The 57,671-nt window shown below is 42.1% G+C and carries 51 protein-coding genes (1 of these 51 running past the window's edge); 25 read left to right on the top strand and 26 right to left on the bottom strand.

Features of this window, described 5'->3' with window-relative positions; genetic code table 11:
* Positions 1-111 precede the first annotated feature (111 nt).
* Positions 112-468 (bottom strand): winged helix-turn-helix transcriptional regulator, encoded by a 357-nt coding sequence (locus AAEY99_RS15300; RefSeq protein ID WP_101085863.1) that lies wholly within the window; start codon positions 466-468, stop codon positions 112-114.
* Positions 469-578: 110 nt separating this feature from the next.
* Between AAEY99_RS15300 and AAEY99_RS15305 the strand changes: the two genes are divergently transcribed.
* From AAEY99_RS15305 to AAEY99_RS15315, 3 genes are all read left to right on the top strand, one after another.
* Positions 579-1,946 carry an aldehyde dehydrogenase family protein gene (locus tag AAEY99_RS15305; protein ID WP_101085862.1) on the top strand — a complete coding sequence of 456 codons (1,368 nt, stop codon included), beginning with the start codon at positions 579-581 and terminating at the stop codon, positions 1,944-1,946.
* 137 nt (positions 1,947-2,083) lie between these two features.
* Positions 2,084-2,878: a 2OG-Fe(II) oxygenase family protein gene (locus tag AAEY99_RS15310; RefSeq protein WP_192115750.1), complete on the top strand. Its 795-nt coding sequence runs from the start codon at positions 2,084-2,086 to the stop codon at positions 2,876-2,878.
* A 580-nt stretch (positions 2,879-3,458) separates the two neighbouring features.
* Entirely contained in the window at positions 3,459-4,040 is a 582-nt protein-coding gene (locus tag AAEY99_RS15315) for a hypothetical protein (protein ID WP_192115751.1), read from the top strand.
* Positions 4,041-4,141: 101 nt separating this feature from the next.
* Here AAEY99_RS15315 and AAEY99_RS15320 read toward each other — a convergent pair whose 3' ends face one another.
* The 4 genes from AAEY99_RS15320 to AAEY99_RS15335 form a co-directional block, all read right to left on the bottom strand.
* A complete protein-coding gene (locus tag AAEY99_RS15320; protein ID WP_351011075.1) occupies positions 4,142-5,866 on the bottom strand; it encodes an RluA family pseudouridine synthase in 1,725 nt (574 codons plus the stop codon).
* A 90-nt stretch (positions 5,867-5,956) separates the two neighbouring features.
* Complete coding sequence (bla, locus tag AAEY99_RS15325; protein ID WP_192115753.1) at positions 5,957-6,742, bottom strand: subclass B1 metallo-beta-lactamase; 786 nt, start codon at positions 6,740-6,742, stop codon at positions 5,957-5,959.
* 340 nt (positions 6,743-7,082) lie between these two features.
* Positions 7,083-7,466, bottom strand: coding sequence for a VOC family protein (locus AAEY99_RS15330; RefSeq protein ID WP_101085857.1), 384 nt, complete (start codon positions 7,464-7,466; stop codon positions 7,083-7,085).
* Between the two features lie 65 nt (positions 7,467-7,531).
* Complete coding sequence (locus AAEY99_RS15335) at positions 7,532-8,854, bottom strand: ABC1 kinase family protein (RefSeq protein WP_351011077.1); 1,323 nt, start codon at positions 8,852-8,854, stop codon at positions 7,532-7,534.
* A 180-nt stretch (positions 8,855-9,034) separates the two neighbouring features.
* Between AAEY99_RS15335 and AAEY99_RS15340 the strand changes: the two genes are divergently transcribed.
* The gene (locus AAEY99_RS15340) at positions 9,035-10,609 is read left to right on the top strand and encodes a tetratricopeptide repeat-containing sulfotransferase family protein (RefSeq protein WP_351011079.1); all 1,575 of its coding nucleotides are present in this window, start codon (positions 9,035-9,037) and stop codon (positions 10,607-10,609) included.
* Between the two features lie 127 nt (positions 10,610-10,736).
* Here the strand turns inward: AAEY99_RS15340 and AAEY99_RS15345 are convergent, their stop codons facing one another.
* The 3 genes from AAEY99_RS15345 to AAEY99_RS15355 form a co-directional block, all read right to left on the bottom strand.
* Positions 10,737-11,927 (bottom strand): aspartyl/asparaginyl beta-hydroxylase domain-containing protein, encoded by a 1,191-nt coding sequence (locus AAEY99_RS15345; protein ID WP_351011080.1) that lies wholly within the window; start codon positions 11,925-11,927, stop codon positions 10,737-10,739.
* A 111-nt stretch (positions 11,928-12,038) separates the two neighbouring features.
* The gene (locus tag AAEY99_RS15350) at positions 12,039-13,067 is read right to left on the bottom strand and encodes a sulfotransferase family protein (protein ID WP_351011081.1); all 1,029 of its coding nucleotides are present in this window, start codon (positions 13,065-13,067) and stop codon (positions 12,039-12,041) included.
* Positions 13,068-13,125: 58 nt separating this feature from the next.
* Positions 13,126-13,668, bottom strand: coding sequence for an isochorismatase family protein (locus tag AAEY99_RS15355; protein WP_351011082.1), 543 nt, complete (start codon positions 13,666-13,668; stop codon positions 13,126-13,128).
* 131 nt (positions 13,669-13,799) lie between these two features.
* On the opposite strand from AAEY99_RS15355, the gene AAEY99_RS15360 reads away from it, so the two are divergent.
* From AAEY99_RS15360 to AAEY99_RS15420, 13 genes are all read left to right on the top strand, one after another.
* The gene (locus tag AAEY99_RS15360) at positions 13,800-14,837 is read left to right on the top strand and encodes a T6SS phospholipase effector Tle1-like catalytic domain-containing protein (protein WP_351011084.1); all 1,038 of its coding nucleotides are present in this window, start codon (positions 13,800-13,802) and stop codon (positions 14,835-14,837) included.
* Positions 14,838-14,995: 158 nt separating this feature from the next.
* Entirely contained in the window at positions 14,996-15,865 is an 870-nt protein-coding gene (locus AAEY99_RS15365; RefSeq protein ID WP_502959503.1) for a cobalamin-binding protein, read from the top strand.
* A gap of 818 nt (positions 15,866-16,683) precedes the next feature.
* A complete protein-coding gene (locus AAEY99_RS15370) occupies positions 16,684-16,932 on the top strand; it encodes a PspC domain-containing protein (RefSeq protein WP_351011086.1) in 249 nt (82 codons plus the stop codon).
* 100 nt (positions 16,933-17,032) lie between these two features.
* Positions 17,033-17,434: a DUF6896 domain-containing protein gene (locus tag AAEY99_RS15375; protein WP_350995797.1), complete on the top strand. Its 402-nt coding sequence runs from the start codon at positions 17,033-17,035 to the stop codon at positions 17,432-17,434.
* Between the two features lie 260 nt (positions 17,435-17,694).
* Entirely contained in the window at positions 17,695-18,318 is a 624-nt protein-coding gene (locus AAEY99_RS15380; RefSeq protein ID WP_350995800.1) for a hypothetical protein, read from the top strand.
* A gap of 677 nt (positions 18,319-18,995) precedes the next feature.
* Positions 18,996-19,292, top strand: a complete 297-nt coding sequence (locus AAEY99_RS15385) for a hypothetical protein (protein ID WP_351011087.1) — start codon at positions 18,996-18,998, stop codon at positions 19,290-19,292.
* Positions 19,293-20,044: 752 nt separating this feature from the next.
* Positions 20,045-21,304, top strand: a complete 1,260-nt coding sequence (locus tag AAEY99_RS15390) for an efflux RND transporter periplasmic adaptor subunit (RefSeq protein ID WP_101085845.1) — start codon at positions 20,045-20,047, stop codon at positions 21,302-21,304.
* Positions 21,305-21,381: 77 nt separating this feature from the next.
* Positions 21,382-21,603: a hypothetical protein gene (locus AAEY99_RS15395; RefSeq protein ID WP_351011089.1), complete on the top strand. Its 222-nt coding sequence runs from the start codon at positions 21,382-21,384 to the stop codon at positions 21,601-21,603.
* A 140-nt stretch (positions 21,604-21,743) separates the two neighbouring features.
* Complete coding sequence (locus AAEY99_RS15400) at positions 21,744-22,442, top strand: ABC transporter ATP-binding protein (protein ID WP_123883845.1); 699 nt, start codon at positions 21,744-21,746, stop codon at positions 22,440-22,442.
* Between the two features lie 10 nt (positions 22,443-22,452).
* Complete coding sequence (locus AAEY99_RS15405) at positions 22,453-23,766, top strand: ABC transporter permease (protein ID WP_351011091.1); 1,314 nt, start codon at positions 22,453-22,455, stop codon at positions 23,764-23,766.
* A gap of 30 nt (positions 23,767-23,796) precedes the next feature.
* Positions 23,797-25,005 carry an ABC transporter permease gene (locus AAEY99_RS15410; protein WP_351011093.1) on the top strand — a complete coding sequence of 403 codons (1,209 nt, stop codon included), beginning with the start codon at positions 23,797-23,799 and terminating at the stop codon, positions 25,003-25,005.
* Positions 25,006-25,177: 172 nt separating this feature from the next.
* The gene (locus AAEY99_RS15415) at positions 25,178-26,581 is read left to right on the top strand and encodes a sigma-54-dependent transcriptional regulator (RefSeq protein ID WP_192115766.1); all 1,404 of its coding nucleotides are present in this window, start codon (positions 25,178-25,180) and stop codon (positions 26,579-26,581) included.
* A 2-nt stretch (positions 26,582-26,583) separates the two neighbouring features.
* Positions 26,584-27,939, top strand: a complete 1,356-nt coding sequence (locus AAEY99_RS15420) for a sensor histidine kinase (RefSeq protein WP_351011129.1) — start codon at positions 26,584-26,586, stop codon at positions 27,937-27,939.
* 249 nt (positions 27,940-28,188) lie between these two features.
* Here AAEY99_RS15420 and AAEY99_RS15425 read toward each other — a convergent pair whose 3' ends face one another.
* From AAEY99_RS15425 to bufA2, 3 genes are all read right to left on the bottom strand, one after another.
* A complete protein-coding gene (locus AAEY99_RS15425; RefSeq protein WP_351011095.1) occupies positions 28,189-28,998 on the bottom strand; it encodes an HvfC/BufC family peptide modification chaperone in 810 nt (269 codons plus the stop codon).
* Positions 28,999-29,000: 2 nt separating this feature from the next.
* Positions 29,001-29,939, bottom strand: a complete 939-nt coding sequence (gene bufB, locus AAEY99_RS15430; RefSeq protein ID WP_101085838.1) for an MNIO family bufferin maturase — start codon at positions 29,937-29,939, stop codon at positions 29,001-29,003.
* A gap of 124 nt (positions 29,940-30,063) precedes the next feature.
* Positions 30,064-30,522 (bottom strand): BufA2 family periplasmic bufferin-type metallophore, encoded by a 459-nt coding sequence (gene bufA2, locus AAEY99_RS15435; protein WP_101085837.1) that lies wholly within the window; start codon positions 30,520-30,522, stop codon positions 30,064-30,066.
* A gap of 394 nt (positions 30,523-30,916) precedes the next feature.
* Between bufA2 and AAEY99_RS15440 the strand changes: the two genes are divergently transcribed.
* On the top strand, positions 30,917-31,300 hold the full coding sequence (locus AAEY99_RS15440) for an MAPEG family protein (RefSeq protein WP_350995808.1): 384 nt from the start codon (positions 30,917-30,919) through the stop codon (positions 31,298-31,300).
* 147 nt (positions 31,301-31,447) lie between these two features.
* Here the strand turns inward: AAEY99_RS15440 and AAEY99_RS15445 are convergent, their stop codons facing one another.
* Positions 31,448-31,702, bottom strand: a complete 255-nt coding sequence (locus AAEY99_RS15445; RefSeq protein ID WP_350995811.1) for a hypothetical protein — start codon at positions 31,700-31,702, stop codon at positions 31,448-31,450.
* Positions 31,703-31,816: 114 nt separating this feature from the next.
* Between AAEY99_RS15445 and AAEY99_RS15450 the strand changes: the two genes are divergently transcribed.
* The gene (locus AAEY99_RS15450) at positions 31,817-32,410 is read left to right on the top strand and encodes a uracil-DNA glycosylase family protein (RefSeq protein WP_392341505.1); all 594 of its coding nucleotides are present in this window, start codon (positions 31,817-31,819) and stop codon (positions 32,408-32,410) included.
* A 91-nt stretch (positions 32,411-32,501) separates the two neighbouring features.
* Here the strand turns inward: AAEY99_RS15450 and AAEY99_RS15455 are convergent, their stop codons facing one another.
* Both AAEY99_RS15455 and glnD read right to left on the bottom strand, forming a co-directional pair.
* Positions 32,502-33,002 carry a YcxB family protein gene (locus AAEY99_RS15455; protein ID WP_162022491.1) on the bottom strand — a complete coding sequence of 167 codons (501 nt, stop codon included), beginning with the start codon at positions 33,000-33,002 and terminating at the stop codon, positions 32,502-32,504.
* A gap of 147 nt (positions 33,003-33,149) precedes the next feature.
* Positions 33,150-35,798: a [protein-PII] uridylyltransferase gene (gene glnD, locus AAEY99_RS15460; protein ID WP_101085833.1), complete on the bottom strand. Its 2,649-nt coding sequence runs from the start codon at positions 35,796-35,798 to the stop codon at positions 33,150-33,152.
* 81 nt (positions 35,799-35,879) lie between these two features.
* Between glnD and AAEY99_RS15465 the strand changes: the two genes are divergently transcribed.
* From AAEY99_RS15465 to AAEY99_RS15475, 3 genes are all read left to right on the top strand, one after another.
* The gene (locus AAEY99_RS15465; protein WP_351011098.1) at positions 35,880-36,593 is read left to right on the top strand and encodes a 16S rRNA pseudouridine(516) synthase; all 714 of its coding nucleotides are present in this window, start codon (positions 35,880-35,882) and stop codon (positions 36,591-36,593) included.
* A 64-nt stretch (positions 36,594-36,657) separates the two neighbouring features.
* Entirely contained in the window at positions 36,658-37,614 is a 957-nt protein-coding gene (locus AAEY99_RS15470; protein WP_101085831.1) for a LysR family transcriptional regulator, read from the top strand.
* 335 nt (positions 37,615-37,949) lie between these two features.
* Positions 37,950-40,346 (top strand): OmcA/MtrC family decaheme c-type cytochrome, encoded by a 2,397-nt coding sequence (locus tag AAEY99_RS15475; RefSeq protein WP_101085830.1) that lies wholly within the window; start codon positions 37,950-37,952, stop codon positions 40,344-40,346.
* 757 nt (positions 40,347-41,103) lie between these two features.
* Here the strand turns inward: AAEY99_RS15475 and AAEY99_RS15480 are convergent.
* The 7 genes from AAEY99_RS15480 to punC all read right to left on the bottom strand — a co-directional run bounded on the left by AAEY99_RS15480 (position 41,104) and on the right by punC (position 50,520).
* The gene (locus AAEY99_RS15480; protein WP_162022493.1) at positions 41,104-42,639 is read right to left on the bottom strand and encodes an MFS transporter; all 1,536 of its coding nucleotides are present in this window, start codon (positions 42,637-42,639) and stop codon (positions 41,104-41,106) included.
* Between the two features lie 282 nt (positions 42,640-42,921).
* A complete protein-coding gene (locus tag AAEY99_RS15485; protein ID WP_011636389.1) occupies positions 42,922-43,260 on the bottom strand; it encodes a PBPRA1643 family SWIM/SEC-C metal-binding motif protein in 339 nt (112 codons plus the stop codon).
* Between the two features lie 219 nt (positions 43,261-43,479).
* A complete protein-coding gene (locus AAEY99_RS15490) occupies positions 43,480-46,386 on the bottom strand; it encodes a valine--tRNA ligase (RefSeq protein WP_351011100.1) in 2,907 nt (968 codons plus the stop codon).
* Positions 46,387-46,419: 33 nt separating this feature from the next.
* Positions 46,420-46,869 carry a DNA polymerase III subunit chi gene (locus tag AAEY99_RS15495; RefSeq protein WP_011636391.1) on the bottom strand — a complete coding sequence of 150 codons (450 nt, stop codon included), beginning with the start codon at positions 46,867-46,869 and terminating at the stop codon, positions 46,420-46,422.
* 466 nt (positions 46,870-47,335) lie between these two features.
* Complete coding sequence (locus AAEY99_RS15500) at positions 47,336-48,028, bottom strand: hypothetical protein (RefSeq protein ID WP_351011102.1); 693 nt, start codon at positions 48,026-48,028, stop codon at positions 47,336-47,338.
* A 235-nt stretch (positions 48,029-48,263) separates the two neighbouring features.
* On the bottom strand, positions 48,264-49,046 hold the full coding sequence (locus AAEY99_RS15505; protein WP_351011104.1) for a substrate-binding periplasmic protein: 783 nt from the start codon (positions 49,044-49,046) through the stop codon (positions 48,264-48,266).
* A 190-nt stretch (positions 49,047-49,236) separates the two neighbouring features.
* The gene (gene punC, locus AAEY99_RS15510) at positions 49,237-50,520 is read right to left on the bottom strand and encodes a purine nucleoside transporter PunC (protein WP_351011106.1); all 1,284 of its coding nucleotides are present in this window, start codon (positions 50,518-50,520) and stop codon (positions 49,237-49,239) included.
* 210 nt (positions 50,521-50,730) lie between these two features.
* Between punC and punR the strand changes: the two genes are divergently transcribed.
* Positions 50,731-51,633, top strand: a complete 903-nt coding sequence (punR, locus tag AAEY99_RS15515) for a DNA-binding transcriptional activator PunR (protein ID WP_162022498.1) — start codon at positions 50,731-50,733, stop codon at positions 51,631-51,633.
* Between the two features lie 110 nt (positions 51,634-51,743).
* On the opposite strand, the gene pepA is transcribed toward punR, so the two are convergent.
* Positions 51,744-53,252, bottom strand: a complete 1,509-nt coding sequence (gene pepA / locus AAEY99_RS15520) for a leucyl aminopeptidase (protein ID WP_351011107.1) — start codon at positions 53,250-53,252, stop codon at positions 51,744-51,746.
* Between the two features lie 273 nt (positions 53,253-53,525).
* Here pepA and lptF point away from each other — a divergent pair, with 273 nt between their 5' ends.
* Both lptF and lptG read left to right on the top strand, forming a co-directional pair.
* Positions 53,526-54,638: an LPS export ABC transporter permease LptF gene (gene lptF / locus AAEY99_RS15525; protein WP_101085822.1), complete on the top strand. Its 1,113-nt coding sequence runs from the start codon at positions 53,526-53,528 to the stop codon at positions 54,636-54,638.
* A complete protein-coding gene (gene lptG / locus AAEY99_RS15530; protein WP_101085821.1) occupies positions 54,635-55,693 on the top strand; it encodes an LPS export ABC transporter permease LptG in 1,059 nt (352 codons plus the stop codon). The genes lptF and lptG overlap by 4 nt, the downstream gene beginning before the upstream one ends.
* Positions 55,694-55,844: 151 nt before the next feature.
* On the opposite strand, the gene AAEY99_RS15535 is transcribed toward lptG, so the two are convergent.
* The 4 genes from AAEY99_RS15535 to AAEY99_RS15550 form a co-directional block, all read right to left on the bottom strand.
* Positions 55,845-56,354, bottom strand: coding sequence for an RDD family protein (locus AAEY99_RS15535; RefSeq protein ID WP_351011108.1), 510 nt, complete (start codon positions 56,352-56,354; stop codon positions 55,845-55,847).
* Positions 56,355-56,381: 27 nt separating this feature from the next.
* Positions 56,382-56,636 (bottom strand): DUF2960 domain-containing protein, encoded by a 255-nt coding sequence (locus tag AAEY99_RS15540; RefSeq protein WP_011636402.1) that lies wholly within the window; start codon positions 56,634-56,636, stop codon positions 56,382-56,384.
* Positions 56,637-56,708: 72 nt separating this feature from the next.
* A complete protein-coding gene (locus tag AAEY99_RS15545) occupies positions 56,709-56,984 on the bottom strand; it encodes a DMT family protein (RefSeq protein WP_277949081.1) in 276 nt (91 codons plus the stop codon).
* A 341-nt stretch (positions 56,985-57,325) separates the two neighbouring features.
* On the bottom strand, positions 57,326-57,671 hold the 3' portion of the coding sequence (locus AAEY99_RS15550; RefSeq protein WP_351011110.1) for a GNAT family N-acetyltransferase. The gene runs 149 nt beyond the window's last position; the window shows 346 of its 495 coding nt (coding positions 150-495); its start codon lies off the right edge, out of view — the gene reads right to left on this strand; the stop codon is at positions 57,326-57,328.

A 57,671-nucleotide genomic window follows, 5' to 3' on the forward strand; every position in this document is an offset into this window, starting at 1 on the left:
AAATCCTTCTTGGTCGAAAGATCTGATCGTAAAGAGGGCGTTTAGTTCAATTCTTATCCCGAGTTCAGGTTAATTAATCATCTGTGATGTTCAACAGGCCATCGTACCTTGTTAAACAATATATTCATCAGCCCAATCTTTTAAACGTTCTAAAATATCCAATGCAGTTCGGCCAAGTTCGGTAATGCTATAAGACACAGCAATAGGACGGTCACTAATCACATGTCGAGTCACCAGTCCTTGGGCTTCTAATTCTTTAAGGCGCTGATCGACCATTTTTTTACTCGCCCCGCCTAACATGCGCGATAAATCATTAAATCGCACTGGACCATCTTGCAAGTGCCATAATATCGATGCTTTCCATTTACCGCCTAATACCCGCATTCCACGCTCGACCGAGCAGGGTTCAGCACAAGCATTAATAACTTTTTTTTGACCGTTAGTCATTGTTTCAATTTTAGTTTTCATTAATTTAACTTAAGTTATTCTAGGTTACTAAAAGTATACTGGTTGCTTTTGTATTCCATTGTAGCAAAATAGGCATTAATTAGACTAGTACCATTAAGGAATGTTTCTCCATGGCAGTATTAACCTCTTACGATCCCGCTAGTTATCACAAAGTCGATGGCGGAGAGCATATTGAAGCCACTGCGGTTGGCAGTGTTGAAACCTTAGCGATATCTCAGTTACCACAAGTTGTCGCCAACGCTCAAGTTGCACAAAAGGCGTGGGCTCGTTTGTCATTAATTGAACGCCAACAATATGTGGTTAAGGCATATCAGCAGCTTGTGGCAGTGCAAGATGAACTGGCAACATTAATTGGCCAAGAAATGGGTAAAGATTATCGCCGTGCCACCTATGAAGTTGGCGGTACAGTGCAAAATGCACCTTATTTTGCCGGTGAAATAAGCGATGCACTAACCACTGAACAAGTTGATAATCGCACCGAATTACAATATCGACCATTAGGTGTAGTGGCAGTGATTTCGCCGTGGAACTATCCGATAGCCATGGCTAACAACTTACTAATGCCTGCCTTAATTGCGGGTAACAGTGTGATATTAAAGCCGTCTGAACAAACTCCGCTGGTGGCCGAATTATTCATTAATACCCTTAATAAGGTGTTGCCAGAACATGTGTTGCAAGTGGTTCAAGGTGATAAAGCCCTTGGCCAAGCATTAGTGGCAGCAGACATTAATATGGTGGCGTTTACTGGGTCGATGGCCGCAGGTAAACACATTATGGCCAATGCTGCGTCTGGCTTAAAAAGGTTAGTGATGGAGCTTGGCGGTAATGACCCCTTGATTGTGATGGCTAGCGCTAATATCGATTCCGCGGTTAGATTTGCAGTCGCTAGTTCGTTTGAAAATGCCGGACAGATGTGCACTTCAACAGAGCGCGTTTACGTGGATGAGCGTATTGCTGATGAGTTTGAACAAAAGGTGTTGGCTTTAGCCAGTCGTTACCGTGTCGGTAAATGGGACGACGCTAATGTGAATATTGGCCCCATAGTGAATCCAACCCAACACCAAAAAGTGCTTGAACAGTTGCAAGATGCCAAAGCCAAAGGAGCGAGCTTTTTACTCGGTAGTGATGAGTATCCATTACCGTTTATTCAACCTACTGTGGTCTCAGGTATTACCCCTGACATGCTCCTAGAACGTGAAGAAACCTTTGGCCCTGTGGTGGCTATCAGCCGTTTTAGTGATATTGATGAAGCCATTCGTCGTGCTAATAACAGTCACTATGGTTTAGCTGCAGTCGTGTTTGGTGGTCAAGGTGCCAAAGCCGTTGCTGAACAACTTGAAGCTGGCATGGTTGGGGTTAATCAAGGTGCTGGTGCGGGCAATGCTCCATGGGTAGGAGCAAAGCATAGTGGTTTTGGTTTTCATGGTACTGCTGCAGGGCATCGCCAATTTGCCCAAGTGCGAGTGATGAGTTATTAATTTTTGGGTTTAACCCATATTGATGAGTAAGCCGTCATTAGTAAGCTTTTATTTGTAGAACATCATTAGTAAACAGTCATTAGCACATTTTTTAGTAAAGCATTGCTAGCCCATTTTATGGTTAAAGGTATAAACAAATGAACACAACAAGTGTAAATTCAGATTATTTTGTGGTGGCACTAGAACCCGGTGCTGAACATCCGGCTTTGCCAACATGGGCTAATCATCAAGCTAATGTGGCTGAGCTTAATGAAGCAGAGCTGACGGATGCTGAGCGGGCTAACGTGAGTAAAAAAATGTTAGCCGAAGTACCAGGTGCGTTCCAATTAATGAATGTATTGACGCCAGATGAGTGCAAACGGTTAATTTCGGTCAGTGAGTCGATGGGCTTTTTACCCGACGCCGCGGTGTCATTACCACGCAATGTACGCCATAACGACAGCTTAACCTGGGTAGTTGATAACACCACAGAGCAAGTGATTTGGAGTAGAGTTAAGCATCTTATGGATGATAACTTGGGCATTTTTGGTGGTAAAGCTGCTTTAGGATTAAATAATCGTTTTCGTTTTTATCGCTATAACGAAGGCGATTTCTTTAAGCCACATTCAGATGGTTCGTGGCCTGGAAGCCAAGTTGTAGATGGTCAGTTAGTGCGAGATGCCTTTGGTGATCGCTACAGTCTGCTGACATTTTTAATTTTACTGACAGAAGACTTTGAAGGCGGTGCAACGCGCTTTTTAGTCAATGCCGACAACCCAAGCTTACCAGCAAAACACGGTGATAATATGCGCCAAGTTGATGTGCGAACGCCTGCGGGGAGTGTGTTGTGTTTCCCACATGGCATGCATCCGCTGCATTGTATTCACAGCTCAGAGCCTATTTTCTCTGGGGTTAAATACATTATCCGCACTGATGTGTTGTTTGAGTTGTAACATTATTTATCTATATGGGTTAGCTTATTGATAAGCTAACCCATTAGTTAACCACTGTATTTTTTAACTAAATAAAGCACCAGGTTCGCTTTTTTAGAGCCGTTGTTGTACTTTTCCTCCTTGCTTAATCCTCGTGAATTAAGTCGATGTTAGTAATCCGCCATGTATTTTCTGCTCCATATAAGCACGCTGCTATCAAACTGACTCGCTTATCTCTTTCAAGAATAAACAGCTATAAAGCTGATCAAATAAGCTTACTCTTCGGGGGCGCGATTGTGATGGCGAATGCTCGTCAAATAAAATTATCAGCGTAAATAGCCAGTGATATGACTAGCATTTTTACCCATTAGCAGTGACAAAAACATACTGATAGCCAGAGGTGATACGGTGCAATAAATCAATTGAGTAAACAGATAAAAAGTCGATGAGTTTTTTACTATTGAGTTTATCAATCGGCGCTGTTGTCCCCCGAGTACACTAGATTCATTAACGCGATTTAATGTGCCGCAGTACTTGCTATTTTACTGACTAAACTATCTAATTGCGCCGCTTTCCTAACCACATATATAGAGACGTTTACATGAAATCAGTACTGTGTAGTTTGTTTGTTGTCAGTGTTATTAGCCTATCTGGATGTGCTGCACCGCAGAATAATTTCGCGTCTAAAGTGAAAGCCGAAGGTGAGCAACACCTCGACTTGTCTCAGCAGTGGGAACAAGGACAAAAAGACCTCAGAAAAGGTAACAGTTTATTAATCGATGGGCGTGAGTTAATCGGTAAAGGTAAAAACCAAATTCGTGAAGGTGAAGCGTTAATAGCACAAGCCAAACAAGCTGCGCAGCAACAACGTCAACTATTTCAGTCGATGGCGAATACATTAAACGGCGCTCAAAATGGTGCCCGTGCAGTAGTGTTAGTCGACAGGTTGGATGATGTAGCCGATGCTTGGGAAGATGCTGATGATAAGTATGCAGATGGTAAAGAGCTGATTGAAGACGGCAATACCAACGTTGCTGAAGGCGAGAGTTCAATTGAACAAGGCCAAAACATGGTGACGAGCGGCCGTAGTAGAATGCAACAAGCGGAATCTACCTACCAACAACGTACTGGTAAAGGTTTAGTCGAGCAAATGCATTTAGAAGAGCAACCTAGTAACTTCTAATCAATAGAACTGAGACTAATCAAATAAACCGATATTGTTAATTCAATATCGGTTTTATCGTTTCTACTTTCAGCAAAAAGCGATTATATTATACGACTGCTCTATTCAAAATCGGCTTTGATTTCAAACACCATATCTTCGGCGGTCACTGGATGATTTAAGCCTAAATATTGGGCGTGTAAATGCAATCTGTTGGTCGCAACACCGTATAAATCATCACCTACTATTGGCATGTGCAATCCGTCATGATGAGCACAATGCATGCGTAACTGATGGGTTCGCCCCGTTTTAGGATACAAGTGAACTAAGGTTTGATGTTGTTGACGCTTAAATACCTGCCAATGCGTCTCGGCATGCTTGCCATGTTCATAACACACTAGCTGCTTAGGACGGTCGTCTAAATCTACCCGCAATGGCAAACTAATATCACCCTCATCTTGGCTAGGCACCCCCTCAATTAACGCGATATAACGTTTGGTCACGCTGCGTTGAATAAACTGTTGTTGTAGGGCTTTGTTGGCTTCTTTGGTGAGAGCAATCACCATTAAGCCTGAGGTCGACATGTCTAGGCGATGGACTATCAGCGGCCCCGTCGCATTGGGGAACAGCTGCTGCATACGGCTAAACACCGAGTCGGTGATATTTTTGCCAGGTACCGATAATAGTTCCGCAGGTTTATTAATAATCACCATCGCATCATCTTGATAAATAATATCAATGTGCTGATCTTTACCCGGATTAATCAACAGTGGATCGTTATCAACTTGTATGCCTTTTAGCATGTGGGTCAAAATAGGTCGGCATTTTCCGTGACAAGCGGGGTAGAAGTTTTTGTGCTGTTTTATCTCAGATTTAGGCGATGAACCCCACCAAAACTCTGCCATGGCAATCGGGGTCAATTGATGTGTAAACGCGTATTGTAATAACTTAGGTGCAGCACATTCACCCGCACCTGCAGGTGGCAAATGGTTAGGTGCGTCATTGAATATATCGTTTAAATCTCGCGCTTCACCCAAGACATTCAAAAACTGATATTGAGCAAAAAGTTTGTTTTGTAATCCATTTGAAAGTTGTTTGCGCTGACGTTTAAGCTGTTTGATTTGCTGCGCAAGTGCATCTAAGGCCAGTTTAGTGACTTCAATTTGAGTCTGCCACTGTTGCTTTAACGCGTTCAGCTGATGCTTTTGTTGCACACTTTGACGGCTTAACTCGATAGACAATGTTTTATGGCTATCGTCGTTAATGCTTGCTTGCGCTAATGCATCATCTGCTTGCTCACGTTGCAGCTTACGCATTTTACGACCTTCAACTATTGCGTTACGTTGCTGCTCAAGTTCACTTTCCGCTTGGTGTTGTTGCGCAGTTAACGTCGCGGTTAATGTTGCCAGTACTGGATTGGCTTCTTGCTGACTAATCGACAGATTAATTTGGTTAATCTGTTTATTTTCATGACTGAAAAAACTGTCTTGGGTCAGCATATCAAACACCGGCGGCACAAACGGCGGCAAGATATTTTGGTCGGCTAACTTACCTGAAAATGCGGCTAAAAAACCAAGTTGCCCGTGCGTGTCTTTAACCACCAACACACCAAACATCTTACCAATGACCATGCCAAGGTCATGTTCGCTGTCTAAGCCAAAATTATGTCCCCAGGGATTCGTCTCAAGTAACACCTGCTGCAACTGCTGTGCTGCCAGTATCGTCAATGGATGAGGTTGATAATAAAACGGGAAGGTAAAAGATTCAGGTAACCCTTGTTCGGCAAGCGTGTTATTGAAAGCTATCGCATCATTAAAAGGAATAAAGCACGGGTCGTTAACAGACATCAAAAACACACTCACTACACTAAAGGGCGGCTATTTTACCCTTTCAAACTAGCAGATGCATTATTTACTGAGCTCGGTTGTTTTGGAATGTTAATCTAAACGTAGTTTGGCAAGGAAATCGTTAACCAACCCTTGAGTATGATCAAGCAACTGAGCATTACCAATGGCGCCATGCCCTGGCACAATAACCTCAGCGTCAGGATATGTCGCTTTAACCTTACTAATCGTTACTGGCCAATCGGTTAACGATGCCTCTGCAATGTAGCCCATACTCTTACTGTGAGCGCTTTTTACCAGGCAGCCGCCAAACAGTAATTGCGCCTTAGGGAGCCATACCACAATGTTATCTAGCGTATGGCCAGCGCCTAAATAGCGAGCTTCGAGTAAACCATTAGCTAGGGTAAACGAGTCACCATCAAACGGCTGATTTGCGAGAGTTTGATGTTGTGTGGTCAATATTTTCTGAGTCATTGCAGACACATGAGTGCTAACCCCAATACTGTTTAAATAACCTATCCCAGCCGTGCGGTCGGCATGAGAATGAGTCGAAATACTGGCTTTGAGTACAAACTCTTGCTGCTTTATCCACTCGACTAACGCAATAGTGTCTTTCTCGCTCCATGGAGTATCGATTAAATAAGCCTCTTTGCCTTCAACAACCACTAAGCCATTAGCATCGACCAAACCAAAGTCTTCAGTTTTGAAATATGACTGGTATTCAAATAGTTGGATTTGTGTCGCTTGAGCTTGGTTAGCCGTAACCAAAGCATTGCTACTGAGCGGTGTAATAGTCAGTTGGCCTGATGACTCAGCGCTCATCGCAAGCGGTACACAGCAAATAAAACCAACTAGTAATATCAATATTCGTGAAAACATAATGGTACTCAATTAACGTTCAGTCAAAGTTCAGTCGAAAAGAATAGGCGTTAAAGTGTATCACTGAATTTGTGAGTAATGGATAACATAGAGGGAAGTCATGCCTGATGACATTGGTTGAGTTAAGCGGATAGTGTTGAACGAATCGATGGGCAATAGCCTTAAGCTATTAATTCAAAACTATCAATTCTTAAGCTATTAATTCTTAAGCTATCAATTCTTAAGCTATCAATTCTTAAGCTATTAATTCTTAAGCTATTAATAATAGATGAAACCGTACTGGTTTCATCTATATTTGGGCATAGTTATTGATAAGAGACGTTACTATAAATAACGACGATTATGCCTTTGGTCTGTGCAATACACAGACTTTGTTACCAGAAGGGTCGCGTAAGTAAGCTAGATATAATGGACCATTTGGACTGTCGCGAACACCAGGAGCATCTTCGCAAGCTTCGCCACCACTCGCAACACCAGCAGCATGCCAAGCATTGGCTTGCTCTGCGCTATCGGCATGAAAACCTATGGTGCTGCCATTACCATTACAAGCGGGTTCACCATTAAGCGGTTTAGTGAGGGCAAATACACCTGCGCTAGTAACATAAAAACAACGGCCTTTAGGATCAATCATCCCAGGTTTAATGCCTAGTGCGCCAAGTGTGGCGTCGTAAAAGGTTTTTGATTTGTCGATATCATTAGCACCAAGCATGATGTGGCTGAACATTGTGACTCTCCTTGTTGGGGTGAATAAACACCAATTTTATTTATCTATTTTACTTATTTGTTAACTTATTCGTTTTTACTATTAACTACCTGATTAAACAGGGCGTGTACATTAATATTGGCGTTAAGTTTAGCGGCTAATAAATACATGCCTGCTAACTTGCGATGTATGAAAATAGCATCGGTTGGTGGTGTGTGCCATTCATTTTGTTGAGTGCTCATGGCTTTACCTGCCTGAGTGATCCTTTTAGCCAAATTACTTGCACCAAAATCATACGTTCCTTGAGTACGTAATGGCTCACAAGCTTGGTAAAAAATATCAATAATCAGTTGTTTTTGTTGTGGGTCGATGGCGTCTTGAAAAAAGCCGATTTGTTGTGCCGCTTGTATCATTTGTTGTTTATCATCGGCAATCGCACCTTGCATCAATTGCATATAACCTTGCGATAATGGGTCGCTAATGGTGCGAGTGGCGCCAAAGTCGAGTAATACAATTTTCTGGCTGTCGGCTTGATACTGGAAATTGGCAAAATTAGGATCGCTTTGCACCAGTTGAAAACAAAACAGCTCTTTAAAACACAGCTCCATCAAGGCACTTGCAACCTTGTCACGAATGTCTTGCGGATACTGTTCGACCGATTCAATCGCGGAGCCTTCAACATATTGCATACACAAAATGCTGTCGTTGCTCAATTTCGGATACACCTTAGGCACGATGAAGTGAGGACTGTCGCCTAACTGTTGCTGATAGAGTGCGATTTGCTGTGCTTCAAAGTGATAGTCTGCTTCGTTATGTAACTGCGCTTTAGCTTCGGCCAATAAAGTATCGAGTTTTACGTTAGCGGGGATTAACCGCGAGACTTTTAATAGGCTGGCAACGTTATCTATGTCGCTGTCGATGCTGTCGCGGATCCCTGGATATTGAATCTTTATCGCCAGCTTTTCGCCAGTATCCAAATAGGCTAAATGTACTTGGCCGATAGATGCTGCGGCAAACGGGCGCAGTTCAAATTGGGCAAAAGGTGCTAGCCAGTCATGGCCCCAGTGCTGAACTAATAATTGAGTTAATTGTTTGTGCGGCATGGCTTTAGCGTCAGAACGCAGCTTCGCCAATATTTCAGCCAATTCAGGAGGCACTAAGTCACCGGCATCCATTGACAACATTTGCCCCACTTTCATGGCAGCGCCGCGCAGTTGCGACAGCTTATCTGCCACATGACCAATATTTTTAGGGGTCATCATCAGTTGTTGCATTGACGGCGATTTACCCTGGCTAAGCTGCTTTGCCCCTTCTAACAGCACATTACCCGCAAGGCGAGAAGCCAGTCCGCCCATTTTTGATAATCGGGACAATCGACTGGTTGGCACTTTAGCTTCATTATTTTTCATCAGATCTCACTTGTGTCGCATTAACTCGTAGCGAATATAAATAATTGTACGCTGAAGTTGATTATTTCGTTCAATATGAGCCAATAGCGTGGTCAAAATTTACTATTTTCTATGTTACTCTGATTTTCGAGGCATTTAAGCCATTCTTTGGGTGAGCAAAACAATAATAAGGACCCTAGTTTGAGTATTATTGAACAATATTTAAGTCAAGCTGAAGCGCTGTTTCAGTCTAAAAACTATTCATCGGCCAGAATGTACGCACGTAAAGTGGTTAAGCGTGATGATAAACACCTTGGGGCATTGAGCTTATTAGGTCAGATTCATTTACAGCAACAACAATATAACGAGGCCGAAAACTATTTTGTCAGTGCAGCAACTATTGATCCCCATGCGGTTTCAGTGTTGACTGGCTTATTGGCTATTGCTGAAGTGAAACAAGACTTTTTCTTGGCGAAAACGTATTTATTACAATTAATTAACACCCAAAGTAACCTAGGGGAAAATCAATACAAACTCGGATTAGTCGCCACTAAAGTCGGTGATATGGCCTTAGCTGAACAATGTTTTGAATGGTGTGTAGCAAATGATTTTTCTGAACCCGCTGTGCAGCTTAATTTAGGTCATATTTATAAAGCCAAAGGCGACACGTTACGAGCGGCAGATTTTTATCAGCAATATATTCAATTAAGCCCAAAGCAAGTGGGTGTAGGCTATTGGAGTTTGGCAGATTTAAAGCAGTATCGATTCAGCACGGCTTATGTAACCTTATTGCAAGGTTTTGCAACCGATGAGTCGTTAAGCAAACAAAATCAGGCATTGGTGTATTTTGCTTTGTGTAAAGCTTACGAGCAAACACAGCAAATCGATAAAGCCTGTGAGTCGATGTTATTAGCCAATCAAATAATGGCGCAGCACAGACCGTTTAAACAAGCCCAGTTTGCCAATATTGTGTTGTCACTACTTGGGCATACACCATCGCCACATATTGATAGCTTGCCGACCGCGAGCCAAACACCAATTTTTATTGTTGGTATGCCTCGTTCTGGTACCACATTAGTAGAGCAGATTTTGGCTTGTCACAGTGACGTTGGCGCGACCGATGAGTTACCGTTTATGGAACGCTTTGCGCTGCAAATGGACATGTCGGGTGGCTATAATGCAAGACTAAGTCAGCTTTCTGCCAGTCATATCGATCAATTCCGCCAACGGTATTTAGCTGAAGTGAATCATTACTTTAGCGATGCACCAACCTATGTAATCGATAAAAACCCAAATAACTTTTTACACATTGGGCTAATTAAAACCTTATTTCCTCAAGCAAAAATCATTAATGTGGTACGTAATACCGTCGACAATGGCTTGAGTGTATTTAAGCAGTTTTTCAGTTTTGGCCATGACTATTCGTATTCGTTTACGGGTATTTCAAGTTACTGGCAACATTATTTAGACATCATGCAACATTGGGATAGGTTGTACCCTAATGAGATTTTACATGTTTGTTTTGAGCAATTAGTGCGTGAACCAGAGTCACAAATTCAACGCATATTAGATTACTGTGAGTTAACGACTCAAGCGCAATGTTTTACCTTTTATGAGTCTGACCGAGCCGTATTAACGCCTAGCGCTAGTCAAGTTAGGCAGCCTATGAATCCTAAGGCAATTGGTCAGGCAGACAAATATCAAGCTTTTATACCTGAGCAAATAGCCGAGTTGGATGCCATTGCGAAAAAAGCAGCACTGCAATTCTTTAGTTAAGCAGAACTTGGAATAAGAATTTGCTATAAGCCAAAACAACCTAGTTTGGCTGACTTTATAGAAATGGCGCCTCAGGGCGCCATTTTTGTATATATTCTCAGATAAACCTATGCAGGTATTCTTCTCACTAATTCACTTTACCGTGACAGGCTTTATAGCGCTCGCCACTGCCGCAGGGGCAAGGACTATTGCGAGATGGCGGTGCAGCAATAGTGCGAGCGTTATTTTCAGCTGCTGTTTTTGGTATTATTGTTGATGTTGATGTTGATGTTGCTGATGCAGATTTTACGGATGCTAAATTTGCGCTTTCTGGTGAGTTTTTTGACGAAGTAATAGCCTGTTTGCGTGTTGCTAATTGCTCACTAAGTTCAACATTCATACATGCCACGATAACCAATTGTTCGAACGCCTTTACCGCTGAACCAGAATGGGTCAGTTGCAGTGACTTAGCGCACTGTAGTGCTTTTATCATGGTTTGTTCACGTAGCGCATGATAATGCGGCCAACCTGCTTTAGTGCACTCATATTGCAGCCATAACATTCGCCAATCGGCAACAAAGTCTGTTATTAATAACGAAAATGCATTCACATCTACAACCTGATTTACAGGGTTGTGTTTAACCTCAGTTAACAGCTCATTAGTTAAGTATTCAACCTCAGCAACAGGCATGATCACTGGGGCATTAAATTGCTCGGTGATAAAGGTTGCCGGTGAGTCTGGGTTAAAACCGACGAATTGACTGTTTAATGTTGTTGATTGATCATCAGCGATTGAACGTGAGTGTTGAAATACCGTGCGCCAAAATTGACTAGAACCGGCTAAATCAACGACTAAATGAACACGGTATTGGTCGCTGTTGTTCTCCACTTTGTGAAGCTTCCACGAGTCGAAAATCCAACATTCTCCGGCGCCCATATGCACTTGTTTGTCATGGCAAAAAAACTGTACTTGCTCAGTGGTGGTAATGGGAATATGCACTCGAACACGTTTATACCAATGGTAATTAATGTCTGAATGTAGAGGCACTTGTGCACCTGGCGCTAAGCGCATTAATCTTGAGCGGCTGAGTACCTCACCAAATGAGGCGAGTATTTGCTTGATATAAGGGCTTTTGGCTAACGCCGCAGTGGGCAACATTGGCCCTTTAAAGTCATTATTAAACTCGCCATTGACCGAGATTAACGGAATAGCCGAATTACCCTGAAAACCTTCATGATGAGTCACCCAATCTGCTTCGGTAAATTGCTCGATCTCGTTGGCTAATTGACCAACATCAAAGCGAAAAGGTAACTGATAAAACTCATGGGGTAACTTCATAATTGGGCTCTCTGTAATGCGGCGCTTAATGTTATGATTTTCTGAACCGGTATTTTTACCCGTTCTACTGACTATTTACAAATGACTTACTCAAATGACTAACTCAAACGGCTAACTCAAACGGCCATGGCATTGCTTAAATCGTTTGCCAGATCCACAGGGGCAGGGACTGTTACGAGATACATTTTGCTCGCTTGGCGTAGCGAGTTTTTCAGTTGGTTCGGGTGTCAGTGCTACAGGCTCTGCAATGTCGTGTTGCTGCCATTGAGTGTCATAGATGGGATGACCACGCTGGTGTAAATGACGATTGATTTTGTTCAGTGTTGCAGCCGTACTCGGCCAAATTTTGGCGATGTCATGATAATTTTCGAGCCATTTATTGGCTTTAGGTGTCGAGATGGTGTAGCGAGAATGCGCTAATGGCTTACTGCATAATTGCGCTAAAGCAGGGTCAAAATCAGTACCGGTAAATTGGCATAGCTGCTTAACGGTTTTCGCAGGATCTGCAATTAATTGATCATAAGACACCATGCACCAGCGATTACTGTCGATCTTTTGCAATGAATCCATAATCGCTTCATTAGCGGATTGCCATTGAAACGCGGCAATAGCCTGTAATGGCTGGCGATTAAGTTGCTGCCATTTTTCTGGTAGCAGTAGCGACCAATTACGCTTATCCCATCCCGGTAGATTTGGGTAAGTGACAAACTTATTCGACCGCCACGCTTGCATAATACTGCTGATGTTTTCTTTAGGCTCCCTCACTAAATAGATAAATAAAGCGTCGGGAAACAGCGCATTAAAAAAGTCGACCCGCAAACTGTTTTTTGGGGTTTTTTCTAAAAAGCGGATATTAGTCGTATCAATACTATCGGGTTTATTACCCTGATTATCTTGCAGCGCATCGCTAAAACGTAGCAGTAATTGCTGGTGTAATTCGTCATCGATATCTTGTTCCGTTAACGCATTAGAACTAAATTGACGATAGGCGATATTCAGCTTGGGTATGGTTTCAATCAGCGCATGACTTTCGCCGCCAATGGTCCATATAGACTGGCTTTTTGATAGAACTTCAAACAACAAAGTGCTGCCTGAACGAGGCGCGGATAAAATAATAATGGGCCGATCAAATTGATGCATAGCGGTATGATGTTTTTGTTATATTTTTTAACATCATACCCACACCGTTATCATATGGCTACTTTATCAATTTCAGTAGAGCCTTAAAGCGATCACCTTGGGCAACATGTTGTAGCTCAAACAGTAGTGATTCAACATTGGTGAGATTGGCACCATCATTAAGGATCATTTGCACCCCAAGTACTTTATTGTCTGTACCCCTTGATGCAACAGCATCGGCAACAAGATGCACTTGATAGTCGTTGGCCAGTAAATCTTTGCACGTTTGGTAAACGCAAACATGGGTTTCGATACCCGCAAGAATGACATTATTGCGGTTTAATGCTTTAAGTTGTTGTTTTGCTTCTTCACAATGCCAGCCACTAAAGTGCTCTTTAGCGATAGGTTTAGTTGTTTGCGATAATATTTGTGCGAGTTCGTCGCTGGTATGGCCTAATTTATTGGGTAATTGTTCTAACCAAATAATCGGAATATCAAATAGTTGTGCACCTTGAATTAATACTGCAAGTTTTTGGTGTAGTTGAGCTGATTGCTGCATAACCTGGGCTAGCTTGCCTTGTACGTCTACAATCATTAATACACTTTGTTCTGCTGTTATCATGGTCAGTTACTCGAATGATTAAGTGAGCTGTCGAGTATTGGTTATTTTTACCGTGGTGCAAATAAGCATTTAGTCTATTATGGCTATGATAATTTTTATGAATGTTCGCTCAGAGAATGTCAGGGATTGATATGAATAAACGTATTGTCATTTGTGCCGATGGAACCTGGAATCGGCCAGAAAAAGATCTTGAAAAAGATCACGCCACTAATGTACTTAAACTCGCCAGAGCCATCAAACCCATTGCTGATGATGGTGTACCGCAACAGGTGTTTTACGATTGGGGAATTGGTTCGTACTATGACTCCATGATTGGTGGGGCAACTGGGCGCGGCTTACATAAAAACATTATGGATGCTTATCGCTACATAGTGCAAAACTACTCTCCTGGCGACGAGATATACCTGTTTGGTTTTAGCCGTGGTGCATACACAGTGCGTTGTTTGTGTGGCCTCATCAATAATTGCGGTATTGTCACTCGGCCAGATGCCAAGCTTATTCAGCAAGCGTTTGACCACTATAAAATGAAAACTCAACCTTTTTCACCAGATGGTGATCGCTCTGTGGCGTTTCGTCAGCAACATTCGCATCCTTCACGTGAAGTGGCTTTTGTTGGCGTGTGGGACACAGTAGGGGCGATGGGGATCCCGCTGTCTTTTTTAGGTATGTTTGAAGATAAAGATGAGTTTTATGACGCCAAGTTAGGCCGAAATGTCAAAGTGGCTCGCCATGCACTCGCGTTAGATGAGCATCGCAGCGATTTTGAACCAACCATTTGGGAACCTCGTACCAGCATAGACATACAGCAGGTTTGGTTTATTGGCGCCCACAGTAATATTGGTGGTAGCGTTGCCCCCAATGATGACGGCAGCACCTTGTCCGATATAGCGTTGCAGTGGATGATAAGCCAAGCGCGAGCAGTTAACTTAACGGTCGAGTTACATTTAGCCGATGCTTTATTGCCTAATCCTATGGCGGATATTCAAGATTCATATCGCAGCTTTTATCGGGTTAAAAAACGCTTTATACGCGAGCTTGACCCCGAGCAAGCGCCGATATTATTGCATCAGTCGGTTAAAACGCGCTGGCTGAATGACAGTAATTATCGACCGAAAAATTTGGTAAATTACATTGATAACCATGGTTGGCCCGATAAACTGGTGCAATAATCTGTGTTAACACCATCATTAAATAACGAGTGCTAGCAATCACTAATAGCAACCACTAATAGCAACCATTAGTACTACTAATAGTCACAACTAATAGTCACCACTAATAGTCACCACTATTACTATTCATTACTAAAAACATTTCGATTAAGGACAGTATTTTGCTACGTGTATTTTTATCGCTCATCACAGTGATTGGGCTCTCGTCTATATCACTCATTTTACCCGCGGCTGAATCGACGGCTTCAGATGATTTACAAGATAAGCCGCCGGCAAAACGGATTATTGCTTTATCGCCTCATGGAGTTGAAATGCTGTTTGCTATTGGTGCCGGCGACTCAATTGTTGCCACCACCGATTATGCCGATTTCCCTGCAGCAGCTAAGAATATTCCGAGTATTGGTGGTTATTACGGTATTCAAATCGAGCGAGTGATTGAACTGAATCCCGATTTGGTGCTGGTGTGGCAAAGCGGTAATAAAATGGAAGACATTAATCAGTTACGTGATTTAGGTTTTACCGTTGTGAATAGTGATCCTAAAAGCTTAGCTGATGTTGCGACGGATATTGAACTGCTGGGTAAACTCACCGGACATTCGGTTAAAGCCAAGCAAGTGGCCGATGACTATCGTCAGCAATTGGCTGATATTACGTTGCAAAACCAAACGAAGCCTGCGGTAAAAGTGTTTTATCAATTATGGTCAACACCGTTGATGACAGTTGCTAAGGGCAGTTGGATCCAAAACCTTATTGAAGTGTGCCATGGTGAAAATGTGTTTTATGATGCAGCAAGTGAGTATCCACAAATTAGCATCGAAAATGTGTTACTAACTGGCGCACAAGTGATTTTACAAAGCCAAGATGAAGGCAATATTTTAGGTATTAATTGGTCTGACTGGCCTGAGCTACCCGCGGTAAAAAACCAGCATATATATCAGTTTGATGCCGATTTACTGCATCGGGCAACCCCAAGGGCAATTCAAGGCGTTAATGCGGTTTGTGAGGCGTTGGATAAAGTAAGAAAGTAAGACTTTATTTCGTCGTGCAGCATAATCGATTTCTTATTTCGTCGTGGCGGTATATTCGATTACTTATTCCGTCATCCCGGTAATGATTGTGAGCCGGGATCCAGCTTTTTTGTTCAAACTTCGTTTGAATTAACATCGCAAGGTTCCACCCTGCACGGGCCAAATACTTTGTCATTCCGGTAATGCTTTTGAGCCGGAATCCGGGTGTTTACTTGTTGCTTTTATGGCCTGCGGCCACTAACGTCGTGGCGCTTCGCCCACACCAGACCAAGAGGAAACCAACGGCTGTTCCCTCTTGGAACTCCCAGCCGCCCCGCAACATTTTCAAACAGCGAAAAGGTCGCCATGGGGATTGATCCAGCTTTTGACTTCGTTTGAAATCTTCTTCGGCCTTATTCGAAAATGCTAACGCTTCCGATGGTACATCCTGTACCGCGAAAGCTAAGCTCACATCCATGTGAGCTTCACGCTATTTTCTTCAACGTCCTCAAGTCCAGAGTTGAATTTGTCCCTTTACAAGCAAGGCATATTGCTCGTTTCCCTCATTCCGAGTTAGCAAGGTGTATCAGGGGAAAAGCAATAACCGAGCAAAGAAAAAGATGAAATACAATAAACCCTACCTCAAAAGGTGTAATCAGAACAGACAATTAGCCGTAAGATTGTACAAAAAACTACCGTAAAAAAGCAAATTCCTATAGCATCATATGATGAGTAAAAAAGTTACCGATGCGACATCGGCCTAGCACTACAAATGATTTAAACTCTGCCAACATTTCAAGGCATGAATACTAAAACGTTAACAGCCAATTGGAGGTGACATGGAAAGTCTAGATAATATAAAAGTACTAACACGTGGAGAATCTGCGATTATTGCTGGAGTTTGCTCCGGTATTGCAGAGTATTATCATTTACGAAAAAACAGCATCAGGTTAGCATTTTTGTTAACGAGCCTATTTTTTGCCATTCCAGTATTCGCTTATATTGTTTTGTGGTTAGTGCTACCCAAATACCCGACGACAGAGGCTATGGCTCGAGACTTACGGCGAAAGAAACGACAAAGAAAATAAGGTACTTCACTTTATTTTGGTCAAGTAATTGATATTTATTGGGTTTGGTTATCTTGAGCCGATGCTGTAGACAGATTTTTGTCTCAAAAGCATTATTCAAATGATGGGTGGCACAGATTTGTTATTAGCAGATATAAAAGTATTCATATCAACACAAAAAAAACTGACTAAAGCTTTATTGAATGAGCATCCGGAATGTACTAATTATTCATTGTTATTCAACCTGCCAAAGCATGGCAGAATTAAAGTTGATGATATGTATTGGAACTTCAAAAAGCATGGATCAGGTGTGGAGTTCAGCTGTGTTGATGATGGCAGGTTAGTTGACGTCTGTGAACACATTGAACAACCAAACTTGTTTGACGAATGGCGGCTATCTTTCTACCTAGTATCAATTCATGAAGGAGATTATAACTTAAAAAGTGAGTTGGCAGGTCTATGCCAATCTGGTCAAGTGTTACCTAGTAAAAAGTACCCTCGATTACTACTTCTTGCACAATGACTACTTGATGAGTTTTAACAATGCCTAGTCTGGATACCTGCTTAAATAATGGGTGGTACTATTTTTTTGACTCAACCACTTTTGCTGGGCTGAAATATTCAGGCTGTAAGTTGGTTGCTGTTTAAACAATGTGTGGCATGGTTTTTTTACAAGCACTTTAAACGGAACATAAACAGTTGGCTATGTTTTGCTGCGCTACACTATTTTAGCCAACTATTTCTGTCCGCTTAAGTGGGCGCTATATTAATGAGTTTGTACATATGAATGATTTATTAAAAATCCATAGAATTATTGAGGGCGCAATCGTTGGTTTAGACAGTGATATTGTATTAAACGGCTGGTGTCTTCCAGATGGAATAAATTTAAATAGTTATATTAAATTTAAAGCTAATTCAACTAAATCGAATGTTGAGCTCTTAGAACTATTTTATGGAAGAGAGTTTAATACAATTGTTTTAGCTGAGTTAAATAGACCTAGCTTAATACTAATATCCCCATATGATTTAATGCTAAAAGAAGTTATAACAGCTTATGAATTAGGCTATTTCAATATTTGTATTCCATCGTTATTCTCAATAATTGAAGCAATGTTGGTATTTCTAGCAAATGATGGTGATTTTACAAAAATACGTTACATTCATGGGCTAAACAATACTCTAGAATTACCAGGAAATAGTAATATTGAACTCAAAAGTAAATTACATAATATTAAAGAAATAGTTGAGAACTATTTTCAAAAAATAGAGTTTAATAGTGAAGTTAGCTCATCAAAACTAAATAGACATGAAAGCGCCCATGGAAGAAAAGTCGGGTCGTACAATAAAACTGATTGTCTAAAGCTATTGGTTTTAATATCAGTGATTAAATCATGTTATAACAATTAGTGCACAGTATAGCTAACAGGACGTTAACGACTCTCATAGCCATACATTTCCCTAATGGTAGTAGACTCAAATTCTAAAATGCTTCTGCCCATAAATGACTTAGATGCCTCGGCTAGAAATATTCAAATTCAACTCTGGACTTGAGGCCGTTGAAGAAAATGACGTGAGCTGGTCATGGACGGCCAGCTAGCTTACGAGGGGAAGGGACGCCCCATCGGAAGCGTTAGCATTTTCACTCTTTATTGCAAAAAGGGCCGAGGCAGGATTCAAATACGGTTTAAAGCTGGCTCAATTTCCGTCGCAATTTTTTCGCTGCTGTTGTTTGGTTAAATAGCGAAAATGTTGCCGGAACGGCAGGGGTGATCCAAGAGGGGATTGCTGTTGATCCCCTTTTGGCCCGTGCAGGGTGGAACCTTGCGATCTTAAGCGTTAGTGGCCGCAGGCCATATCTTAAACTAACGTTTGTCTAAAAAACGAGTTAGCCTCAGCTTACAAATGTATAAATTCAACCTTGAACTTGGATCTGTTGAAGAAAATGATTACAGCATCATGTTAAGTAAAAGTTACCTAAAATGTATATATGGTATCGACCAAGTCCAACAAGTGATTTATGCTTTGTAAACCGTGTTAAGCACAAATACTAAAACATTATTTTTTATGGATATTTGATAATGGATATGACTCAAAAAGAAGTGGCAGTTGTTAAAGCTGCCATTAAATCACGAAACAAAAGTAAACTGTTCCAGCCAGTGTTATTTGCGATATTAGTTGGCCTTTTAATCGCCATGTTGTTTGGTGTTTTACCTGAAGAACAGTTTGCCTATTTGGCTATTCCCTTAGTTATTTTAACGATATTATTGCCACAACTTGGTGCTTCACCTAAATATAATGAACTAGTTGATATACTTGAAAAACAACTACCGCAACACGACACAATGGAAAGTGTTTTGTCTCAAGAGTTAAATAAAATATAAGCTAATCAAAAAGCCAAATAACTGTCGTCTTTCGGGAATGCTTGTTTTAGCAATTTGTCATTTACTTATTGTTGGCGTTAAACCAAGTTGAACGGGTTTGTTAGCAAAGTAAATCAGTATGTCTCGATTTAGAAATTTAGCGTGGTCAGAGTAACTTTTATAAAAAGTAAATTGAAACATTGGCTTCTCTAAAATGCTTCTGCCCATAAATGACTTAGATACCTCAGCTTGAAATGTCCAAATTCAACTCTGAACTTGAGGCCGTTGAAGAAAATAGCGTGAGCTGGCCATGGACGGCCAGCTAGCTTACGAGGGGAAGGGACGCCCCATCGGAAGCGTTAGCATTTTCGAATAAGGCCGAGGCCGGTTACAGATGCCGGTCAAAGTTAAAGCTAACCCCATTGCGACCTTTTCGCTTTTCAGAAAATGTTGCGGGGCGGCTGGGAGTTCCAAGAGGGAGCAGCCGTTGGTTTCCTCTTGGTCTGGTGTGGGCGAAGCGCCACGACGTTAGTGGCCGCAGGCCATAAAGTACATAAGTACAAAGCAAAATCAAAAGTGTCCGCTCGGACACTTTCTCAATGAACGGACAGTTTTCAGCGCTGTCCGCGGACACTTTTAGGGTGTTCGGTTATCTTTTTAAATTTATATCATTATGAAAAATAACAATAAATAACTATTGGCATGGCTTGTGCTTTATCTTGGCATAAATGTGAAGAGGTGGGTGCGGTCAGCGCGTTACCTAAGGACCTGAGATGATTAAAGACACAAGTAGCCAAGATACTGTTATTGCGCCTAAGTTAGGCCGTAAATTGCGCTTACCCTTGATGATAGGTTGCGGTGCCATATTGATGAGCGCGTTGGTGTGGGCGAGTTTAAGTCATGACAGTAATCAACGTTCGGTTGATGGTGCAGATTTACGTTTGGCAACCTTAACCCGTGGCACGTTGGTGCGTGATATTGCCACTACCGGTAAAATTGTCGCGGCCAATGCGCCCATTTTATATAGCACGGAAGAAGGTGTGGTGACGTTATTAAGTCAGCCTGGTGATGAGGTTGAGCTGGGGCAAGTGGTAGCCAAGATTGAAAGTCCGCGTTTACAAAGTGAATTGCAACAACAGCAGTCGATGCTTGAAGGCATGCAGGGCAGTTTAGAGCGTGCCAAGTTAGATGCCCGCCGCGAGCAATTGCGTGTTAGCCAGATTTTAGACATGGCGAAAGTGGATTTAGAAGCGGCTGATCGTGAAAGCCGTCGTGGCGATCAATTGATTGAGTCGAGTTTGATCAGCAAAATCGATTTTGAAAAAAGCAAAGATGATTTACACAAAGCCAAATTATTACATAAGCATGCCCAGCAAGAAGTCGAGCTTATGCGCGATACCCTCAGTTTTGAAATTAAAAACCGCACCCTTGAAGTACAACGCCAGGCTTTAGTCGTGAGAGAGTTAACTCGTCAAGCCAACGCCTTGAGTATTATCGCGCCGGTTAGCGGCATTATTGGTAACTGGCTGGTGGAACAAAAAGCCCGTATTGCCGCCAGCCAACCAATATTAACTGTGGTCGATTTAACTGCCTTTGAAGCTGAGTTAGCTGTGCCAGAGTCTTATGCCGATGAACTGGGTTTAGGGATGGATGTCGAGCTGAGTTTTGGTAACGTTAATGTGGTAGGCCAATTATCGTCAATTTCACCCGAAGTACGTAATCGTGAAGTGACCGCCCGAGTGCGTTTTGCTGACAGTAACACTTTGTCGTTACGTCAAAATCAGCGTTTGTCTGCCCGAGTCTTACTGGAAAACAGACCCAATGTGTTGATAGTGAAACGCGGTGATTTTCTCAATATGGGCGGCGAAGTGGCTTATCAAGTGAGTGACGCTGTTGCTCATAAGAAAGTCGTTAAATTGGGCGCACGCAGTATGAGCCAGGTTGAAGTGCTTGAAGGCGGTGAAGCAGGTGATGTATGGGTGATATCCGGTACCGAAACCTTTAAAAATGATCCAACAATTCAAATCCGATAGCTAAGTTGATAATTAAGTCGATAGCTAAATCAATAACGAATCAAATAACCAAACACTCAACTGAGTAAGGACATTCTATGACTTTTATTCAACGTAGACAGCTTATCGCGCTACTGGCGTTATTTGTTCTCGCAATAGCGGTGAGTTATCGCATTGATAATCATACAGATTGGTTATCGGTTAGTTTGCAATTAATTGACATGAGTAGCCAGGTTTCGAATCGATTAAGAGATATTAGTCCTACCGTTAGTTTGCATATTGATATTAGCGACATGGTCAAGATTAAGCTGCTGTTTTAGCCATGACTAATACTAACGGCACTGACGCCAATAACATTAAAAACAAAAGTATTTAACAAAGCCGTATTCAGATTTGCAAGATTGACATTATCAGCCCTAGGCGCTGGGATGCGACAACCGAATTAACCAAGGAAGCCATTATGTTATCCATGAAAAATATCAGTAAAGTATTCAAAACTGACTTAGTTGAAACCCATGCGCTACGCGACTTTAACCTTGAAGTGAAAGAAGGTGAGTTTGTTGCGGTGACAGGCCCGTCTGGTTCAGGTAAAACCACTTTTTTGAATATTGCGGGTTTGCTCGAAGGCTTTACTTCTGGCGAGTTCAGCCTTGATGGCGTTAATGTGTCGAATTTAAGTGACAACAAAAGCGCTAAAGTCCGTAATGAAAAAATTGGCTTTATCTTTCAGGGGTTCAACCTTATTCCCGATCTTAATCTGGCCGAAAATGTTGAAGTGCCATTGCGTTATCGCGGTATGAATGCCAGTGAGCGTAAGCGCCGAGTAGAATCTGCATTAGAACAAGTCGGCTTAGGTGCGCGGATGAAACACTTACCGACGCAATTGTCTGGCGGACAACAACAACGTGTCGCTATTGCGCGTGCATTAGCAGGCGAACCACGGTTTTTATTAGCCGATGAACCAACCGGTAATTTAGACAGCTTAATGGCGCGCCAGGTGATGGAATTACTTGAAAATATCAATCAACAAGGCACCACCATTATTATGGTGACACATGACTCAGAGCTTGCGCGTCGTGCCCAGCGCAATATTCAAATTGTTGATGGTCAAGTATGTGATTTTTCGATGTACCAACCAGCTGCTACCGGCACTCGCTAAGGGGAACACTATGTTTTTTTACTATTGTGATTTAGCGTGGCGAAGTATCCGTAAAACGCCGATGTTATCGATGTTGATGGTATTAGCGATTTCGATTGGTATCGGCATTACTATCACTACGCTCAATGTCTATAAAACTATGTCTTATAATCCGGCGGGCGATCGCAGTGAGGTGATTAATTCAGTGCAGTTGTGGAGCCAAGGCTTGGATACCTGGGATGAGTTTATTCCAAGCATCACCTATATGGATGCGATGAACTTACGCAATAACAAAGAATTAAGCCTCAAAGCAGCGACTTATCGAACTGGCTTAGCATTGCAATCTGACAATCCTAAAATTGAACCCGTGTTGAACAGCGTTCGGTTAACCGACAGAGACTTTTTTAGGATTTTTTCGGTACCCTTTATTTATGGCAGTTACTGGGATACCGGTGTTGATTTACGCCCAGCTTACCAAGTAGTGATTAGTCAAAAATTAAATTTACGCTTTTTTGAAGGTAAAAATAGCGTAGGCAAAACACTCTTTTTAGACCGTAAACCTTATCAAATTGTTGGGGTGATTGATGACTGGAATCCGCAACCTAAATACTACGATCCACTAAATGGTGCGTTTAATGATGCTGAAGAGATATTCATTCCGTTTTCGTTAACAGGCCAAGAAGAATTTGATGTATGGGGTAACACCAGCGGTTGGAAGTTCGAACCCATGATCACATACAGCGACCGCTTAGCGTCAGAAAAAGTATGGATTCAATTTTGGACTGAACTGAACACCGATGAGCAGAAACAAAGCTTTTTAGGCTGGTTAACGCGTTATGTTGAGCAGCAAAGAGCGCTCGGCCGCTTTACTGATACCGCTAAAACCCCTAGCGAGTCAGTGCAAATTAGCGACATCGCGAAATGGCTCGAAGATAACGATGTGGTGCCTAAAGATAATAAAATATTAGTCGGCTTAAGCTTGCTGTTTTTAAGCGTGTGCTTGGTGAATATTCTCGGGCTGTTGCTAACCAAGTTTTTAAAGCGTGCGCCAGAGGTGGGTGTTCGTCGTGCTATTGGTGCCAGCCGTGGACAGATTTTTAGTCAGTATATGGTCGAAGTGGGTATGATTGGTTTTATCGGTGGCGTAGTGGGTTTGTTATGGGCTTGGGGGTCGTTAACGGCGCTGCATAGCTATTTTTCAATGGACCAAAGTGTTACTGGACTTGATGCCAGTATGTGGATTATCACGCCATTAATTGCTATTTCTACCGCGGTATTGGCTGGGGTTTACCCTGCTTGGGTGGTGTGCCGCACTAAACCCAGTGTGTATTTAAAAGCCCAATAACTCCAGTTAAGCTTAAGAAAGGACATCACCATGTTACATATCAAACCGATTTTATCCAGTTTAATGCGCAGTAAAAGTGCGCCGGTTTTATTGCTATTGCAGATTATTTTGTCGGTTGCGATAGTCGCCAATGCGAGTTTTATTATTAACGAACGTTTGTCGCTAATGCAGCGAGAATCTGGCTATGCCGAAGATCAGATCCTGACCTTTAACCTGTATAATTTCGATCCTGCTATCGACAACATGAAACAGAACCAAGTTGACCAACAAATTTTGCGTTCGCTGCCCAATGTGATTGATGCCAGTTACAGCAATATGTTGCCGTTAAGCGGCAGCGGATGGATGGATCGCTATGTTGACGGCCCAGATGCCGATACCGCTAAAAGTACCCCTGGGTTTGCCTTTTACTTGGGTAATGAGCACTTACTCAATGTGATGGGAGCGAAGTTAATTGCCGGGCGAAATTTTACCGCCGATGAAATTAATACCAGCTTAGATGACAGCGGCATGATGGCGTTAGTGTCGCAACCGTTAGCCAAAGCCTTTTGGGGCGATGAGTCGCCTTTAGGTAAAACCATGTATCAAGGTGAGCAAGCCGTGACCATTATAGGCGTAGTGGATAAGCTGCAAGGTGCTTGGGTTGACCACGAAAACTTTGAATACAGCGTGATCCAGAATATCGATTTTGGTGGCAGTAGTAGTAATAAATCATACATGGTGCGGGCATTACCTGAACATATTCCAGTGTTAGAAGAAGCCATTAGTAAAGCCTTGCATGCAGAAAACCCAAACCGTGTAGTGGAGAACTTCCAAACCCTCACCACAATTAAAAATTTAACTTACAGTAACCACCGTTTAATGGCGACAGTGTTAAGTATTATGGTGGTGTTATTGTTGTTAATTACAGCGTTGGGATTAACCGGTATGGTGATGTTTAATATTCAACGCCGCACCAAACAAATAGGCACTCGCCGCGCGCTGGGTGCACGTAAGCGTGACATTATTGAATACTTTATGGTGGAAAATTACCTAATTTGTATTGTCGGTGGGGTCATCGGTGGCATGCTATCTTTGGTACTTGGGCAGCAATTAATGTCACTGTATAGCTTACCTATGGTACCGGTGATTTATCCGATTATCTCTGTTATTGGTTTGCTGGTTGTAACTACGCTAGCGGTAATAGTGCCCGCAGCTAAGGCGGCTAATATTTCACCCGCCATGGCAACGCGCAGTGTGTAGACCGCATACCATTAGAGGCTCAGCTTGGTACTCAGCTTGGTACTCAGCTTGAGACTCTATGCGAGACAGTCATTGCTAATGTATTGAATTTTGCCCTAGCGTGCTAGGCTTATAAACGTGACTAATAAATACAGATATTTGGATATAACTCAATGAGAACAACATCATCGTAATGGATAATATTTTAATTGTTGATGACAATCATGCCATTTGCCAAGCGCTTGCGCTAATGATTGAGCTGCATGGCTATCAAGCTATTTTTTGTCACTCACCAGAAGCTGCCGTTGAGATTGTCACCAACAAAGAAATCAGCTTGGTGATCCAAGACATGAACTTTAGCCGCGACACCACCTCGGGTGAAGAAGGCAAGCAACTGTTTTACGCATTGCGTCAGTTACAGCCTAATTTACCGATTATTTTAATGACTGCGTGGACCCAATTAGAAACCGCTGTCGAGTTGGTTAAAGCCGGTGCGGCCGATTACATGGGTAAACCGTGGGATGATGCTAAGCTGCTCAATAGTATTAGTAACCTATTATCAATTTATCGACTGTCTCAGCAAAATAGCCAATTAACCCGGATAGACAGTGAACGCATGTCGGCCATTAATGGCGCCGATTTATGTGGCTTAATTTTTGGTAGTGGCGCGATGCAGCGCTGTGTTGATTTGGCATTGCAAGTTGCGCGATCCGATGTGTCGGTGATGATCACTGGCCCCAATGGCGCGGGCAAAGACAAAATAGCCGATATTTTACAGGCCAACTCGCCATTAAAAGACAAACCGTTTATTAAGGTCAACATTGGTGCTTTACCAATGGATTTATTAGAGGCCGAATTGTTTGGCGCTGAAGCGGGCGCTTTTACGGGCGCCAATAAAACCCGTATGGGCCGTTTTGAAGCTGCCGATGGTGGCACGTTATTTTTAGATGAAATTGGTAATTTGCCATTATCTGGCCAAGTAAAGTTATTACGGGTATTACAAACCGGTGAGTTTGAACGTTTAGGCAGTCATCAAACCCGCAAAGTGAATGTGCGAGTAATTAGTGCTACCAACGCGGATTTAGCCGACGACATTGCTCATGGGCGTTTTCGTGAAGATTTATTTTATCGCTTAAATGTCATTGAGCTAGCCATATCACCATTGAATCAACGCCAGGACGATATTTTACCGTTAGTGAAACACTTTATAGGTGCTCATTTTAGCCTTGATAAGTCGACCCAGCAGGCGTTAATTAATCATAGTTGGTCGGGCAATGTGCGTGAATTAGAAAATGCCTGTAAAAGGGCTGCGTTGCTAGCTAAGTCACCACAATTAACGATTGATGATTTTGGCTTGATGGCGATAGCTAATGGCGGTGCAGCTACCCAGCATGCGCTTGTTGTTGAGCATCATCTTGGCCAACAAGATCAGGGCATTGATGATACTCAGTCGATTTGCGAACCCGATAAGCAACAGCTAGAAGACGCTTTAGCGCAATATAATGGCGTCATTGCCAGAGTAGCAAAATCCTTTGGCTTAAGTCGACAAGCCCTTTATCGCCGTATGGAGAAATATGGCCTTAGGGTGACTAGATAATGATGTTATCACTGCGCACTAAATTGCTGATCAGTAACATGTTGAGCTGCCTTTTAGGGGCAGTATCAGGCGCTTTAGTGTGGTTTATATTAGGTGATGGCAGCCTATGGTTGGCTATTATTGTCATGCTGTCGGTGTGTTATTTTTGCAGCATGTGGCTAACAAGACGATTAAGTGAAAGTCTGCAAGCATTGGAAATCGGTCTACTTAACTTTAAAGATAATGATTTTAGTGTGTCGCTGCATCCCTACGGCGAACCACAATTAGATGCGCTAGTGAGCTTATATAACCAAGCATCGGCAAAATTGCGTAGTGAGCGACAGTTTATTTATCAGCGCGAGTTAATGCTCGATAAAGTGATTCAGAACTCACCTAATGTCATGCTATTAATCGATGATTCCCAGCGAGTCATTTACGCCAATGGCGCAGCAAGACATTTGTTTAATCAAGGTGTCAAAGTAGAAGGCATGTTGTTACCTGATCTTGTGGTGATGTTACCCGACACGCTTAAAGCGGCGTTAAGCAGTGAGCAAGAAGGACTGTTTTCGATGGGCGGTAGCGGGGCCGATGGTGTTGATAGTCATTCTAATACTGATGCTGACAGTAGCGACGTTGAAACCTGGCATATCTCTCGTGGCCGCTTCACTCAAAACAATCAGCAGCACCATTTAATTTTGCTTAAACAGCTCACCAAAGAACTTAACCGCCAAGAAGTGGCTGTGTGGAAAAAGGTGATTCGAATTATTAGCCACGAGCTTAATAACTCGGTCGCGCCCATTGCTTCTATGGTCAACTCCGGTAAGTTTTTAACCCAGCACTTAGACGACAGCAAGTTGCAATTAATTTTTGATACCATCGAAAATCGCACCACACACCTGAGCCAATTTATTTCCCATTATGCTCAGTTTGCTAAGTTACCACTGCCACAAAAAGCCTTAATTGATTGGGCTAAGATGACCCTGCAATTAGCGCAGCAATACCCATTTAACCTGTTATCACCTTTACCAGTTAATCCAATCAAGCTCGATGCAGTGCAATTAGAACAAGTCTTTATCAATCTGCTTAAAAACGCCCACGAGTCTGGCGCGGTGGCAGACACTGTGTCGATAACGTTTGAGGAAGTGACTCATCCAATTAACGGGTTATTAATCAAAGTAGATGACCAAGGTTGCGGGATGTCTAGCGAGGTATTGTCGCAAGCCTTGTTACCGTTTTACTCAACTAAACAATCTGGTACTGGGATTGGTTTGCCCTTGTGTCGCGAGATTATTGAAGCCCACGGTGGCCGTATTAGTATGCAAAACCGCGTAGAGGGTGGCTTAAGCGTTAAAGTATGGTTGCCTTCACAGCAGGATTAACACTAACTAATGATGAATAAAGTCTGATTGTTTCGAGTTATATTTTCCAAAGAGAATTGAAGCCGTAAAGCGTTTTTCAAATATGGCCTGCGGCCACTAACGTCGTGGCGCTTCGCCCACACCAGATTAAGGTAGTAAGTTGTCAACTTACTCAGGGTAATTTAATCGTCTTCCCGTCTCAAAAGCACTGCCGGGACGACGAGAAAGTAGTTATCAAGCTTTGTCCAGAAATGAGTTAACGTAAATTAGCTACTTACTCACTACCGCTCGAATTAAGCCGCGTTGAAACCATGTTTGCATGGTTTGCAGTACCATCATTGGCGCAGATTGCTCGTCGTGCCATTGCAACATTTGTTCGCACTGGTCGGCAAAGTTGTTGCCCTGAATAAACCCAAGTAACAACGCATGTTGCTCTGTCGATAACGACACAAACTCGGTTAAGCGAGACTCTCCCCGCCATAATAACCACGCTCTAGGCGACTCATAGTCTGGCGTCGGTGGTGCGGTATCTATTTTCAAGGCTTGCCAAGCTTCGACTGCATTACTGTTACAAGTGAATATTTGTACACTGGGATGAAAGCGTAAACAGCAATCGGGCCACAATTCTGGTGATATGGCCTGTAAGTCACTAAAGCTTGCACGGGCGCAGTCTGCAGCATCAAATGCATTGAGTAACCGGCGCTCGAATCGGGCTAAATCGGCGATAATCGGATGCTGTTTAAAAAATGCATCTTGCTGTAAAAACTCCGGTAAACCATCACAAAACTGGCGCAATGACTTATTACTTGATGGATATTGACGAGTATAGTCGGCTGCCATTTTATCGAATAAATCGTCACCCAAATACAAACCTAGCAGCTGGTGGTCGGTTTCAATGGTTTCTTTTAATCGAATTCGGTAAGCATTTGCATAAATTTGTAGGCGATCATCGGCGCTGATCCCCGCTTGTTCAGACACGTTTGCTTTCATCACCGACTGAACCTGTCCGTGCTGTGTATCCGAACCATCAGACAGTAAATATTGCATAAATTGTTGTTGAATTTCAGCTAAACGACTCATGTTTATGCCCTGACTTTTTGCGATGAAGCATGATTAGCGCTGATGAATTTGCTGACGTCATCAAGTGAACGAGTGCCAAACTGTGAGCGTGCTAGGGCAGGGTCGTCGGGCAAGGTTAACTGAGCAATGTTTTTCGCTTCGAGTAATTCTTGGTATAACGCTGGGAACTCGGGAATATTAGCGTCGCGCTCAATCATGGTGCTAACCGCGCCAAAGCGCTCTAGTGCCGCTTGGTATAAGGTCCACACTGACGGCGGAATATCGTGGTCGTGGGTATCAATGACATAATCACCAAAATCGCTGTGGCCAGCTAAGTGAAACTGTTGTACCCGGCGTGGGTCGATTTTTTTAAGGTAATCGAGTGGATTAAAATGATGATTACGGGCGCTGACATAAATATTATTGATGTCGAGTAATATTAAGCAATCTGCGGCTTCTGCTACTTGGCTTAAAAAATCCCATTCATCCATGGTCGAGTCTTGGTATGACAAATAGCTCGATACGTTTTCCAGTAAAATTCGACGACCGAGTACGTCTTGTACTTGCCGAACTCGCTGCGCGACATGATTAACGGTTTCTTCGGTATAAGGCAATGGTAGTAAGTCATGGCTATTGACGCCGTGAATTGAGGTCCAGCAAATATGATCAGATATCCATTTAGGTTGAATGTCGTTACTGAGCTTTTTAAGGGCTTTTAAGTAATCCATGTCTAAAGGATCGGTACTGCCTATCGACATCGATACGCCATGCATCACTACAGGATATTGTTCGGCAATGGCTTCTAAATAATATCGGGGTTTACCACCAGCGACTAAGTAGTTTTCAGATAGCACTTCAAACCAGTCAATATCTGGCTGGTGTTGCAAAATGTATTCAAAATGGTCGGTTCGTAAGCCCAAGCCAAATCCGAGAAAGTCTTCTGTAATGCGCGTATCTGGCATGGTGAATCCTATTTTAATGCAAATGTTCTAGCTTGATTTAGGCAAAACTTGCGTTAATCATTGAGATAGTAAGCTGATGACCCTGTCACAATAGTAGGTGACAGCGTCATCAAACGAAGCTTAATTAGCTTGTTTTACCGCCAATATCAGCACAAGATTTTGCTGTAGTGCTAACAAAACCAGTGCCTTTACAACTTGCCATACCGCCACAAGCGTTATCAGCACCTTTACAATCGTTATGGCCTTTACAGACGTTAACACCGTAACAATGCACTAGGTCTGCTTTAGTGACTTTACCTACCCAATCATCTTTTTGCGTGCCGCCTACATCAGCACAGGCTTTTGAAGGCATGCCAACAAAACCAGTGCCTTTACAACTTGCTTGACCGCCACAGGCATTGTCGGCTGTTTTACAATCGTTATGGCCTTTGCAGGTGTTAACGCCGTAACAATGGACTAAATCTGTTTCGCCTGCTGCCAAAGGTGCCGTGCTTGTTTCAGCGGCCATAGCCTGACCTGATAAGCTTGCCATTGCGAGTGCTAATGCTGCGCCGGTTAAGCTGCTTTGTGCTTTCATATTCATGATGTATTCCTTGCATTTGTGGTTATTATGTTTACTGCTATTCATGTTTACCCATGACAAGATTGACTGGGTACAGCCATTATTCTTGTTAGGAGGTATTAGTAATGACCGTGGTGCTGCGAAAGATCTTTCAAGTTAAAGTGTAGACTAGTCACTAAAATGTTGTTGATGTGTTAACTTGTGATTGATTTATAAGGTGAAACAATAATTTACGATTTTGCAGATGAGTGCTTAAGCATTATATGAATTAGGTTGTTATTAAGGCCGGTAGATTATGTTATTTTGTTCTGATTACACTAGTGGTTAACACAACGCGTTCAATCGTAACGAATACAACGAATACAACTAAAACACAGCTACACATAATAAGAATATTAATAACTAAGGATAGATTATGCAGACGATACTGATATGTTTATTGATTGCCATGCTGTTGCCGTATGCGGCAAAAGTTCCATTAGCGATGGCAATGGCTAAATTAGGCCGATATGACAATGACCATCCAAGAGCCCAGCAAGCTCAATTAACCGGTTTTGGGGCGCGAGCATTAGCAGGGCATCAAAATGCATTTGAATCGGTAATCGTATTTGGGATTGCAGTATTAACAGCATTACTGACCAATAATGTCACCGATATTGTTGCGCTTTTAGCCATAGTACATGTGGTCGCACGGCTGGTTTACCATGCGCTGTATTTATTGAATTTTGGCACATTACGTTCATTGTCTTGGTTTGTTGCCATCGGTGCATCGATTGGAATATTTTGCCAAGCGTTTTAAGCTTATGTTACTCAAACAACGGTGACTCCCATAAAAAAACGCCTTAATGGCGTTTTTTTATGGGAGTCAGTTGATACTCGTCATCATGAGGGTAGTCTAGGCTTAGTATTGGTTTAGTATTGGCTTCGCATTGGGTTTAGTATTGGCTTAATCTAGACTCGCAACACGTTCGTAGCCCATTTCGGTTAATTGGTCGTTAACGCAATCAAGCAAAAATGCGCCGACTTCACTTTCTGGCAGTTGGTCTTCAAGTGCAATTTGCTGGCAGGCTTCTTTTAATGAAACTACATCGCTAACGGGTGCTTGGGGAAGTGCAGCAGCACTAAAACTCATCGCTGTACCGCTAATTAACATAGCAGCTAAAGTCGTAAGGGCTAAACGTGAATGACGTGAATGTTGCATGGTTGTTCCTTCTTGGGAGAACTTTGTTATTTTGACAAATACTACTGCAGCTTAGTTCCGTTAGATATAGCGATTAACGCGCTTTTTATGATTTTATATACAAAAAGTAAGGTATTGAATATGGTTTCGTTGCTCACTCAAGTAAAAAGTTGTCAACTTTGCGTATCAAGCCTGGTAGATGGTGTACGTCCAGTAGTGCAAATTGATCCGCAAGCAAAAGTGTTGATCATCGGTCAGGCCCCTGGACGTAAAGTACATTTGTCGGGTATTCCATTTGATGACGCCAGTGGCGACCGATTGCGTCTGTGGTTAGGGGTAACGAGAGACGTTTTTTACGATGCCAAACAGATTGCTATTATGCCGATGGGCTTTTGTTATCCGGGCAGTTATGCCGGTTCTGGTAAAGGAAAATCTGGCGACTTACCTCCTCGGCCAGAATGCGCGCCTAAATGGCATGGTTTATTGCTGCAGCAGTTAGTTAACGTCAAGTTGGTCTTGCTGGTGGGGCAATATGCACAACAGTATTATTTAACCGATAAGCCAAAAACATTAACCGAAACAGTGCAGCAATGGCGCAGGTTTGGGCCTCGTTATATCCCAATCCCACACCCCAGTCCGCGCAATAATATTTGGCTTAGTCGTAATCCATGGTTTGAAGATGAGTTACTTAGCGACATTCGTCCACGCATTGCGAATGCGTTAGCCTAAACGTGGTGTTTTTTGATCTACTGTATTTAACTACTGTCTTGAACTACTATATTTAAATACTGTCTTGAACTAGTACTCAGTTATTTTTAAGTTATTGTTTTTGATTAATAAAGTCGATAGCGCTTTTATCTAAGCAGCGTTTAGACAAATAAGTCGTGGTTTTTTGCAGTTTAATTAACAAGCCTGCATCGGTTTCAGTAATTCGATAAATATCAGTCCACAAAATCTGTTGATTAACATGCAGCGACTGACTACTGATACCATTATCATCTATTGTAAGATTGACATGCTCACCTGCCGCTTTACTCATCATTTGACGCCATAACCACCAGGTTTTATTAAAACGAATACTCAAAAACTCTACCACGGCTAAGCCAATAAAAAAGTAACCTAAATAGTAGGTTTCTTTGGTGCTCATTGATGTTGGGCTTAGAGTGTCGAGCATTAAAATAGCCAAACCAACCAGTGCAAAAATGGCGGTTTTAATAAAACGTTTTGGTGATGTGCTGGGATGAATTGATTGCAGATAGCATTCTTCAAAGTACGACTTGTCTAGTACATATTCAGCAGTATAACTAAAGGCTTGTGACATGATGACCTAATTTACGGCAGTTGATGGGCATGATTATCGCATAGTCATCAGTTTGCTCAAAGCCTGCTTAGTGGTGAAATAAAAGCGCCATGGTGATTCATTCACACATGGCTCATTTGTATCAACAACATTGACTGATTAAGGTCGTTATTCGTCTGTGGTGATAGCTTGCATTAATGTTGCCGACAATTGCTGTTGTTGTTCAGGGGTTAACTGCTGATCGTCTTTATTGGATAATAAAAATACATTGTCTGCGCGTTCGCCGACCGTACTGATGGTGGCCGAATGAATATTCAAATCCAATTCCCTGAATGCACTGGCAATTTGTTCCATAAACTCACTGGTGTCTAATGCTGACACATTGACTAAGCTACGGGTCGACTTTCGTGAATGCAAAAATTCGATATTGGGCTGATTATCGAAACTCTGATGCCGTCTAGACTGGCGTTTTTTCGGTAAATTAATACCTTTATCCAGCACTTGATGTAACTTGTTGATGACTTGTTCACGACGTTGTGCGCTGGTAATTGGCTTTTCATCAAAATCGAGTACTTTAAATGACTCAACCACATAACCGTCTTTAGTTCGGGCTATTTGTGCCTGTTTAACCGAAATACGTAATGTCGCTAATGTATTGAATAATTTTACAAACAATCCGTGTCTGTCTTTGGTGTAAACAAACACGTCACTGCAACCTTTTACCACGACATCGTCGAGTAAAATTAGCGTGTTGTATTGATTGTCTGTTACAGGCGTAAGATCGTGGTTAATCATCGCTTGGGTGTATCTGGCGATATCATCCGCTTCGGCATTACTGAAAAAGGCGATAGGTAAACGACGCCATAATTTTTTGATATCGTCACTGCTATCGTCATCTGTGGCTAATAAATTCAGTGCTTCTTGCTTGTGTTCCCGTACCAAAGTACGCAGTTGCAGAATATTTTCAAAACCATTGCGCAGTGCTTTACGAGTAACAAAATACAAATCTTTTAATAGTGACGCTTTCCAGTCATTCCACAGATCATCATTGGTTGCCTGAATGTCGGCAATGGTCAGGCAGTACAGGGCGTCTAAACGGGTTAAGGTACCTACTTTTTTGGCAAAAGCATTCACGACATCAGGATCATAAATATCCATGCGTTGTGAGGTAATAGACATTAACAAATGATTTTCTACTAGCCAGCAAATCAGTTTCTCTTGTGACACTTTTAAGCCATGAAACTTAGCAAATAAATTGGCATCAACAGCACCGAGTTTACTATGGTCACCGCCACGGCCTTTGGCTAAATCATGAAACAATGCAGCAAATAACAGCGTCGACTTATTAGACATTTTTTGATAAATATCAGCGGCTAATGCCAGATCTTTATCCAACGTTTTGATGTCGTTTCCGTAGAGATATATATTTTTAAGCACCTTGTGGGTGTGCTCATCGACTGTATAGGCATGGAATAAGTCAAACTGCATCTGGCCAACAACTTCACGCCATTGCGGTAAATAAGAGGCTAAAATACCGTGTTGATGCATCAAGGTGATGGCGAGTCCCATGCCTTGAGGGTGAACAAATATCGCTTTAAATTGCTCTCGACAACGCTGAAAATCTTGTAAATCACCCATTAAACGACGTCTTACTTGGCGTAAAGATCGTAAGGTTTCTGCGGTAATACCGATTATTTTGTCGTGATGAATCGCGATAAACTCAAATAACGCCATAATTTGGGTGCGATCGATAAATACGGTTTCGTCGCGAACGTGAATGTACTTATCAACAATTTCAAAATTATCGTTAATCGCGATTATTTGTGGATTGAGCTCTGGAATAATTTCTCGTTGGAAATACGCCATTAAAATTTTGTTTAACTCGCTGATGCGCTTCATGGCGCGAAATAATTGACGCATCATTTTTTCAATAGCAATATTGCCGCTTTCACCGATGGGCATACCATCACCAAAACCCATTAATTTAGCCACTTCAGCTTGGTATTGCAGTAATAAACGATTTTCAGAACGTTGGGCTGCTTGATGTAAGGCAAAGCGCACTCTAAATAAAAAGTGTTGGCACTCCATTAATTCAGCATATTCGTCATTAGTTAAAAAACCAAAGCGACGTAGTGATTGCATATTGGCAACGCCGAAATGTTTGCGAGCAACCCAGGTAAGGGTTTGAATATCACGCATACCACCTGGGCTGGTTTTAAGATTGGGTTCAATACTGTATGAGGTGCCTTGCGCTTTGGCATGACGTTCTTGTTGTTCGCTGAGTTTGGCATTAAAAAACGCTTGGCTTTGCCATAAATCCTGGCCGTACAGTGCATTCAACACTTGCTGTTGGTGCTGACTATTACCGAATAAATGACGAATTTCCAGTAAGCTGGTTGCAATGGTTACGTCATCCTTACACGCTTGGAATGTGTCAGTTAAACTGCGTACAGCGTGACCTAAATCGAGATTAAGATCCCAAAGTTGAGTCAGAAATTGGCTTACAGAAGCGGCTTCCGTAGGCGTTAATGGACCATCGTGAATAACGCAGATGTCGATATCAGAGAAAGGATGTAAGGTTTGCCGGCCGTAACCCCCAACTGCATTGAGCGAGATACGCGCGGGATCTAATTCGAAGGGTTGCCAAAGTTGGCATAATAGCGCATCGAAAAAATGTGATCGCTTATTCAAGGTGTCATTAATTGCACTTTGAAAAATGTTATCTTGTAAATATTGATCCAGTGACTTAATCGCCTGTTTTAATTCAGCGCTGGTCATATCTGGGCGCAAATCTGTACTAGCAGGTTGCGAAAGCATGTTACTCCTTAATGTTTTTGCCTTTTAACAGAATAAGGTATTCTTAAACAAATTGGTATCATTCTATATTGGTGAAGTTTTATGGTGTCTAAACGAGGTCGACTGGACCAATTTATTGCTGGTACGTTACAAATCCCCAAAAAAGCGGTTCGGCTATTGTTAGTCACCAATAAAGTGCTTGTCGATGGCCAGTTTGCTAAGTCACCAGACTTACAAATTGATGAGTTTACTCATATTGAATATAATGGTGTGGTGCTGCGTCAATATCAAAAACAGTACTATATGCTTAATAAACCTGATGGAGTAGTAAGTGCAACCATTGATGATAAACATGCAACCGCATTAGGATTAATGACCGGGGTTAACACTGAAATGTTGCATATTGCCGGTAGATTAGATTTACATTCTACCGGGTTATTATTATTAACCAACGACGCTAAATGGTCCGAAGCATTAATGTCGCCGCAGCATAAAGTCGACAAACAGTATCTGGTGACGTTAGGTAATCCATTAGAACAAGGGTATGTAGAGGCATTCGCCAAAGGGATGTATTTTGAATTTGAAGACATCACCACATTGCCGGCACAACTCACGGTATTGTCGAGTCATCAAGCTCGGGTGGTGTTGCGTGAAGGTAAGTACCATCAAATTAAGCGAATGTTTGGTCGTTTTAGAAATCCGGTGGTGGCGCTGCATCGTGAATCTATTGGTGAAATCGTGCTTGATAGCCAGTTAGCGTTGGGTGAATTTCGTTCATTAACAAAAGCTGAAGTTGATAGCATTTTTCAGCACTAGATCAATTTTTTTTATTTGGATACATGTTAATTTAATCGCCTCATTACAGCAGATTAGGTGATATGTGGATATTCAAGCACTGAAAAAAGTCAGCGAATTAGATGTATTTAGTTTGTTGGTGTTTAAGCTCATTTACGAAACCGGCTTTGCTAATTTTGCAGCCAAAGAGCTTGCTGTATCCGCACCAAAAATTAGTCGATGTTTAACATCATTAAGGGCTATTTTTAATGACGAATTATTTTTTCGTCGCCAACAAGGGCTAAAACCGACCCCATTAGCTGAACGTTTGTACCAGCCTGTATGCCAATTGTGTGACATGGTGAGCCAAATTGAGCGAGTGGCAGACGACCGCTTAAATCACCATCAAACACCGATTTTACATATTGCAGTATCGCCGAGCATTATTACCAGTGTAGCCATTGCGTTAAGTAAGCTTCCGCGTGATGTTATCGGCAAAGTTAAACTTCACAGTTGGCAAGCTGACACGGAAGAGTTGATTTACAATGGCGAACTCGATTTTGGTATTGGCTTTGAAACTCAAGATGCTCATGGTTTAGAGGCTTATCCTATTGCCAATGTGACGTCTTTATGCGTTGTAGGTAATATTAACCATTCATTTTGGGGTAGTGTTGAGAACATCAAGTTAGAAGATATTATTCAACACCCTGTGGTGTATTTACGCTGTAAAGGCTTTAACAATCGTATTGATCCTTTAGAGTTATATTGTCAAACCCATGGTTTGCTACTAGAAGATATTGAGTGCGCAAGAAAACTCGAAGATTGGTATTGGCACATACTGACCATGGACAGCTTAGCCATTACGATTTGTAATGAAGGTTCGTTTGCGCAACAAATTCCTCAATTACGAGTAGAAAAACTTCCACATGATGAATTTAATAAGCTCAATAGCGTGATGGCTATGCCAAGTTATTGTTTAATTGAGCGAGCAGAACACTACCGCCGTTATTCGTCAAATGTTAAGGAAGTGATAATCAATATCATTAAGTCATTGCTAGTGTGAAGATTGGTAACATTTTTTGATGAGATTCAGAACACTTAATTTTGTGGTCTGAATCTTTTTTATAGCCATTATTTATGTAAATCGCTGATTTTATGGTTTTTTATTGGTCACCCACTATTTTTTACATTATCAAAATACATTTGATACCTCTTTAGGGTTACTTAATCTGAAACTGACGGTTTCATTTTTGCGTATACCTAAAACTAAAACTATCGATTACTGTTAACGAATTTGTAACCAAACCTCACAGGTTTACCACTGCAGACGGGTGTTTTGTTCTATTTCCTTATATTTTAGATGCGTAAAACCTACAAATTTAAATCGGGGGATTTAAAATGAAGAAATATAATAGAACATTACTTGCTGCAGCGTTTATTGCAGCGTTAGGTGTGACCGGTTGTGGTTCTGACGGCAGTGATGGTGCTGACGGAGCTGCTGGTGCCGCGGGTACAGATGGAACACCTGGCACGCCTGGTACTCCAGCTGGTTCGGTTGTTACAACAGTTGAAAATGCCTATGACTTTACCTTAACACTGGCTCCTACGGATATCGTCGTAGTAGGTGCTGATCCATTTAACGTTAAATTTACTGTAACAGGTAAAGGAAGTGGCGGAGCGGACGTTCCATACACTGGGCTTGATAAAGTTGCGTTATACGTGACCAGCCAATCAGCTAATGCTACTGACACTGGCGCACCAATGTTGTGGACAAACCATGCACTTGCCAATGATTTTGGTAGCAGCATGTATTGTACCTTAACCGGTACTGCCGCAGCTCGAGGCGGCGCTGTAGTCGATGCTTGTACATTAGTTGAAGATGAAGCTAATCCTGGTACTTATACTGGTTCTTGGGCACATGATGGTAATGCGCCTGTGGTATTAGCAAGTGGTGATGCAAACGATTTAGTCCGTGTGTTTATTCGTGCCTATGACGTTACGATGGCTGATGGTACAGCAGTAAGTGATAAGATTTTATCAACTCCAGTAGATTTTATTCCTGCTACTGGCGAACTTGCTGTTTCTGCAAAAGATGCTGTGTCTAGTGCAGCATGTATTAGATGTCATAGCCCAATGGAAGGTTACGCTGATACTGATATGCGTATTGCCAACATTGGTGCTCATCATAATTACCAAAAAGTTGAAAATTGTGTAGCTTGTCATAATCCTGCTTATGCTGGTGGACAAGACGATCCTGAAGTTGGTTTTAACGTTAACTTCAATGCCATGATCCATACCATTCATGCTGGTCATCATATTGCTGACAAGTTGACTGGTGAAGCCAAAGAAATGTTTGGTGGAGTTGGATTTCCTGCTGAGTTAAATGAATGTACTGTTTGTCATGATAATGGCACACAGTGGAACGACAATGTCTATGCTGAAGCCTGTTTATCATGTCACGTTGATGTTGATTTAACGACTGGTGTTAACCATAGAGGTATCGTTCCTGCTAGTGACGCTGTTTGTTCTGGTTGTCATGGCGCAGGTAGTTTAAGCCCAATCGAAGCTCACAGTGTTGATCGCCGTGCCGCCTTTGAAAATGGTTTGGTACTAGAGGTTGCTTCTGCTGAAGTCGCGTCAGACGTATTAACTGTCATCATTGATGTTAAATTAAATGGTGTGGTTGCGGCTGATGGTACTGATTTAACTCAGTACTTAAACAAAGCTAAATCAGGTGATGATATTTTAATCGGTACACTTGATGGCAATGGCGATTATGTGCGTGGTTTAAGTATCAATACAGCTTCTAATCCAGAAATGTTTGTGGTTCAAAGTGGCAAGTTAACCTTAACTAAAGCACTTACACCTAATCAGTTAGACGGCCAAATACTTTCAGTTACTTCTGAAATGAACATGTGTGGTAATACAACGACCGATATGGTTGTTGTTAATACCAAACTAGCTGAAGGTGCAGGAACCGATACTGGTGCTTGTGATGTACCTGTTCCAGCTAACATTGTCACTAAGTACTTTATGTTTGATGCAGTTGCGGCTAAAGGCGTATTAACTGAGGACAATCTACGTTTCGTTAGTCCTGAGTTGACAGCTTATACCTCACCTACACAGGCTGGTAACGACCGTACAACAGCTGACGAAGCTAAATGTAATGCTTGTCATGACAACTTGTCTCACGTTAAATCACCTAACCATGGTGTGACTAACTTTACACAATGTGCTGATTGTCATAACAACAACTATGCAGGTTCTTACCATGCAGATGTTTACAAGCAAGCTGGTGTAGATGCTGATGGCGAACCTACGTTTGAAGTTGTTGAAGGATTAACTTATAACAACCGTGATCTAGTGACCGTAGCACATCGCTTCCACAGTGGTTTGTTTGCAGGTAGCACAGGTGCTGGCATTTACTTAGGTACAGATGGTGAAACTTGGGTTAACTATCCTGCAACTAAAACAAATTGCCAAGCTTGTCATAAAGATGCGAATGCTGCAGGGGATGCTATGCCATTCTTCTCTGGCACTGGTACGTTAACATCTGGCAGAACTGCAATTGCAATCAGTGGTGGCGAATTTATTTCTCCTGTCGCTGAAGCATGTCGTAGTTGTCACGCTCACTCTGGTGCTGCTGCTCTAGCTCACTTCAAGAGTAATGGTGCGACAGTTGCTGGTGATAGCGTAATGTCTGCTGCCGGTGTACCAATTGAGTCTTGCGCAACTTGTCATGCTGAAGGTAAAACTTACGGTCTTGATAAAGTTCACTCTGGTGCAGCGCACTAAATATCTAGATAACTTCTTAATCATCACTTAAGAAAGTAAGTAAGAGGGAGGCAGCAATGCCTCCCTTTTTTTATTCATTTTATCCATCAGTGTATAAGCACTTAATGGCCAGCCGTTATTAATATTTCTTCTCAAGAAGATATCGTTCAGTATCATTTATTACCCAATCTAATCCGATTTAAACTAAACTAAACCAAACCAAACCAAACCAACCTAATCAAATCTGCTCAACCCAGCCAATGCCAGTTGCTTTAATTATCGCTATTTAATCGACGACTGAATTGAGGTTAATAACATCTCAACGTCAACTGAATCATCTAACCTAGTGGCGCTTTATCTAAACTGATAATGACTTAATGGGCCAGACAGTTCGGCATGTAAATCGTTGAGACTACTGACACCTTACGTCTGTTATTTGGTGTGTGTCATTTGATGTATAAGAGCTACCAATTGGCAATGGACAGGGTAGGTAATAAATAGAGTAGGTAATAAATAGGGTAGGTAATAAATAGAGTAGGTGATAAATAGGGTAGGTAATAAATAGGGTAGGTAATAAACCATAGTCGGTAATAACAACGGAGTTAATGCGTTATAAGTTAATGGGAAGTAAGTTGACGAGAGGGACGTTAACGAGGGACTGTATTATTGCTTCATTAAAACCTATTAACCTATTTGGGATGAAAAACAAAAGGGAAGCATTGCTGCTTCCCTTATATCAAATCGGTACTTTATAGTAATTACTCTACAGTCCGTTCAACTACGCCACTTGTTGGCGCTGCATCCTTAATAGCCATTTCCCGTAGATGAATATACCTACCGCTGAAATAATCCCAATAGCGGCGATAATATACCAAGCCATGCCGATATTGTTGGCTTGATATAAAGCTTGGGTTAATGCCTGTGGGTCTTGACCTGTGGTACTGACTAAGCGACTAAATGCTTCACCTTGAGGGATGTTAGCAATATCGGTTAAGTTCATACCATGTTCAGATAGCGCTTCACGGGCGATGCGTTCTTTTGACGCGTACATGTCATAAAGCTTAGGGCCGAAATAACCTTCTAACGTCCAACCTATGCCTTGAGGAAGCATGACAAAGCCTAAATACATGGCTTTTTTACCTTCAGGTGCGATGTTACCCATAAACTCGTTTTTCTTTGGGCTGATCATCATTTCGCCGACAGAGAACATGGCAATAGCCAATACAATCATCCAAGCCGCATTAAATGCACCGACCAAGGCAATGGCTAAAATACTCAATAAGCAACCGACAAACATGGTGGTGGTAATGCGATATTTAGCCGTAAGCGCAGCAACAATAAAGCAAGTGGTCATGATCATCCCCGCGTTGAGGTTAAGCATGCCCTCTGGCATCACTTTGGTACCGTCATTATTCAACCCTAGCCAGAACTGCAATATGCCGCTGCTGGTGCCTTCTGGGCCAAATAAGGAGGTGACAATGACGCTGGTATCAACCCATTCCGCAATGTGAATAGGCAATACATCAAATAATGAGTTGTATAAAAACCAAAAACCGGCAAATACCAGCATGTAGTAAATCACCACAGGTTTCTTTAGTTCTCTTAAGGCATCCTTCCACAGTGCTTCTTGTGTGATTTCACCATTTTTCACTTGGCGTGCGCGCTCTAAGCGCTCAGCTTTGCCGGGCTCTTTGTAAGCCAATAAGAATAAAAAGTTAAACGAAATAATGGCTGCACAGGCGTAAAACACGTTATCCCAAGATAATTGACGCATATGTACCGCCACCAATGGACCTAAAAATCCACCGATGTTAACCACTTGGTAAAAAATGCCCCAAGCCATTGAAGTATTATTTCGGTTGGTTGACAGTACTAAAGTGCCTTGAATACCAGGTTTGAATACCCCGGTACCCATGGCTAGCAACATGGCGCCAGCGAGAAAACCCCAGAAGCTAGGGAAGAATGCCATGGTTAAATAACCACAGATTTTGATGATGGTAGAAACGAAAATGGTTTCTTTGTAACCGACACGGTCAGAAATTCCGCCAGTTAGCACAGGTACGAAGGTTTGTAGCAACGCCCACACGGATATAATAATACCGTAATCGCTTAAATTAATGCCCAGTCCGCCTTGTGATACTGGCGCTTTAGCGTATAAGCCAGCACTGGCTTTGACACCATAATAGGCAATGCGTTCTATTAGTTCCATGCCACCGACAAGCCAAAATATATAGCCTAAACTGGTGATCGCGGCCCACATGCCTAACTGTTTTACTTCACTCAAATCATTGTCTGAGTGCGAATTAGTGCTCATAAGTCACCCTTTTATTTTATGGTCTGTTTCATTTTTATAACAAAGGCTGACACTTTACCTAAGTTCGTGATTAATACCAAACCCTATCCATAAGTGATCCGCCCAGAGTGCCGCTCATTTGTGAATTTGTGATGTGGTTACATAGGTAAGCCTCGATTGTTAAGTGTATACAACCTTAACGCTAGCAATCTAAAGGCAATAAAAAAGCGGATCGTAAGATCCGCTTCAATATTTAATCATTGGCCCGTTAGTGACCAACGAGCCTAACGTTGGTATTTTGGTTTAAGCACCGCAACACTTTTTATACTTTTTACCACTGCCGCAAGGGCAAGCATCATTGCGGTTTGGCTTAGCTTCAGAAGTAACCGCTTTGGGTTTATTCAATAAACCAGTTAAATCAACAATGTTTTCAGGCTTATCTGCATCAATAGTGATATTAGCAAAGAGTTGCTGTTCAGCGACCATAGCAGCCACTTCATGTTGGCGAGCTTCGGTTTGAACTGACAATATTAACGGTAACGCTTCCGTGCCCAGTTTGGCTGCACGTTTGGTGTTATAACCACTTTCACCATAAGCTGGCTTAGGGGTTCTACGACCTTTAAAAAAGTATTTATCAGACATGGTTTTGACCCATTAGATAGAATGATGATATTGGCCGAAGCTTATACACCAAAAATGTAAGTTGAGATATCAAAGTTTCAATTTTGAACCAAATAAACCTAATATTATCGCCATGGGTCACATCAACGAAGATAAAAAACCAGCGAGTTATTCGCTGGTTTTTTTGAAGAGTGCTTTGTTAAACAAAGTAAACCTTAAGACAACAACTTATGGTTGCCGTTAAATCTTAGCTAATTCGACTTTTTGTTCGTTTAATTTTTCAATGTCACGAGTTAAATCGGTCATCTTAGCGCGTTCTTTATCAATTACCGCAGCAGGGGCTTTAGCCACAAAACCTTGATTAGATAATTTACCTTCAATACGGGCAATCTCTTGAGCAAGCTTTTCTAACTGTTTATCGATACGGGCCATTTCTGCGCCTACATCGATCAAACCTGCCATTGGGATTAATAGCTCCATATTGCCGACTAACTGAGTGCTCGACATTGGCGCCGTTTCACCTTCAGATAAAATGGTCATCGTTTCGAGTTTAGCCAAACTTGCAAAGAATGTTTGGTTTGCTTCAAGACGAATACGATCTTCGTAGCTCACACCACGCAGTAACGCATTAAGCGGTTTTGATGGGGCAATATTAAGTTCAGCACGAATATTACGTACAGCCACAATCACTTGCTTAACCCATTCAAGATCGGCCATCGCGGTCGCATTAACTTGATCTGCTTGATAAGTTGGGAATGATGCTAGCATGATGGTATCGCCAGTTACGCCTGCTAACGGTTTGACACGTTGCCAAATCGTTTCAGTAATGTACGGCATAAATGGATGCATTAGACGTTGCATTTTTTCAAGCACATTGACTAAAGTGTGGCGAGTGCCGCGCATTTGCGCTTCAGTGCCATTTTGCATAACAGGCTTGGTTAATTCCAAATACCAGTCACAGAATTGATTCCAAGTGAACTCGTATAAGGTGTTAGCGGCTAAGTCGAAACGGAAAGCGGCCATGTGATCTTCAACGGTTTTCACGGTTTGATTAAACAAACCAATGATCCAACGATCGGCTAACGACAATTCCATCTCACCCGGTTTGCCATCTACTAACAGTTGACCGCAATCTAAAGGCTCGCCCGCTTCATCGCTATCAGGATCCGTCTGCACTTCAGTGTTCATTAACACGTAACGTGACGCATTCCATAACTTGTTACAGAAACTGCGGTAACCATCAAGACGTTTCATGTCCCAGTTGATGTCGCGGCCAGTTGATGCCATTGCTGCTAAGGTAAAGCGCAGTGCATCAGTACCATGAGCTTCAATGCCATCGGCAAATTCTTTACGGGTACTCTTTTCAATCTTCGCGGCAAGTTGCGGCTGCATCATGTTGCCAGTGCGCTTTTCAACTAAGGTTTCAAGCTCGATACCGTCAATCATGTCTAATGGATCAAGGACGTTACCTTTAGATTTTGACATTTTATTGCCGACTTCGTCACGGATAAGACCGGTAACGTAAACAGTTTTAAAAGGCACTTGTGGCTTGCCATCTTCATCTTTAATAAAGTGCATGGTCATCATGATCATGCGGGCAACCCAGAAGAAGATGATGTCAAAACCGGTAACCAACACGTCGGTTGGGTGGAAGGTTTTTAAATCTTCTAAATTGTCTGGCCAACCTAATGTTGAGAATGTCCATAATGCTGAACTGAACCAGGTGTCTAATACGTCGTCGTCTTGACGTAATACCACAGAGTCAGCAAATTGATGTTTAGCGCGGACTTCAGCTTCGTTACGGCCAACGTAGACTTTACCGTTTTCGTCGTACCAAGCTGGAATACGGTGTCCCCACCATAACTGGCGTGAAATACACCAGTCTTTAATATCGCGCATCCATGAGAAGTACATGTTTTCGTATTGTTGCGGCACAAACTTAATTTCACCGGTTTCTACTGCTTCAATGGCTGTTTTAGCCATTGACTGCACAGCCACGTACCACTGGTCGGTTAGTAATGGTTCAATCACCACACCAGAGCGATCGCCATAAGGTACTTTTAAGCCGTGCGGAGCGACTTTTTCAAGTAGACCTAAGCTGTCAAATTCAGCCACGATAGCATCACGGGCTTTAAAGCGATCGAGGCCAACATAACGCTCTGGCAAGGCCATCTCGACGCCTTTGTTTGGGGTGCCATCAGTATTAATCACTTCAACAAAACTGCGTACGGCGGCATCTAAGGTGAAGATGTTGTACATAGGCAGTTGATGACGTTTACCGACTTCATAGTCGTTAAAGTCATGGGCTGGAGTGATTTTTACACAACCGGTTCCAAATTCCATGTCGACATAATCGTCGGCAACAATCGGCACTAAACGGTTAACGATAGGCAATAGAATGAATTTACCAATTAATGACTGGTAACGTTCATCATCTGGATGCACGGCTACTGCGCTGTCACCTAACATGGTTTCTGGGCGCGTAGTGGCCACTTCTAGGTAATCTTTACCGTCGGCTGTTAATGCGCCTTGGGCCAAAGGATAGCGGAAGTGCCACATGTGGCCTTGCTTCTCTTTGTTTTCAACTTCAAGGTCTGAAATGGCGGTGTGTAGCTTTGGATCCCAGTTAACTAGGCGCTTACCACGATAAATAAGTTCATCATCGTATAGACGAACAAACACTTCTTGAACCGCTTTTGATAAGCCTTCATCCATAGTGAAACGTTCGCGATCCCAATCAACCGATGCGCCCATGCGGCGAAGCTGTTTGGTAATCGTGCCACCAGATTGTTCTTTCCAGTCCCACACTTTATCAATAAAGGCGTCACGGCCTAAATCATGGCGAGTTTTACCTTCTTCGGCTTCAAGCTTACGCTCAACCAACATTTGCGTCGCAATACCCGCGTGGTCGGTGCCGACTTGCCATAAGGTATTTTTACCTTTCATGCGCTCAAAGCGGGTAAGGGTATCCATGATGGTGTCTTGGAAGGCATGACCCATGTGCAAGCTACCGGTTACATTCGGTGGCGGGATCATGATGCAGTAATTGCCTTTTGATTCATCACCATGCGGCTTGAAGTAACCTTGCTCTTCCCAGTTTTGGTAAAGGGCTTGTTCGATAGACTTTGGGTTGTATGTTTTTTCCATAGGAGCGTTATGTTCTCTATCTAAATTAAGTGTTTATTCAGCTAATGCTTGAGTGCTGGGCGTAATGCCTACATTCTGATATTGACGGTAGCGATTGCGAGCAATGCGCTTGAGTTCGTCATCATTAGCGACAAAATCGATAATATGGGGCAAGTTTACCGCAAAACTGGGCATTTGGTCTGCAAGATTAATCAGAACTTGGCGACTTTTATTTGGCCCTAAGGTATCAAAACCTATTTCCACAGGTGCACCTGTTACTGGGCCTTCACCTTTTAAGTTGTGTGGTACAAAGGCGTTTGGCTCAAATTGCCACAGTAATTCGTCAATGGCATAAGCTTGCTGTTTGTCTTTGCAGTGAATGTAAACGGTTTTTTGTTGACGATATTGTTGTTCAGCTAACCTGCAAGCAGCTAAATAGAGCGCATCTAACGCACTCATTTGATTATGATTATCAGGCATAAGGTAAAACAAGGCTTGAGTCATGTGGTGATGCTTTTAACAGGTTAATAAGTTGGGCTCGAGTTTACACTAAAATCGTCTGCGGGTTAATGGCCTCGTGATGCGATATTCATATGATGTTGGAATAGATTAATATCCCTAGCGTCAGTTTTATACTACTAATTAATCCGAAATATATCGCGATCATAATGGATTTTCTGCGCCGTTCAGGCAGCAGTTCTATAATTGTAGGATGGCGGTCTGACTGCTGAGTTGGGGTTAAACTGGATCGCCACAATAAAAACCAAATGATGGTTAAGTTGTATGGCGTGTTGTTTATAAGGATTTGTTGCTTTCGCCATGGGCTTAACACTAGTAGTCGACTATAAACCTGTTGCTGATTTATGGATAAGCTAAAACGGGTGGTGACACGGTTGTAATAGACATCTATTTTCTGATTATCAATTAAATGTGTTTTGTGTTGTTTGAGTTCAAATCGCATTGGTTTGCCTTAACGGATTAACTCACATTTTACATGAGTAGGATTAGTCCCTTTGGTGCACTCTTTTAAAGCTCTGCGTTGTGCTTTTAACATTGAGTCATAACCATAACCGTATCCATATCTAACATTACCCATATCGTTAACCGATACAGCCAGTGCTTTATGGTTTTTAAAGCCTTCATACTTGATTAACACATCAATAAGTTTCTGATCATTTGTCACAAACTGACACGCTTTAGGTTGCGGCGTTTGTTCACAGGCTAATGGGTAATGGTCAAATACAGGGTAGGAAATATCGATACTGTCAAACCAAGAGGACCAAGTCGTTTCTTGAGTCTCAATGAGGATATCAGCTGGAATATGAATTTGCAGTTGTTGGTCGTCAGAATCTTGTTGTCCTAACCAGACTAAGTTGAGTTTATTATCGTTAGGATGGTCACTGGCAACGAACACGTCGCCAGCACAATTGTCACACAGTTGCTCGTCAGCTTTTATGATTGATATTTGAGTTGAGTAGCCAGAAGCGCCGCCGCAACTTCTTTCAAAGATAACAGCCTTGTACATTTTATCTAATGAAAGTGATTCGGTGTAAACATTATTACCGCACATGGAACTGAGTAGCCAGCCCAATAAAATAGCCATTAACCCAAAAAGCGCCAACGCGCTGACTATTGAAATGAGTATGACTTTCATCGCCTTCATCTGAACATTCCTTTCAGTGAGTTTTATTTCATTAAATTAGACATTTAAGCTATTTTGGGTTTTATATTAAATTTGTTACTTACATGTAACAAGTTAATCATTGTTTATTCTTAGTCAGTTTGGTTTAGAGAGGATCTTTTGGGGATATTGCATTAAGCATATTTAGCGGATAACGAAAATTCGATAGTAAAAATTTAGCTATTGCAGTTGTTATGTATTGGAAATTAATGATCCGTTATCGCTTAGCAATATCGGTATCAGTTGGAAAATAATCTTGATAAATGGTCTGGTACATACCTGATGATTTTAACTCATCAAATGCTTGCTGCCATAGTGCAATAATCTCATCTGAAGTGTCGTTTGAAAATGCGATATACAAGGTAGAGTCGTATAACTTAATCGGGGTACGTTCTATTGAGTTGATATCGATATCGGCTGCTTTTGCCAAAAATGGCATCACTAGTTCGCTCATTGGCGCAACATCAACTCGGCCATAACTGAGCATTTTGAGCGATTGTAATTGGGATTTATCAGTACTGAGGTTAGTGAATCCTTGGGAATCTAAATAGGTGTGATCAGCATTACCCAGTACTACACCAACATTTCGGACACGTTTTAAGTCTTCTAAATATGCTAATGAGAGTCCGGAATTACGTTTTTGGTAAAAATACACTCCGCTGCTAATAATGGGGCCTACCCATTTCATGTTTACTTCTCTTTCTGGCCTTTTAGCAATGACAAACAACGCAGTGTTTGGTTGTGATTTCAATATCTGAAATGCTCTATTAAAGGGATACATCTCAATGTTGGCTGTGTGCCGGGTATGTTGCATCATCGCTTGAACAATATCGATAGAAAAACCGCTTAAAAGATCATTGTCAAGATAACTAAATGGGGGTAAAGGATGGGTGATAAATCGAACTTGCGGATGGTCTTTTGCAAATAGATCGCCCGTTGGCGTGAGTGCAAAGCAAACGCTGAGGAAGATGATATAAAGCGTTAAAGGCAAGCGTTTCATTTATTGGTTTGCCAACGCTAATGACATTATCAAGCGGTTGTGTTGTGTCATTCAATCCATTCCTTGTGATTGTTAATTTGATGATTAATTGGAATATTAAATTGTTCAATAAATAACCTAGCATATGATGAAGTTATAGACAAATTTATAACCTCATCATATAAGGCGTTATTTTATCGCCAGACCACGGTTACTGGTCATTTTTAGTTGAGGCTTGAGATAATCTTGCTGGATCAGGAAAGGTAAAATTCTGATGTATTTTTGCCCAAGAATCATGGCTTTTAATTATGTGGCCAACGGCAACCAATACTGAACAGGCCAGAATTCCCCAACCAATAGCGTTATCACCCGCACTTGCCCAAATTGCCACCAGACTTGATGCCCCAAAAGAGATAGTAATCTGCAAAAAGTTTTGTAATCCTGCAGCTTTAGCCGCGTTATTGCTGAACTCTTGCAGAGCATTATTGACCACAATAGGATAAATTGCGCCATTGCTTCCTGCTAGCAAAGAGAATGCAATGAGCAGTGGCAATATTGTTTCTGTATCGAGGATCACACTGGAGGTGAAAATGGCCGCAACACACAAACCAAACAATATCAGTAAACAGTTTAGGCTGACTTTGGTGCCAAATTTGCGGATCAGTAATTTACTTGAGTAACCACCGACAATAAACATGATGGTTTGGGGAATAAAACTTAAGCCAATTTCTGTCGCGGCGTAACCATACTGCTCCATCACTGCAGGCCACAACGTTAAGTAAGCAAAAAAAGCCCCTGAACACGCACCAAAAATTACTACATTACCTAGATATTGGGTATTGGCCAGTAGTTGCTTATAGCGGATATGAGTTTTGCTTTTGTGTACGCTAGCTTTTTCTTTTGGCACAAAAAAATACGTCATGGCAATGAGTAATACTGCAATGATACATAAGCTAATAAACACCGCACGCCAACCAAAACTATTCAGTATTAGTGCGCCAGCAATGGGCGCTAATGCTGGAGATAATGCCACTAAAGGCATGATATTAGAGAAAATATTTTGAGCTTTATCGGCTGGGTATTGTTCTATCACAATCGCTTGCCAAATAACGGCTGCACTGCAAGCGCCAATGGCTTGGAAGAAGCGGGCAATATTCATCATCAACATGCTGTCACTGAACGCAATGAGTGCACTTGCCAGCATAAACAGGCTTAGACCCGCAAACAGTGAATTCCGTTTACCTATTTTATGCACTAACGGCCCATACAATAACTGTCCGATAGCGAGGCCAGCCAAAAAGCTGGTTAACGAGATGGCCACTTCTGAGGTACTTGCATTAAAAGTCCCTTCAATAGATTTGAATGATGGCAGGTACATGTCGGTAGCGACAAAACCTAACATACTCAGTAAGGCTAAATAAAACAGAAACAAGTAGAATGTTATATTTGTTTGTTTTGTGTTGATTAATATATTGTTATTGTTCAAATTAGGCATATCTATTTTCGTCAGTTCAATAAAGGCCGCTAGCTTAATGGTTTACTAAATTAGCTGGAAACGTTTATTTTTGACAGCTGCTATCAAAAGTATTGATACCACGATGTAATTAAAGGATCCTAGGGGGTATGGCTTAAGTTCAATATGAAACCTCGAATGCGTTATTCATCTTGTGCTGTTACCGTACATTTTCTAGCGAGTTAAATTGATATGCTTTCACAGCAAGTTTTTGAGCTAATAGACGTTGTCGCCCAAACGGGCAGTTTTACCGCCGCTGCGAAAAAATTGCACAAGGTACCGTCTGCTATAAGTTATTCAGTCAAACAAATTGAAACTGAACTGGGGGTCGAGTTATTTACTCGCCATCATCGCAGTGTCAGCTTAACCCCAGCAGGAAGGCATTTCGCTGTCAAAGCTCGTCAGTTTCTTAACGAAATGGAGTTAATGAAACGAGACACTCAACGAGTGGCTAATGGCTGGAAGCCTATGCTCTCTATTGCATTGGATAATATTGTGAGAACGGATAGCGTTCATGCGTTAATTGCAGATTTTTATAGACAGTTTCAAGATGTTGAGCTGATTATTCGGATTGAAGTATTTAATGGCGTATGGGAAGCGCTTGCCACAGGAAGAAGTGATATTGCCATTGGTGCGACAACCGCAAATCCAGTCGGTGGGGCATTTAAATTCACTAATATGGGCAATATTGATTGGCTGTTTGTGGTCAGCCCTGATCATCCATTGGCAAATATTATGGGTCCACTTCATGATGATGAGTTGCGTGTTTTTCCGTCTATTTGTCTTGAAGATACCTCTCGTGATATTCCTAAACGGATTACGTGGTTGTTAAACAGTCAACGACGCTTAGTGGTGCCCGACTGGCACAGTGCCATTAACTGTTTTGTCGAAGGTTTAGGGATAGGCTACATGCCGCAGCATTTGGCTGGACCGTTAATTGAGTCAGGTAAGTTAGTCTGTAAAACGCTCCATAGAGTTAAACAACCTAGCGCCTGCTGTTTGGCGTGGAATGATGAACAAATGTCACCCGCGCTGGCTTGGGTATTGGATTATTTAGGCGATGAAGAGCAGTTACATCGTCAATGGTTAGCCTAGTACAGATGGTTTTGAGGGTTTACTTTACAGGTTAATTTATTGACGTCTTCCACAATAAAAAAAGGGTAAAGCCTTAAGCTTTACCCTTTAATATGCGTCAAAGTTAATACTTATTCGCTAATTTCAACACCAGCACGATTAATTAAGAACTGGCTTAAAATGGGTACCGGACGACCGGTAGAGCCTTTATTTGCACCGCTGTTCCAAGCTGTACCTGCGACATCTAAATGTGCCCAGTTGTACTTTTTAGTAAAGCGAGACAAGAAACACGCTGCAGTAATCGAACCTGCCGGACGACCACCTAAGTTAGTCATGTCAGCAAATGGGCTGTCTAGCATGTCTTGGTATTCATCCCATAACGGCATGCGCCATGCGCGGTCACCACTTTGCTCACCAGCATTTAGCATTTCGTGTGCAAGCGGGTTATGCGAACTGAATAAACCAGAAGCGTGCTTACCTAATGCAATAACACAAGCACCGGTTAAGGTAGCAGTATCAATCACTAATTCAGGTTCAAAGCGTTCAACGTAAGTTAATACATCACATAACACTAAACGACCTTCCGCATCGGTATTAAGCACTTCAACCGTTTGGCCAGACATAGTGGTTAAAATGTCGCCTGGACGATATGCGTTACCAGCAGGCATGTTTTCACAACCAGCTAATACACCAATAACGTTGATAGGCAATTTCATTTCACACAATGCTTTCATGGTGCCAATAACACCAGCAGCGCCACCCATGTCATATTTCATTTCATCCATGGCTTCGCCAGGTTTTAATGAAATCCCGCCAGAGTCAAAGGTTAACCCTTTACCGACAAGGACAATTGGCTTTTCAGTACTGTCAACGGCGCCCTGATATTCCATCACAGTCATGATAGATTCATTGGCACTAGCACGACCCACAGCAAGGTAAGCGTTCATGCCCAACTTGGCCATTTGCTCTTCGCCTATCGTCGTGACTTTAAGGTTTTCATACACTTCAGCCATTTGACGCGCTTGAGATGCCAAATACGCAGGGTTACAAATGTTAGGCGGCATGTTGGCCACGTCACGACATAAATGCATACCAGCAGATACGGCAGTTCCGTGTTCAATTGCGCGCTCACCAATGGTGAGTTCACGGCGTGTCGGCACGTTGAATACCATTTTACGTAATGGACGACGAGTTTCGCCTTTACGGGTTTTTAATGCATCAAACGAATACAGACTATTTTGGGTGCTCTCAATGGCTTGGCGAACTTTCCAGTAGGTGTCGCGGCCTTTGACATGCAGTTCAGTTAAGAAGCACACAGCTTCCATTGAACCGGTTTCATTTAGGGTACTGATGGTTTTTGTGATAATTTGTTTGTATTGGCGCTCGTCTAACTCACGCTCTTTGCCACAACCAACCAGTAAAACACGTTCGCTTAGTACGTTTGGTACGTGATGCAATAGCAACATTTGCCCTGGTTTACCTTCAAGGTCACCCCGACGAAGTAGGTTACTAATGTAACCTTCACTGATTTTATCCAATTGCTCTGCGATACCAGACAGACGGCGAGGTTCGTACACGCCGACAACGATACAGGCTGAACGTTGTTTTTCTGGGCTGCCGCTCTTTACGCTAAACTCCATGAGCACTCCTAGATTCTTAAAGACAAATTTTTATATTTATTAGATAATGTTTGCATTAGGCCATCTGGCATATAATCAACGAAAAGGTGATAACTGTTTGGGATTATTAACGAAAAAGAGGCGTAAATTGACAGCCAAAATAGATGTTAACCATGACCCCAAAGCACCTTCCGCGCTGGTCAGAAAACTAGCAAAACTGCTGAAAGTAGACAGTTTACATGAAAGTTGCTCTGATACCAGTAAAAAGATAAGTTTAGCCACCGGATCCTACTTGTGATTGTATTTAGATATCTTATTAGTGAAGTTTTAAAAGCACAATTTGCGGTACTTTTGGTGCTGTTAACTATTTTTATTAGTCAACAATTTGTGCGCGTGTTAGCCGATGCATCTGATGGTGAATTCCCCGCTTCGTTAGTGATGACATTATTAGGGCTAAATCTGCCTCAATTGACGGTGTTAGTGTTACCGCTGAGCTTCTTTTTAGCGATATTATTAGCTCATGGGCGAATGTATGCTGAAAATGAAATGGTGGTATTGCATGGCGTCGGCGTGAGTGAATGGTATGTCACTCGAGTAACCCTATTGCTTGCTTTTGCCAATTTATTATTCACAGCTTATTTGTCGGTTTATGTCGGACCTTGGGCCGAAGAACGTCAGAATCAGGTATTAGAAAAAGCCCAATCTGAAGCTGGATTAGCAGCCTTAACACAAGGTCGTTTTCAAGCTAGCCCGAATGGTCGAGCCGTTTTGTTTGTTGAAAAAATAAATAAAGACAATAGCTTAGATAAGGTTTTTGTGGCGCAGCTTCCTGATCCTGAAGATGAAAATGGCCTGACAAATATTGTCGTCGCTAATAAAGGTCGTGTGATTGAAGATAATATTGGCAGCCAACAGTTACAACTTGAAAAAGGCTTCCGTTATCAGGGCAGTCCTAAATCACTCGAACTGCAAGTGATTGAGTTTGGTGGTTATAAAATGGAGATTAAAGAACAGGAAGTGGATGAGCGGCGACGTAAATTATCTGCAATGCCAGTTGATCAATTATTGGATACTCCAGGACCTGAAGCTGCAGCTGAATTTCAATGGCGCTTAGCTATCCCTATCGCGATCCCATTATTGACCTTGATTGCGGTGCCGTTAGCGCGGGTTAATGTTCGCCAGGGTAAGTTTGCTAAAATGGGTCCCGCTATTTTGCTGTATTTAGGTTACTTTGGATTAATGATTGCAGGCCGAAAAGCCCTGCAAGATGAGGTGGTGCCGCAGTATTTAGGCATGTGGTGGATCCATGGCTTTGCGCTGTTATTAGGGTTGTTGTTACTTATTAAAGAGCGCCCGACAGGGATGAAGTTCTTAGGCTTATTTAAACGTAAGCAGGTGACGGCATGAAAATATTAGACCTTTATATCGCACGTATGATCGTGAGTACATCAGGCTTGTGTTTACTTATTTTGACTGGGCTATCAGGCATCATTAAGTGGGTTGATCAATTACGTTTGGTCGGGCGCGGTGCTTATACCATGCTAGATGCCGGTATTTACGTGCTGTTTTTAGTGCCACGTGATATTGAAATGTTTTTCCCAATGGCGGTACTGCTTGGTGCGTTAATTGGTATGGGCATGCTGGCATCAAACTCTGAATTAGTGGTGATGCAAGTTTCTGGCATGTCACGTTTACAAATCACTCAATCTGCGATGAAAACGGCTATTCCGTTGATGATTATGGTCATGGCGCTGGGAGAGTGGGGCGCACCCATTGCGGAGAAAAGCGCAAAAGAGCTTCAAGCGACTAAAATATCCGGTGGCAGTTTGATTAAGTCTCATCGTGGTATTTGGGCAAAAGATGGTGATTTATTCGTTAATATTGGTGAGGTTCAAGACGTTAATACGCTCAGTAACATCAGTTTATATGAGTTTAACGATCAACAAGAATTAACCCGAGTGACCCATGCGAATACCGCGGTATTTATTGACGATGCTTGGCAGTTATCTGTGGTTGAAAATACCACGGTTAAAGATGATCGGGTTATTCGTGATCACCTTGATACTGATGTGTGGCAATCTTCGTTAACACCAGATAAGTTGAGTGTAGTGTCGGTTAAGCCAGAGGCATTATCCATTAGCGGCTTAATTGACTACCTCGATTATTTGAAGGTTAACCAACAAGATCCTAGTCGTTATGAACTGGCTTTATGGCGCAAGGTTATGCAGCCGGTAACGGTAGCTGTGATGATGCTGGTGGCATTATCGTTTGTGTTTGGACCGTTACGCACGGTGACCATGGGAGCTCGTGTACTACTGGGTGTTGTGGCAGGATTTAGCTTTTATATCAGTAATGAGATATTTGGCCCGATGAGCATAGTATATGAATTGCCAGCGGCGGTGGGTGCAATTGCGCCCAGCATGTTATTTACTGGCTTAGCTTTGTATTATATTCGTAAATAATCAATTGGTTGTTTAGTCTATATTGAAAGTGAAAGTGAAAGTGAAAGTGAAAATGTATATAAAAATGGCAACCCAAGGGTTGCCATTTTTATTACTTGTTTGATGCGTGTTTATTCGTTTTGCAGGTAAGTTAGTTTGGTATGTGACTTATTTATGCACCACGCCAGTTACGCATTTGATTGGCTTCTACTGATAACACGACAACCTCAGAACGAGTCATCATGTCTTGTAGTGCTAACTTATCAGCATTGATGATAATCCACAGATTACCAACACCTAATAAAGACCAAATGACGCGAGCACAGGCCGTAATAAAACTTAAGTTCTGACCATTAGGGTGCTGAACCTTAAGTCGCCAAGCTCGCATACCTAAAGTTTGTCCACCTCTGCTCCAAAACATGGCGTAAAACCCACCAACACAAATGGCTATCCAAAATTGATAAATACCATGGTAAAGCGGGGTGTTGTTGAGCAAGTCTGACACATGCTCGTACTCACCCATCGCGATAAGTCCGGTGCTCTGCAGACCAAAGAAAAACCCAAAACCTAACGCACCAGCAAACATATAAACGGCAATAGCAAGCATTGAGTCATACGCCATTGCACCTAAACGTCGAACACAACTCGCTCGTGGGAAATTAGCATGATCTGAATTCAACATAGTTAGCCCTTACGTAAACCAAAATGATTAAATCTCATCATCTTCACGAACAAATTTGATACTCGTAAAACCAAAACGTGCAAACTCGGTTTTACGAAATTCTTTCTCTGCTTTAGCGCCTTTTTTGGACGTTAACGCAATTTGCTTTTCCAAGATTAGAAACTTTTTTAAATCAATCCCTTCAGCTTCAGCTGCTGCTTCATAAAGATCATGATGTACGTCATAGCTAAAGGCGATAGTTTTGGTTTGGCCTTTAAAGGTATAGATCACTTGGCGCGCCATGGAGAACTCCTGAAATTAATGTAATTCACTTTTAAATATAAATAATACGGCACCTAAAAGGCATAACCCAGCCTATAAACAGTTAAGCTTTAAGGGGTGTTTGAGATACCTAACGGCAAAAGGGATAAATACACATAAGGTGATGACCTCTTGCACAATCTTTAATTGTCCCACGTTAATCACGGTATAACCAAGACGATTCGCAGGAACTTGCAATAAATATTCGAATAAGACGATACCTCTGCTCACTAAAGCCGCGATAATCCAGAGTTTGCTATTTAAGGTTTTTAAATGACCATACCAAGCAAAAGTCATGAAGATATAACTAATACCAATCTCATTAAATATCTGCTCAGTTCAGAGTCTCTCAGGTTTTTCAATTCAAGGCGCATTGATGTAGAAATGGTTGTTCCCTTTTAAATCGATGCAACACAGAAGTGGAATACCTGAGAGACTCCATTCTGGCGGGTTTCAAAGTACTTTATGCTGCGTTAGATGTTTTCAAAATACGACGGCATGGATGCTGGAGGTAGAGTAACGCAGGAGCTTGTTACCGAGAATCACTATTCGCTTCAATCATCTGCCTTGCCTACAGCACTTTGAACTCCCGCTGAAAGAGCACATATTTTATAGGATTGGTATAACACAATAAACCGATGGTGATGACAGATGGGTGCATGAGATAGACCTTATGATAAGGATAAATACAGGTAACATGCACCAGCAGGATAACTGTCGAGTGACTTTGTCAGTTTTGCTGAGGTGGTGCTTGGTGTAAACCCTTGTTGCTGCCAATAAGTTTGTGCACCTTGCACAGCCACTAGCCCAATGCCATTAACCGCCGCTGATTTAGCCTGATTGACGATATGATTAAACAGCTTTTTACCTATGCCTAAACCTTGAGCGTTGGGTGAGATGGCCATGTCATGTAAATACCAGCTATCGGCATTAATCTGGCCACTTATCTCGGTATCCAGCGATGGGGCATCGCCTTGCAACCAAGGATGAACGAGCGCGTAGGCTAGCACGTTACCT

This window comes from Shewanella sp. S1-58-MNA-CIBAN-0166 (genome assembly GCF_040310085.1).
Lineage (GTDB): Bacteria > Pseudomonadota > Gammaproteobacteria > Enterobacterales > Shewanellaceae > Shewanella.

Bases quoted from the DNA above. Each gene is read 5' to 3' on its own strand.
- AAEY99_RS15360 (WP_351011084.1), top strand. From the start codon at position 13,800: ATGAATAAACGTATTGTCATTTGTGCCGATGGAACCTGGAATCGGCCA.
- bla (WP_192115753.1), bottom strand. From the start codon at position 6,742: ATGTTTTCACGAATATTGATATTACTAGTTGGTTTTATTTGCTGTGTA.
- AAEY99_RS15380 (WP_350995800.1), top strand. From the start codon at position 17,695: ATGAATGATTTATTAAAAATCCATAGAATTATTGAGGGCGCAATCGTT.
- AAEY99_RS15375 (WP_350995797.1), top strand. From the start codon at position 17,033: ATGATGGGTGGCACAGATTTGTTATTAGCAGATATAAAAGTATTCATA.
- AAEY99_RS15405 (WP_351011091.1), top strand. From the start codon at position 22,453: ATGTTTTTTTACTATTGTGATTTAGCGTGGCGAAGTATCCGTAAAACG.
- AAEY99_RS15355 (WP_351011082.1), bottom strand. From the start codon at position 13,668: ATGATAACAGCAGAACAAAGTGTATTAATGATTGTAGACGTACAAGGC.
- AAEY99_RS15535 (WP_351011108.1), bottom strand. From the start codon at position 56,354: ATGTTGAATTCAGATCATGCTAATTTCCCACGAGCGAGTTGTGTTCGA.
- AAEY99_RS15335 (WP_351011077.1), bottom strand. From the start codon at position 8,854: ATGAAAAATAATGAAGCTAAAGTGCCAACCAGTCGATTGTCCCGATTA.
- punR (WP_162022498.1), top strand. From the start codon at position 50,731: ATGCTTTCACAGCAAGTTTTTGAGCTAATAGACGTTGTCGCCCAAACG.
- AAEY99_RS15395 (WP_351011089.1), top strand. From the start codon at position 21,382: ATGACTTTTATTCAACGTAGACAGCTTATCGCGCTACTGGCGTTATTT.
- AAEY99_RS15465 (WP_351011098.1), top strand. From the start codon at position 35,880: ATGGTGTCTAAACGAGGTCGACTGGACCAATTTATTGCTGGTACGTTA.
- AAEY99_RS15330 (WP_101085857.1), bottom strand. From the start codon at position 7,466: ATGTTCAGCCACATCATGCTTGGTGCTAATGATATCGACAAATCAAAA.
- AAEY99_RS15440 (WP_350995808.1), top strand. From the start codon at position 30,917: ATGCAGACGATACTGATATGTTTATTGATTGCCATGCTGTTGCCGTAT.
- lptG (WP_101085821.1), top strand. From the start codon at position 54,635: ATGAAAATATTAGACCTTTATATCGCACGTATGATCGTGAGTACATCA.
- bufB (WP_101085838.1), bottom strand. From the start codon at position 29,939: ATGCCAGATACGCGCATTACAGAAGACTTTCTCGGATTTGGCTTGGGC.
- AAEY99_RS15400 (WP_123883845.1), top strand. From the start codon at position 21,744: ATGTTATCCATGAAAAATATCAGTAAAGTATTCAAAACTGACTTAGTT.
- AAEY99_RS15350 (WP_351011081.1), bottom strand. From the start codon at position 13,067: ATGCATCAATTTGATCGGCCCATTATTATTTTATCCGCGCCTCGTTCA.
- AAEY99_RS15480 (WP_162022493.1), bottom strand. From the start codon at position 42,639: ATGAGCACTAATTCGCACTCAGACAATGATTTGAGTGAAGTAAAACAG.
- AAEY99_RS15410 (WP_351011093.1), top strand. From the start codon at position 23,797: ATGTTACATATCAAACCGATTTTATCCAGTTTAATGCGCAGTAAAAGT.
- AAEY99_RS15370 (WP_351011086.1), top strand. From the start codon at position 16,684: ATGGAAAGTCTAGATAATATAAAAGTACTAACACGTGGAGAATCTGCG.
- AAEY99_RS15425 (WP_351011095.1), bottom strand. From the start codon at position 28,998: ATGAGTCGTTTAGCTGAAATTCAACAACAATTTATGCAATATTTACTG.
- glnD (WP_101085833.1), bottom strand. From the start codon at position 35,798: ATGCTTTCGCAACCTGCTAGTACAGATTTGCGCCCAGATATGACCAGC.
- AAEY99_RS15505 (WP_351011104.1), bottom strand. From the start codon at position 49,046: ATGAAACGCTTGCCTTTAACGCTTTATATCATCTTCCTCAGCGTTTGC.
- AAEY99_RS15345 (WP_351011080.1), bottom strand. From the start codon at position 11,927: ATGAAGTTACCCCATGAGTTTTATCAGTTACCTTTTCGCTTTGATGTT.
- bufA2 (WP_101085837.1), bottom strand. From the start codon at position 30,522: ATGAATATGAAAGCACAAAGCAGCTTAACCGGCGCAGCATTAGCACTC.
- AAEY99_RS15300 (WP_101085863.1), bottom strand. From the start codon at position 468: ATGAAAACTAAAATTGAAACAATGACTAACGGTCAAAAAAAAGTTATT.
- AAEY99_RS15540 (WP_011636402.1), bottom strand. From the start codon at position 56,636: ATGGCGCGCCAAGTGATCTATACCTTTAAAGGCCAAACCAAAACTATC.
- AAEY99_RS15490 (WP_351011100.1), bottom strand. From the start codon at position 46,386: ATGGAAAAAACATACAACCCAAAGTCTATCGAACAAGCCCTTTACCAA.
- pepA (WP_351011107.1), bottom strand. From the start codon at position 53,252: ATGGAGTTTAGCGTAAAGAGCGGCAGCCCAGAAAAACAACGTTCAGCC.
- AAEY99_RS15485 (WP_011636389.1), bottom strand. From the start codon at position 43,260: ATGTCTGATAAATACTTTTTTAAAGGTCGTAGAACCCCTAAGCCAGCT.
- AAEY99_RS15455 (WP_162022491.1), bottom strand. From the start codon at position 33,002: ATGTCACAAGCCTTTAGTTATACTGCTGAATATGTACTAGACAAGTCG.
- AAEY99_RS15320 (WP_351011075.1), bottom strand. From the start codon at position 5,866: ATGTCTGTTAACGACCCGTGCTTTATTCCTTTTAATGATGCGATAGCT.
- AAEY99_RS15445 (WP_350995811.1), bottom strand. From the start codon at position 31,702: ATGCAACATTCACGTCATTCACGTTTAGCCCTTACGACTTTAGCTGCT.
- AAEY99_RS15420 (WP_351011129.1), top strand. From the start codon at position 26,584: ATGTTATCACTGCGCACTAAATTGCTGATCAGTAACATGTTGAGCTGC.
- AAEY99_RS15390 (WP_101085845.1), top strand. From the start codon at position 20,045: ATGATTAAAGACACAAGTAGCCAAGATACTGTTATTGCGCCTAAGTTA.
- AAEY99_RS15415 (WP_192115766.1), top strand. From the start codon at position 25,178: ATGGATAATATTTTAATTGTTGATGACAATCATGCCATTTGCCAAGCG.
- AAEY99_RS15500 (WP_351011102.1), bottom strand. From the start codon at position 48,028: ATGAAGGCGATGAAAGTCATACTCATTTCAATAGTCAGCGCGTTGGCG.
- punC (WP_351011106.1), bottom strand. From the start codon at position 50,520: ATGCCTAATTTGAACAATAACAATATATTAATCAACACAAAACAAACA.
- AAEY99_RS15310 (WP_192115750.1), top strand. From the start codon at position 2,084: ATGAACACAACAAGTGTAAATTCAGATTATTTTGTGGTGGCACTAGAA.
- AAEY99_RS15315 (WP_192115751.1), top strand. From the start codon at position 3,459: ATGAAATCAGTACTGTGTAGTTTGTTTGTTGTCAGTGTTATTAGCCTA.
- AAEY99_RS15475 (WP_101085830.1), top strand. From the start codon at position 37,950: ATGAAGAAATATAATAGAACATTACTTGCTGCAGCGTTTATTGCAGCG.
- AAEY99_RS15495 (WP_011636391.1), bottom strand. From the start codon at position 46,869: ATGACTCAAGCCTTGTTTTACCTTATGCCTGATAATCATAATCAAATG.
- AAEY99_RS15305 (WP_101085862.1), top strand. From the start codon at position 579: ATGGCAGTATTAACCTCTTACGATCCCGCTAGTTATCACAAAGTCGAT.
- AAEY99_RS15385 (WP_351011087.1), top strand. From the start codon at position 18,996: ATGACTCAAAAAGAAGTGGCAGTTGTTAAAGCTGCCATTAAATCACGA.